At 71.6% G+C, this 57109-nt stretch carries 49 protein-coding genes, 5 tRNA genes and 2 pseudogenes (1 of these 56 cut by a window edge); 16 read left to right on the top strand and 40 right to left on the bottom strand.

The annotated features are described in order from the left end of the window. Together rpsP and ACFY4A_RS27720 are read right to left on the bottom strand one after the other, a co-directional pair. Nucleotides 1-297 carry the 5' portion of a 30S ribosomal protein S16 gene (gene rpsP / locus ACFY4A_RS27725; RefSeq protein ID WP_390832058.1) on the bottom strand. Its footprint begins 132 nt before the window's first position, so the window shows 297 of its 429 coding nt (coding positions 1-297); the start codon lies at nucleotides 295-297; its stop codon lies beyond the left edge, outside the window. Nucleotides 298-639: 342 nt separating this feature from the next. Next, entirely contained in the window at nucleotides 640-1236 is a 597-nt protein-coding gene (locus tag ACFY4A_RS27720; RefSeq protein WP_390832057.1) for a hypothetical protein, read from the bottom strand. A gap of 533 nt (nucleotides 1237-1769) precedes the next feature. On the opposite strand from ACFY4A_RS27720, the gene ACFY4A_RS27715 reads away from it, so the two are divergent. Then, entirely contained in the window at nucleotides 1770-2627 is an 858-nt protein-coding gene (locus ACFY4A_RS27715; RefSeq protein WP_390832056.1) for an SAM-dependent methyltransferase, read from the top strand. Nucleotides 2628-2662: 35 nt separating this feature from the next. Here ACFY4A_RS27715 and ftsH read toward each other — a convergent pair whose 3' ends face one another. The 6 genes from ftsH to ACFY4A_RS27685 all read right to left on the bottom strand — a co-directional run bounded on the left by ftsH (nucleotide 2663) and on the right by ACFY4A_RS27685 (nucleotide 12422). Then, complete coding sequence (gene ftsH, locus ACFY4A_RS27710) at nucleotides 2663-4615, bottom strand: ATP-dependent zinc metalloprotease FtsH (RefSeq protein WP_390832055.1); 1953 nt, start codon at nucleotides 4613-4615, stop codon at nucleotides 2663-2665. A gap of 156 nt (nucleotides 4616-4771) precedes the next feature. Then, entirely contained in the window at nucleotides 4772-6319 is a 1548-nt protein-coding gene (gene ffh / locus ACFY4A_RS27705) for a signal recognition particle protein (RefSeq protein ID WP_390832112.1), read from the bottom strand. A gap of 91 nt (nucleotides 6320-6410) precedes the next feature. Beyond that, nucleotides 6411-8894: a [protein-PII] uridylyltransferase gene (locus ACFY4A_RS27700; RefSeq protein ID WP_390832054.1), complete on the bottom strand. Its 2484-nt coding sequence runs from the start codon at nucleotides 8892-8894 to the stop codon at nucleotides 6411-6413. Between the two features lie 24 nt (nucleotides 8895-8918). Continuing rightward, entirely contained in the window at nucleotides 8919-9257 is a 339-nt protein-coding gene (locus ACFY4A_RS27695) for a P-II family nitrogen regulator (protein ID WP_390832053.1), read from the bottom strand. After that, nucleotides 9254-10618 carry an ammonium transporter gene (locus ACFY4A_RS27690; protein WP_390832052.1) on the bottom strand — a complete coding sequence of 455 codons (1365 nt, stop codon included), beginning with the start codon at nucleotides 10616-10618 and terminating at the stop codon, nucleotides 9254-9256. The genes ACFY4A_RS27695 and ACFY4A_RS27690 overlap by 4 nt, the downstream gene beginning before the upstream one ends. Before the next feature lie 319 nt (nucleotides 10619-10937). Further along, nucleotides 10938-12422: a hypothetical protein gene (locus ACFY4A_RS27685; RefSeq protein WP_390832051.1), complete on the bottom strand. Its 1485-nt coding sequence runs from the start codon at nucleotides 12420-12422 to the stop codon at nucleotides 10938-10940. A gap of 446 nt (nucleotides 12423-12868) precedes the next feature. On the opposite strand from ACFY4A_RS27685, the gene ACFY4A_RS27680 reads away from it, so the two are divergent. Further along, a complete protein-coding gene (locus ACFY4A_RS27680) occupies nucleotides 12869-13531 on the top strand; it encodes a bifunctional DNA primase/polymerase (protein ID WP_390832050.1) in 663 nt (220 codons plus the stop codon). A 428-nt stretch (nucleotides 13532-13959) separates the two neighbouring features. On the opposite strand, the gene ftsY is transcribed toward ACFY4A_RS27680, so the two are convergent. From ftsY to ACFY4A_RS27655, 5 genes are all read right to left on the bottom strand, one after another. Next, nucleotides 13960-15168 (bottom strand): signal recognition particle-docking protein FtsY, encoded by a 1209-nt coding sequence (gene ftsY, locus ACFY4A_RS27675; protein WP_390832049.1) that lies wholly within the window; start codon nucleotides 15166-15168, stop codon nucleotides 13960-13962. A 174-nt stretch (nucleotides 15169-15342) separates the two neighbouring features. Next, a complete protein-coding gene (locus tag ACFY4A_RS27670; protein ID WP_390832048.1) occupies nucleotides 15343-16758 on the bottom strand; it encodes a sugar porter family MFS transporter in 1416 nt (471 codons plus the stop codon). 263 nt (nucleotides 16759-17021) lie between these two features. Continuing rightward, a complete protein-coding gene (locus ACFY4A_RS27665; protein ID WP_390832047.1) occupies nucleotides 17022-20693 on the bottom strand; it encodes an AAA family ATPase in 3672 nt (1223 codons plus the stop codon). A 242-nt stretch (nucleotides 20694-20935) separates the two neighbouring features. Beyond that, the gene (locus tag ACFY4A_RS27660; RefSeq protein WP_009190853.1) at nucleotides 20936-21139 is read right to left on the bottom strand and encodes a hypothetical protein; all 204 of its coding nucleotides are present in this window, start codon (nucleotides 21137-21139) and stop codon (nucleotides 20936-20938) included. 382 nt (nucleotides 21140-21521) lie between these two features. Further along, entirely contained in the window at nucleotides 21522-21803 is a 282-nt protein-coding gene (locus ACFY4A_RS27655; RefSeq protein ID WP_361416386.1) for an acylphosphatase, read from the bottom strand. Nucleotides 21804-21972: 169 nt separating this feature from the next. Between ACFY4A_RS27655 and ACFY4A_RS27650 the strand changes: the two genes are divergently transcribed. Then, nucleotides 21973-23118, top strand: coding sequence for a CAP domain-containing protein (locus ACFY4A_RS27650; RefSeq protein WP_390832046.1), 1146 nt, complete (start codon nucleotides 21973-21975; stop codon nucleotides 23116-23118). A 97-nt stretch (nucleotides 23119-23215) separates the two neighbouring features. After that, nucleotides 23216-23605, top strand: a complete 390-nt coding sequence (locus ACFY4A_RS27645; protein WP_390832045.1) for a winged helix-turn-helix transcriptional regulator — start codon at nucleotides 23216-23218, stop codon at nucleotides 23603-23605. Here ACFY4A_RS27645 and mutM read toward each other — a convergent pair. The 8 genes from mutM to recG form a co-directional block, all read right to left on the bottom strand. Then, nucleotides 23578-24438, bottom strand: a complete 861-nt coding sequence (mutM, locus tag ACFY4A_RS27640; RefSeq protein WP_390832044.1) for a bifunctional DNA-formamidopyrimidine glycosylase/DNA-(apurinic or apyrimidinic site) lyase — start codon at nucleotides 24436-24438, stop codon at nucleotides 23578-23580. The two genes, ACFY4A_RS27645 and mutM, sit on opposite strands and share 28 nt — an antisense overlap. 147 nt (nucleotides 24439-24585) lie before the next feature. Beyond that, entirely contained in the window at nucleotides 24586-25419 is an 834-nt protein-coding gene (gene rnc / locus ACFY4A_RS27635; protein WP_390832043.1) for a ribonuclease III, read from the bottom strand. A 7-nt stretch (nucleotides 25420-25426) separates the two neighbouring features. Beyond that, on the bottom strand, nucleotides 25427-25600 hold the full coding sequence (gene rpmF / locus ACFY4A_RS27630) for a 50S ribosomal protein L32 (protein WP_003951102.1): 174 nt from the start codon (nucleotides 25598-25600) through the stop codon (nucleotides 25427-25429). Nucleotides 25601-25602: 2 nt separating this feature from the next. Next, entirely contained in the window at nucleotides 25603-26256 is a 654-nt protein-coding gene (locus ACFY4A_RS27625; RefSeq protein ID WP_390832042.1) for a YceD family protein, read from the bottom strand. A 132-nt stretch (nucleotides 26257-26388) separates the two neighbouring features. Further along, nucleotides 26389-27525 (bottom strand): ATP synthase F0 subunit B, encoded by a 1137-nt coding sequence (locus ACFY4A_RS27620; protein ID WP_390832041.1) that lies wholly within the window; start codon nucleotides 27523-27525, stop codon nucleotides 26389-26391. A 116-nt stretch (nucleotides 27526-27641) separates the two neighbouring features. Next, on the bottom strand, nucleotides 27642-28121 hold the full coding sequence (gene coaD / locus ACFY4A_RS27615) for a pantetheine-phosphate adenylyltransferase (protein WP_390832111.1): 480 nt from the start codon (nucleotides 28119-28121) through the stop codon (nucleotides 27642-27644). Between the two features lie 26 nt (nucleotides 28122-28147). Further along, nucleotides 28148-28735 (bottom strand): 16S rRNA (guanine(966)-N(2))-methyltransferase RsmD, encoded by a 588-nt coding sequence (rsmD, locus tag ACFY4A_RS27610; RefSeq protein WP_390832040.1) that lies wholly within the window; start codon nucleotides 28733-28735, stop codon nucleotides 28148-28150. A gap of 67 nt (nucleotides 28736-28802) precedes the next feature. Continuing rightward, entirely contained in the window at nucleotides 28803-31076 is a 2274-nt protein-coding gene (gene recG / locus ACFY4A_RS27605) for an ATP-dependent DNA helicase RecG (RefSeq protein ID WP_390832039.1), read from the bottom strand. A 240-nt stretch (nucleotides 31077-31316) separates the two neighbouring features. Between recG and ACFY4A_RS27600 the strand changes: the two are divergent. Beyond that, nucleotides 31317-32370 (top strand): annotated as a pseudogene (locus tag ACFY4A_RS27600) (HSP90 family protein); the annotation flags it as partial. A gap of 6 nt (nucleotides 32371-32376) precedes the next feature. Then, nucleotides 32377-32842 (top strand): annotated as a pseudogene (locus ACFY4A_RS27595) (tetratricopeptide repeat protein); the annotation flags it as partial. A gap of 740 nt (nucleotides 32843-33582) precedes the next feature. Here the strand turns inward: ACFY4A_RS27595 and ACFY4A_RS27590 are convergent. Then, the gene (locus ACFY4A_RS27590) at nucleotides 33583-35298 is read right to left on the bottom strand and encodes a DAK2 domain-containing protein (RefSeq protein WP_390832038.1); all 1716 of its coding nucleotides are present in this window, start codon (nucleotides 35296-35298) and stop codon (nucleotides 33583-33585) included. A gap of 265 nt (nucleotides 35299-35563) precedes the next feature. Between ACFY4A_RS27590 and rpmB the strand changes: the two genes are divergently transcribed. Continuing rightward, entirely contained in the window at nucleotides 35564-35749 is a 186-nt protein-coding gene (gene rpmB / locus ACFY4A_RS27585; protein ID WP_003993230.1) for a 50S ribosomal protein L28, read from the top strand. A 144-nt stretch (nucleotides 35750-35893) separates the two neighbouring features. On the opposite strand, the gene thiD is transcribed toward rpmB, so the two are convergent. Continuing rightward, nucleotides 35894-36748 (bottom strand): bifunctional hydroxymethylpyrimidine kinase/phosphomethylpyrimidine kinase, encoded by an 855-nt coding sequence (gene thiD / locus ACFY4A_RS27580; RefSeq protein ID WP_390832037.1) that lies wholly within the window; start codon nucleotides 36746-36748, stop codon nucleotides 35894-35896. Then, on the bottom strand, nucleotides 36745-37710 hold the full coding sequence (locus ACFY4A_RS27575) for a thiamine-phosphate kinase (RefSeq protein WP_390832036.1): 966 nt from the start codon (nucleotides 37708-37710) through the stop codon (nucleotides 36745-36747). The genes thiD and ACFY4A_RS27575 overlap by 4 nt, the downstream gene beginning before the upstream one ends. Nucleotides 37711-37914: 204 nt before the next feature. Here ACFY4A_RS27575 and ACFY4A_RS27570 point away from each other — a divergent pair, with 204 nt between their 5' ends. Beyond that, a complete protein-coding gene (locus ACFY4A_RS27570) occupies nucleotides 37915-38148 on the top strand; it encodes an Lrp/AsnC family transcriptional regulator (RefSeq protein ID WP_003997603.1) in 234 nt (77 codons plus the stop codon). Nucleotides 38149-38168: 20 nt separating this feature from the next. Next, nucleotides 38169-38651, top strand: a complete 483-nt coding sequence (locus ACFY4A_RS27565) for a DUF3515 domain-containing protein (RefSeq protein ID WP_390832035.1) — start codon at nucleotides 38169-38171, stop codon at nucleotides 38649-38651. Nucleotides 38652-38718: 67 nt separating this feature from the next. On the opposite strand, the gene ACFY4A_RS27560 is transcribed toward ACFY4A_RS27565, so the two are convergent. The 3 genes from ACFY4A_RS27560 to ACFY4A_RS27550 all read right to left on the bottom strand — a co-directional run bounded on the left by ACFY4A_RS27560 (nucleotide 38719) and on the right by ACFY4A_RS27550 (nucleotide 41817). Further along, nucleotides 38719-39876, bottom strand: coding sequence for a D-alanine--D-alanine ligase family protein (locus tag ACFY4A_RS27560; RefSeq protein WP_390832034.1), 1158 nt, complete (start codon nucleotides 39874-39876; stop codon nucleotides 38719-38721). A 115-nt stretch (nucleotides 39877-39991) separates the two neighbouring features. Then, nucleotides 39992-41002, bottom strand: a complete 1011-nt coding sequence (locus ACFY4A_RS27555) for an NAD(P)H-dependent glycerol-3-phosphate dehydrogenase (protein WP_390832033.1) — start codon at nucleotides 41000-41002, stop codon at nucleotides 39992-39994. Then, complete coding sequence (locus ACFY4A_RS27550; protein WP_390832032.1) at nucleotides 40999-41817, bottom strand: lysophospholipid acyltransferase family protein; 819 nt, start codon at nucleotides 41815-41817, stop codon at nucleotides 40999-41001. The genes ACFY4A_RS27555 and ACFY4A_RS27550 overlap by 4 nt, the downstream gene beginning before the upstream one ends. Nucleotides 41818-42006: 189 nt before the next feature. Between ACFY4A_RS27550 and cofC the strand changes: the two genes are divergently transcribed. Together cofC and ACFY4A_RS27540 are read left to right on the top strand one after the other, a co-directional pair. Further along, entirely contained in the window at nucleotides 42007-42645 is a 639-nt protein-coding gene (gene cofC, locus ACFY4A_RS27545; protein WP_390832031.1) for a 2-phospho-L-lactate guanylyltransferase, read from the top strand. A 9-nt stretch (nucleotides 42646-42654) separates the two neighbouring features. Further along, complete coding sequence (locus tag ACFY4A_RS27540) at nucleotides 42655-42858, top strand: hypothetical protein (protein ID WP_390832030.1); 204 nt, start codon at nucleotides 42655-42657, stop codon at nucleotides 42856-42858. A 122-nt stretch (nucleotides 42859-42980) separates the two neighbouring features. Here the strand turns inward: ACFY4A_RS27540 and ACFY4A_RS27535 are convergent, their stop codons facing one another. The 4 genes from ACFY4A_RS27535 to leuC form a co-directional block, all read right to left on the bottom strand. Further along, on the bottom strand, nucleotides 42981-43601 hold the full coding sequence (locus ACFY4A_RS27535; RefSeq protein WP_390832029.1) for an HU family DNA-binding protein: 621 nt from the start codon (nucleotides 43599-43601) through the stop codon (nucleotides 42981-42983). A gap of 136 nt (nucleotides 43602-43737) precedes the next feature. Beyond that, nucleotides 43738-43968 (bottom strand): hypothetical protein, encoded by a 231-nt coding sequence (locus ACFY4A_RS27530; protein ID WP_361416336.1) that lies wholly within the window; start codon nucleotides 43966-43968, stop codon nucleotides 43738-43740. A gap of 308 nt (nucleotides 43969-44276) precedes the next feature. Beyond that, complete coding sequence (gene leuD, locus ACFY4A_RS27525; protein WP_390832028.1) at nucleotides 44277-44870, bottom strand: 3-isopropylmalate dehydratase small subunit; 594 nt, start codon at nucleotides 44868-44870, stop codon at nucleotides 44277-44279. Between the two features lie 6 nt (nucleotides 44871-44876). Beyond that, nucleotides 44877-46307 carry a 3-isopropylmalate dehydratase large subunit gene (leuC, locus tag ACFY4A_RS27520; RefSeq protein WP_390832027.1) on the bottom strand — a complete coding sequence of 477 codons (1431 nt, stop codon included), beginning with the start codon at nucleotides 46305-46307 and terminating at the stop codon, nucleotides 44877-44879. A gap of 189 nt (nucleotides 46308-46496) precedes the next feature. Here leuC and ndgR point away from each other — a divergent pair, with 189 nt between their 5' ends. Further along, complete coding sequence (gene ndgR, locus ACFY4A_RS27515; protein ID WP_028425251.1) at nucleotides 46497-47213, top strand: IclR family transcriptional regulator NdgR; 717 nt, start codon at nucleotides 46497-46499, stop codon at nucleotides 47211-47213. A 197-nt stretch (nucleotides 47214-47410) separates the two neighbouring features. Here the strand turns inward: ndgR and ACFY4A_RS27510 are convergent. From ACFY4A_RS27510 to ACFY4A_RS27470, 9 genes are all read right to left on the bottom strand, one after another. After that, nucleotides 47411-47483, bottom strand: a tRNA-Glu gene (locus tag ACFY4A_RS27510). A 28-nt stretch (nucleotides 47484-47511) separates the two neighbouring features. Next, nucleotides 47512-47583 (bottom strand) — tRNA-Gln (locus ACFY4A_RS27505). Nucleotides 47584-47603: 20 nt separating this feature from the next. Continuing rightward, nucleotides 47604-47676: transfer RNA gene (locus ACFY4A_RS27500), tRNA-Glu, on the bottom strand. Nucleotides 47677-47705: 29 nt separating this feature from the next. After that, nucleotides 47706-47778: transfer RNA gene (locus ACFY4A_RS27495), tRNA-Glu, on the bottom strand. Between the two features lie 38 nt (nucleotides 47779-47816). After that, nucleotides 47817-47888, bottom strand: a tRNA-Gln gene (locus ACFY4A_RS27490). Between the two features lie 90 nt (nucleotides 47889-47978). Further along, nucleotides 47979-48713 carry an HAD family hydrolase gene (locus ACFY4A_RS27485; protein ID WP_390832026.1) on the bottom strand — a complete coding sequence of 245 codons (735 nt, stop codon included), beginning with the start codon at nucleotides 48711-48713 and terminating at the stop codon, nucleotides 47979-47981. A 149-nt stretch (nucleotides 48714-48862) separates the two neighbouring features. After that, nucleotides 48863-50347 (bottom strand): glutamate--tRNA ligase, encoded by a 1485-nt coding sequence (gltX, locus tag ACFY4A_RS27480; RefSeq protein ID WP_390832025.1) that lies wholly within the window; start codon nucleotides 50345-50347, stop codon nucleotides 48863-48865. Further along, entirely contained in the window at nucleotides 50340-51125 is a 786-nt protein-coding gene (locus ACFY4A_RS27475; protein ID WP_141358021.1) for a fumarylacetoacetate hydrolase family protein, read from the bottom strand. Before ACFY4A_RS27475 ends, gltX begins: the two co-directional genes overlap by 8 nt. A 158-nt stretch (nucleotides 51126-51283) precedes the next feature. Continuing rightward, nucleotides 51284-51472, bottom strand: a complete 189-nt coding sequence (locus ACFY4A_RS27470) for a hypothetical protein (RefSeq protein WP_390832024.1) — start codon at nucleotides 51470-51472, stop codon at nucleotides 51284-51286. Nucleotides 51473-52075: 603 nt separating this feature from the next. Here ACFY4A_RS27470 and ACFY4A_RS27465 point away from each other — a divergent pair. From ACFY4A_RS27465 to ACFY4A_RS27450, 4 genes are all read left to right on the top strand, one after another. After that, nucleotides 52076-55939, top strand: coding sequence for a nitrate- and nitrite sensing domain-containing protein (locus ACFY4A_RS27465; protein WP_390832023.1), 3864 nt, complete (start codon nucleotides 52076-52078; stop codon nucleotides 55937-55939). A 9-nt stretch (nucleotides 55940-55948) separates the two neighbouring features. Continuing rightward, nucleotides 55949-56362, top strand: a complete 414-nt coding sequence (locus ACFY4A_RS27460; RefSeq protein ID WP_390832110.1) for a roadblock/LC7 domain-containing protein — start codon at nucleotides 55949-55951, stop codon at nucleotides 56360-56362. Nucleotides 56363-56473: 111 nt separating this feature from the next. Beyond that, complete coding sequence (locus ACFY4A_RS27455; RefSeq protein ID WP_390832022.1) at nucleotides 56474-56872, top strand: DUF742 domain-containing protein; 399 nt, start codon at nucleotides 56474-56476, stop codon at nucleotides 56870-56872. After that, on the top strand, nucleotides 56853-57109 hold a 257-nt coding region (locus ACFY4A_RS27450), incomplete at its 3' end, for an ATP/GTP-binding protein (protein ID WP_390832021.1). The genes ACFY4A_RS27455 and ACFY4A_RS27450, both read left to right, overlap by 20 nt.

Genomic DNA, 57109 nt, shown 5'->3' with positions numbered 1-57109 from the left:
GGCCTTCTCCGCCGGCTGGAGCAGCGGCGCAGGGGCGGGCTCGCCCTTGAACTTCTGCCAGTCGCCGGTCTTCTTCAGGATGGCGAGCACGGGCTCGGTCGGCTGGGCGCCGACGGAGAGCCAGTACGCCACGCGCTCGGCGTTGACCTCGATGCGCGAGGGGTTCTGCACCGGGTGGTACAGACCGATCTCCTCGATGGCCCGGCCGTCACGGCGGGTACGGGAGTCGGCGACGACGATGCGGTAGTGAGGCGAACGGATCTTGCCCAGACGCTTCAGCTTGATCTTGACTGCCACGGGAGTGGGTTCTCCTGGATTTGACGTGGTTGGGCACGGCGGAGACGCCGCGTGGGGTTGCGGTACCCGAGTGCCCGATGGACGCGTCAGCCGGAGGAGAGAGGGGTCCTGTGCGGCTGTCGAGTACAGCTGCCCATTCTGCCACACCCGGCGGGCCTCTTTCCGCGGAGGGTGATGCGGCGGCCGCCCGCGGGCACGACCGTGCGGCACCCGGCGCTCCGGGTGCCGTGGAATGCGAGCGCCTGCCCGCGCCGGCGGGGGCACCGCCACGTACGGCGGCGCCCCGCGCACCGTCCTGCTGCTCATCCGGCACCCACGAGATGCCGGTACGCAGTGAGCCGGTCAGCCGGTCGCCGCGCCCACCGGCTCCGGGATCCTGAACGGCTTGCCGCAGCCGCCGCACATGATCGGGGCCTGGGCCAGGACCGAGGGGACGACCCGTACATTGCGACCGCAGTCGCAGACCGCCTTGACCCTGACCCCGCCGCCGGAGGAGCCGTGGCGGGCGGCCGGTCCGCGGAAGGTACGGCCGGTGTCGGCGGAGGTGGCGACCGAGTGTGCCTTCAGCGCACGCTGAAGGCGCTCGATCGTCGGACGGTAGCGCCGCTTCGCCTCGGGGCTGAGCGTGACCAGCGAGAAGCCGCTGCTCGGGTGCGGCTCCTCGGGATGGTCCAGGCCCAGCTCCTCGGAGATCGCGAGGAACCTGCGGTTGTGGTAGCGGCCGGCACGGGACGTGTCGCGTACGCCGCGCGCGGCGGCGACGCCGTGGACTGCCTCGTGAAGCAGTCGCTCGAAGGAGAGTTCGTGTCCGCACGCGGACGAGGACTCCCCGATCAGGGACTCAGGCGCGGCAAGATCTGGCAGCTCGGGGTGGTACCGCTGAATGTCGGCCCACGCCTGCGCCAGCTCTGCGGCGAGAACAGGTGGTGTCGTGCTCACGTAATGACAACGAGCCGGGGTGCCGCTGTGTTCCTATTCCGGGGCATCCCAAATAATTTGCACGTACCCGTCAGTCGTCACTGATGCGCCCTGACGAGGGCGGGTGCGCTGATCTGCGGAGAAGCCGCACAGCTCCTCCCAAGGTGGTGCGCAAAGGGAGTACGCACCGGCGCGTACGCCCCTCGCGCACGCGGGGGGCGGCGGGATCGCGCCACGCGCAAGAGGCGTTTCGGTCGCTTCCCAGGCCAGGGCCCCTCACCGCGGCCGGCGCCCACGACGTTACCCGGTGCGCCCCCGGCGTCCGGCACCGGCCCACAAGACAAGCCGACTTCCGGCCACGTCGATCTCGGGTCCAGGTTGCCGGGACGTGAAATCCCGGCTCGCACCGCCACAGGACGCAAGCAGGGCCCCGCGCCCCCTGGACGCGAGGGAAGGCTCGGAGTTACCTGGCATACGGGGGAAGTGGGAGCGCACGGCACGGGGCCACGGAACCGGGCACAGCGGCAACACTCGGCGGATTGGGGCGCCTATCCATGACAGCTGCGCTCGTGCGGCAGCACGTACGGCACACGGCACCAGTGCCCGGCGCGGAGCCACGCGCACGCGCGCGTGACTGGTCCGAGATCCAGGAGCGGATGCTGGTCCCGCTCTACGAGGCCGTCTACACGCGACTGGACGTGGGCTCCGGCACACGGATGCTGGCCCTCGGCTGCGGCTCCGGGCTCGCCCTGCTCCTCGCCGCGGCCAGAGGCGCGGCGGTCACCGGTGTCGACTCCTCCTGCCCCGAGCGCCTCGCCCTCGCCCGGCAGCGGCTGCTGCCGGAGCCGTGGGACACACGCACGCGTGCGACCGCCCGGATCGTCGACGGATCACCGCGGGACGCCGCCTGCCCCGACAGCCCCGCGTACACCCTCGTGAGCGCCTTCGAGCCGATCGGCTGCCTCGCCGGCGACTCGGAGGGGCTGGCCGGCCTGCTCGCCTCCGCGACACCGCTCGCCGAGCACGGGGCGCCCGTGGTCCTGGCCGGCTGGGGACCGCCGGAGCGCTGCGCGACCTCGTCCGTGCTGCGGGTGGCGACCAAGCTCGCCGATCCGCTGCGCGGCCCGGGCAGCTGGCGCCCCGCCCTGCGCGACGACCTGGAGGAGGTGGCCCAGCGCGCCGGGCTGCGGCCGGACGGCTCCGGCCGCGTCGCCTGCCCCTTCGGATACGCCGACCTCGACAGCGCGGTACGCGGACTGCTCTCCACGGGGCTGTTCGACGCGGCCGTCGCCGCCACCGACCGGAACCAGGTCGACAAGGAACTCACCGAGGCCCTGCACGCACACCAGCGGCCTGACGGCACCGTATGGATGCCCAACGTGTTCCGGTACCTGATCGCACGGACACCCTGAACCTCACGGACGCCCTGAACCTCACTGGACGAACCTCACCGGACGCCGCCGTCGGCCTCCGCCTCCTTCCGCAGCCGGGTGATCCCGGCGACCCGGTAGGCGTCGGCCTCCTCCAGCGTCTCGTTCTCCAGCAGGGCCTGCGCCAGCGCGTCCAGCTGCTCCCGGTGGTCACGCAGCTTGCGGCACGCCTCCTCGTAGCACTCGTCGACGATGCGCCGCATCTCGCTGTCGATGGCGTCCAGGGTCTGCGGGGCGGCGGCGAGTCCGTAGGCCTGCTGGGCGTCGTCCGGCAGGGCGGAGAGGCGGCCCAGGTGCTCGCTCATGCCCCAGCGGGCCACCATCCCGCGGGCGATGCCGGTGACCTGTTCGAGGTCGTGCTCGGAGCCGGTCGTGATGACCCCGTAGACGGCGTGTTCCGCAGCCATGCCGCCCAGCGCGCCGATGATGCGGCCCCGCAGGTAGTCCTCGGTGTACGCGTACTTGTCGGACTCCGGCGTCGACAGCGTCACCCCGAGCGCCCTCCCGCGGGGGACGATGGTGATCTTGCGAACGGGGTCGGCGCCGGGCTGGAGCATGCCCAGCAGAGCGTGCCCGCTCTCGTGGTACGCGGTGCGCCTGCGCTCCTCCTCGGGCATCACCAGCGCGCGCTCGGCGCCGAGCTGGACCTTCTCCAGAGCCTCCGAGAAATCCGTCGGCGTCACCCGCTGCTGCCGCCGCTTGACCGCGAGCAGCGCGGCCTCGTTGGCGAGGTTGGCCAGCTCCGCCCCGGTCATGCCCGGAGTCGTACGGGCCACCCGGGCGAGGTCCACGTCCGGGGCGAGCGGGATCTGGCGGGTGTGGATCCGCAGGATCGCCTCACGGCCGCCCCGGTCCGGCGGTGAGACGCTCACCACCCGGTCGAAACGGCCGGGACGGGTCAGCGCGGGGTCCAGCACGTCGGCGCGGTTCGTGGCGGCGAGCACGATGACGCCCTCCGAGCCGGAGAAACCGTCCATCTCCGTCAGGATCTGGTTCAGCGTCTGCTCACGCTCGTCGTGCCCGCCCACCGAGGCGCCGCCGCCCCGGGCCCGGCCGATGGTGTCGATCTCGTCGATGAAGACGATCGACGGCGCCACCTTGCGGGCCTCCGCGAACAGCTCGCGCACCCGGGAGGCACCCACACCCACGATCATCTCGATGAACTCGGACGCCGACGCCGAGAAGAACGGCACACCCGCCTCACCGGCCACGGCCCGGGCGAGCAACGTCTTGCCCGTGCCCGGTGGCCCCGTGAGCAGCACCCCGCGGGGCATCTTCGCGCCCATGTGGCGATAGGCGTCCGGATGCTCCAGGAAGTCGACGACGTCGTCCAGCTCGCCCTTGACCTCGTCGATGCCCGCCACGTCCGCGAAGGTGGTGCGCTGAGTGCCCGGCTGCAGTTCGACCGGCCTGGGCGGCGTCTTGCGCCCCAGCAGACCGCCCGGCCCGCCCAGGCCCGAGCCGATCCGCCGCGCGAAGAAGATCCACAGCGCCGCCAGCACCACGATCGGCGCCAGCGAGAGCAGCAGATTCGACAGCAGACCGCGCTCCTGCACGACAGGCCGCGCCGTCACCGTGACATGGTGGCTGCTCAGACTCTGCCAGAGCTTGTCGTCCGCGAAGGCCGGACGCTGGGTCTTGAACTTGGCGTACTTCCCCCCGCCCTCGGGATTGGCCTGGGGGCTCTTGAGCCGACCCTGGATCGCGTCGCCCTTGGAGTAGATCGTGCCGACGTTGCCCACGTCGAGCTGCCTGCTGAACTCGGTGTACGAGATCGTCGGCTCGTTGCCCCGGTTGTAGTAGCTCAGCCCGCCGTAGGCCACCAGGAAGACGATCACCGCGGTGACGAGCAGACCCCACCACCTGCCGCGCATCCGCGTGCCACCGGGCCGCCTGGGCGGCTCGTCCGGCTTTCCCTCGGTACGCCACGGCTGGTCAGAACCATTGCGCTGCGGCGCGGCATTGCTCATATCTGGACGTTACGGCACACGGTGTACCCCGGCACGCGCTGAGGGCGCCCCTCCGCGGAAGGGCGCCCTCAGCGTCGTCCAGTCGCCGTACGGGTGACACACGCGAACCGTACGGCGCTCGGGTCGGGCCTCAGCCCATGAACCTCTCGGAGGTTCTCAGCCCATGAACTTCTTGAACTCGTCCGGAAGCTCGAAGTCCTGGCCGCCCTGCTGCGGCAGTCCTAGGGCGCCGCCGGCCTGAGCGGCGGCGCGGCGGGCCGCATCCTCCTGCTCCTGCTGCTTGCGCTTCATCGGGTTGCCGGAGCGCTGCTTGCCCTTGGCCTTCTTCGGCTGCTTCTTGGTCCGGCCGGGGCCGCCGCCCATGCCCGGGATCCCCGGCATGCCGGGCATACCGCCGCCCTGGGCCATGCGGGACATCATCTTGCGCGCCTCGAAGAACCGCTCGACCAGATTCTTCACCGCGCTGACCTCGACACCGGAACCCTTGGCGATACGGGCGCGGCGCGAGCCGTTGATGATCGTCGGGTCCTGGCGCTCGCCCGGGGTCATCGACTTGATGATCGCGGCCGTGCGGTCCACGTCCCGCTCGTCGATGTTGTTGATCTGGTCCTTGATCTGCCCCATGCCGGGCAGCATGCCGAGCAACTTGGAGATCGACCCCATCTTCCTGACCTGCTCCATCTGCGCCAGGAAGTCGTCCAGGGTGAAGTCCTGGCCCTTCTTGGACGCCAGCTTGGAGGCCATCTTCTCGGCCTCTTCCTGGCTGAACGTCTTCTCCGCCTGCTCGATCAGGGTGAGCAGGTCACCCATGTCGAGGATGCGGGAGGCCATCCGGTCCGGGTGGAAGGCGTCGAAGTCGTCGAGCTTCTCACCGTTGGACGCGAACATGATCGGCTTGCCGGTGATCTGCCGGATCGACAGAGCCGCGCCACCGCGGGCGTCACCGTCGAGCTTGGACAGCACCACGCCGTCGAAACCGACGCCGTCCCGGAAGGCCTCGGCGGTGTTGACGGCGTCCTGACCGATCATCGCGTCGACGACGAACAGGATCTCGTCGGGGCTGACGACGTCCCTGATGTCCGCCGCCTGCTGCATCATCTCCTGGTCGATGCCGAGACGGCCGGCGGTGTCCACGATCACGATGTCGTGGACGTTGGTCCGCGCGTGCTCGATGGAGTCCTTTGCGACCTTGACCGGGTCACCGACGCCGTTGCCCGGCTCGGGCGCGTACACGGCGACGCCGGCGCGCTCGGCGACGACGCTGAGCTGGTTGACGGCGTTCGGGCGCTGGAGGTCACAGGCGACCAGCAGCGGGGAGTGGCCCTGCTCCTTGAGCCACTTGCCGAGCTTGCCCGCGAGGGTGGTCTTACCGGCACCCTGCAGGCCGGCGAGCATGATCACGGTGGGGGGCTGCTTGGCGAAGCGCAGGCGTCGGGTCTCGCCGCCCAGGATCGTGACCAGCTCGTCGTTGACGATCTTGAGGACCTGCTGGGCCGGGTTCAGCGCCTTCGAGACCTCGGCGCCGAGAGCGCGCTCCTTGACGTTCTTGATGAACGAACGCACGACCGGGAGGGCGACGTCGGCTTCGAGCAGCGCGATGCGGATCTCGCGCGCCGTGGCGTCGATGTCCGCTTCGCTCAAGCGCCCCTTGCCCCTGAGGGACTTGAAGGTGGCTGAGAGGCGGTCGGAGAGAGTATCGAACACGGCGGCGTCGGTCCTCGGCATAGGCGACAGGATGGATCGCCCTCCAGGGTATCCGGCCCCGCAAGGGATTCGTCCCCGCCCGTGCGTCGGGTCACGTCCGCAGCACCTCTTCCAGCCGCCGTGCCACGGACGCCGCCTCCTCGTCGGGGAGCGGGTCGCCCGCCGGGCCGGTGACGTAGAAGGCGTCCGCGGCGTTCGCGCCCAGGGTGCTGACGTGGGCGCTGCGCACCCGTACCTTCGCGTCCTCCAGCGCCCGGCCGATCCGGAACAGCAGCCCCGGCGCGTCCTGGGCGCGGACCTCGATCACGGTCGCGTGCCGGGAGGCGGCCGGGGCGACCGTGACCCGGGGCGGGGGTGCCGCCACACCGTGGCGGCGCGGATAGGCGGCGTCCCGTTCGGCGAGGCGGCTCGCGATGTCGAGGGAGCCGTCCAGTGCCCGGACGAGGTCGGCGCGCAGCCGGGCGGCCTGGGGCAGGGCGCCGTACTCGGCGGCGACCCGCCAGTCCAGCAGGAGCACGGAGCCGCCGGCGAACCCGTCCGGCAGGTCCAGGGGCCGTAGCTCGGCCGTGCGGACGGTGAGCCGGTGGGTCGCCAGCACTCCGGCGACCGACGGCAGGACGCCGGGCTGGTCGGGGACGGCGATCAGCAGTTCCACCCCGAGCGCCTCGGGCTGCCCCGAGGGCTCGCCCCGGGGTTCCCCGGCGGATTGCTCGATGGACGGCTCGGTGGGCGGCTCGGTCTGCGCCCGCAGGGCCAGGGCCGGCCCGCCGGTGCGGAAGGCCTCGATGGCGAGCCGTTCCTGCTCGGCGGTGGTCGCGGCGGGCTCGGGCTCGTCGGGGACGTCCCCGGCGAGGACCGCGCGGACGCGTCCGACCAGGTCGGTGACGAGGGAGCCGCGCCAGGACGACCAAGCGGCCGGCCCGGTGGCCAGGGCGTCCGCCTCGGTGAGGGCGTGCAGCAGTTCGAGGATGCTCTGGGTGCCGACCGCCTCGGCGACGGCGCGGACGGTGGCCGGGTCGTCCAGATCGCGCCGGGTGGCGGTCTGGACGAGCAGCAGGTGGTGGCGTACGAGGGTGGCGAGCACCCGGGTGTCCGCCGGGTCGAAGCCGATGCGCCCGGCCACGTCCGCGGCGATGATCTCGCCGGCCGCGCAGTGGTCGCCGGGCCGGCCCTTGCCGATGTCGTGCAGCAGCGCGGCGACCAGGAGCAGGTCGGGGCGGCCGACCCGGCGGGTGAGGGCGGAGGCGCGTACGGCGGTCTCGATCAGGTGGCGGTCGACCGTCCAGCGGTGAACGGCGTTGCGCTGCGGGCGGCAGCGCACCCGTTCCCAGTCGGGCAGCAACCGGGTGATCAGTCCTTCCGCCTCCAGTGCCTCCCAGACCTCGACGGTGGGGCGGCCCGAGCCGAGCAGGGTGACGAGCTGTTCGCGGGCCTCGGCGGGCCAGGGCGTGGGCAGGGGGCGCGCGGTGGCCGCGAGGTGCCGTACGGCGTGCGGGGAGAGCGGCAGGCCTGCCTGCGCGGCGGCGGCCGCGGCGCGCAGCGGAAGCACGGGGTCGCGTTCGGGGCGCGCGGTGCGGGCGAGCCCGACCTCGCCGTCCTGTTCCACCACCCCTTCGGCGAGCGGGGTGCGCTCCGCGACCGGCTTCCCGCCGCCGAGCAGGGCGCGCAGCCTCGGCCGCACGGCGCGCGCCCGGAGCACACGCCCCACCTCGCGCCAGGTGACGTCACCGGCGTACGACAGGACGCGTGCCGCCTCGTACACCTGGCGCAGGAGCGCGTCGGCGTCGGGCAGGCCCAGCTCCGCGGCGACCTGGTCCTGGTCCTGCAACGCGAGCCGGTCGGTGGCGCGGCCCGTCGTCAGGTGCAGGACGTCGCGCACGTCGAGCAGCCGACGGCGGGCGTCGGCGAGGCCCTCGCGCGGGGCGTCCGCGAGCCAGGAGGCGGCGACGGCGCGCAGGGCGGTGGCGTCCCGCAGACCACCGCGGGCCTCCTTCAGGTCGGGTTCCAGGAGGTACCGCAACTCGCCTTGCCGTTCAGCGCGTTCGGCGCACAGTTCCCGTAGTTCGGGCAGACGTCTCGGCGCCTGGTTGCGCCAGTCGGCGAGGACCGCCGTGCGCAGTGCGGTCGTCAGGCCGAGGTCGCCGACGAGGTGCCGGGCGTCCAGCAGGCCGAGCTGCACCTTGAGGTCCTCGACCGCCGCCCGGCGGGCCTCGGCCGGGGTACGGACCGCGTGGTCGAGGGCGATGCCGAGGTCCCACACGGGGTACCACAGGCGGTCGGCGAGGTCGGCGATCCCCTCGGGGTCGCCGCCGTGGTGCAGGAGCAGGAGGTCCAGGTCGCTGCGGGGCGACAGTTCTCCGCGCCCGTAGCCGCCCACGGCGACGAGGGCGACGCGCCGCAGGCCTCCGGCCGCCGCGGTGAACAACTGCGCGAGCCAGCGGTCGGTCAGTTCGGCGAGCGCGGCGCGGCGCGCTGGCCCGGACCGTGCCCCCTCGGTGAGGAGGCGCAGCCGGGCCGCCGCGTAGCCGCCGGGTCCCGAGTTCTCCGCTTCGCTCCGCACGTCCGCGCCCGTCATCGGCGGCTCCTGTCCTCGCGCCGTTCAGAGCGCGTCCGGGCCGCGCTCGCCGGTGCGGACCCGGACCGCCGTCTCGACCGGCAGGGACCAGACCTTGCCGTCGCCGATCTTGCCCGTGCGGGCGGCCTTGACGATGACCTCGATCAGCTGCTCGGCTTCGTCGTCCTCGGCGAGCACCTCGATGCGGATCTTGGGCACCAGGTCGACGGTGTACTCGGCTCCGCGGTAGACCTCGGTGTGGCCGCGCTGACGTCCGTAGCCGCTGGCCTCGGTGACGGTGAGGCCGTTGACGCCGAACGACTGGAGGGCCTCCTTGATCTCGTCGAGCCGGTGGGGCTTGACCACGGCGGTGATGAGCTTCATGCATCCACCTTCCTGCTCAGCGTGGCGGCCTTCTTGATCTGCGCGGCGGCCAGGGCCGGGGCGGTGACGGCGGTGACGACTCCGCCGCCCGCGCCGGTGAGGTCGTACGCGGTCTCGGCGTGCTCGGCCTGGTCGATGCCGGAGATCTCCTCGTCCTCGGTGACCCGCATGCCGATGGTCCGGTCCAGGAGGAAGGCGAGGACCGCGGAGGCGATCAGGGAGTAGGCGAGGACGGCGAAGACACCGGCGCACTGCTTCCAGAACTGCTCCAGGCCACCGCCGTAGAAGAGGCCCCGGACGGCGGACTGGCCCTTGCCGCTGGCGAAGAGTCCGATCAGCAGGGAGCCGACGACGCCGCCGACCATGTGGACGCCGACCACGTCGAGGGAGTCGTCGTAGCCGAAGCGGTACTTCAGGCCGACCGCCGTGGCGCACAGGACGCCGGCGACGGCGCCCACGGCCATCGCGCCGAGCGGGGAGACCGCACCGCCGGACGGGGTGATCGCGACCAGGCCGGCGACCGCGCCGGAGGCGGCTCCGAGGGTGGTGAACGCGCCGTGCCGGATCTTCTCGTAGGCGAGCCAGGCGAGCATGGCGGTGCCGGTGGCGACCTGGGTGTTGACGAACATCAGCGGGCCGACGCCGTCGTCGTTGCCGAGCCAGGAACCGGCGTTGAAGCCGAACCAGCCGAACCACAGCAGACCCGCGCCGAGCATGACCAGCGGGAGGCTGTGGGGGCGCATCGGGTCCTTCTTGAAGCCGATGCGCTTGCCGATGACGAGGATCACGCCGAGTGCCGCCGCACCGGCGTTGATGTGGACCGCGGTACCACCCGCGAAGTCGATCACGCCGAGTTTGTTGGCCCAGCCGCCGGCGCCCCAGACCCAGTGGGCGATCGGGAAGTACACGACCGTGGCCCACAGCACCAGGAACAGCCCCCAGGCGCTGAACTTGACCCGGTCGGCCAGGGCTCCGCTGATCAGGGCCGGGGTGATGATCGCGAACATCATCTGGAAGACGGCGAAGACGAAGACCGGGATGGTGTATCCGGGCCACAGCTCGGTCTTGCCGATACCGCTGAAGCCGACGAAGTCGGAGGTCCAGCCGATGAGGGAGCCCCGGTCGGCGCCGAAGGCCATCGAGAAGCCGTAGAGCACCCACAGGACGGTGACGACGCCGAGGCTGATGAAGCTCATCATCAGCATGTTCAGCGTGCTCTTGACCCGGACCATGCCTCCGTAGAAGAAGGCCAGGCCGGGGGTCATCAACATCACCAGGGCGGAACAGATGAGCATGAAGCCGGTGTTGGCGGACGACAGTTTGGGCGCGTCCGCCGCCAGCATGATGGCGGCTGGTGCCATCGGCATCTCCTCGTCGGTCGGTACGGCCCCGTGCGGGCGGCCGGGCGAAGCCTTGCGCGGTCCGGTCGGCGAGGGGTTGGCCGACCGACCGTGCCACGAGACTGGCTCAGCGCGGTTTCGGTGGCCGCCTCTCGTTGTTTCGCCGGGGTGACGAAGAGGTCTGCTGTGTTACGTGCCGGTGAATCGCGTGGTCACGTGCCGTGGAGCGCGTGTCGGAAAAAACAGGCCGGCCGCGGGCGGCCTTCCGATGACCAGGCATGGGGGAGCCGAGTCGGGCAGTTCGGGAGGGCCGGCCGCGGCCGGGGTCGGGGAGGCGCTGTCAGACGGCCTCGGCGGTCTCGGGCAGTTCGGCGGCGAGCTGTTCGGTCAGGTCGACGACTTCCGCGAGGTCCCCGTAGCCGCGTACGGCGTTGTCGACGGTCTTGCGGATACGGGTGTTCACTCGCTCGGAGCGGACTTTCTTCGCCACCCTCATGGCCTGCCTCGCGTACCCGGTGCTCTGCTCCGGCTCGCGCTGGAGCAGGTGGACCGTGGCCATGCCGATGAGGTTCAGGGCGTACGACCGCTGGTGTTCGTGGTCCTCGGCGAACCGCTCCACCGCCTTCTGCATCAGCGGTTCCGCCAGGGAGGCGTAGGTGGGGCTGCGGCCGGCGACGTAGGCGAGGTCGCGGAAGGAGTGGGAGTTCTCGCCGTACAGCTCGGCCTCGGAGAAGAAGCGGATCCAGTCGGGGTCGGGCTCGTCCCAGTCCTCGGCGTCGGCGAAGGCGTCCTCGGCCATGCGCACGGCGCGCTTGCACTTGCCGGGCTGGCCCATGTTGGCGTAGGCCCGGGCTTCCAACGCGTACAGCATGGACTGGGTGCGCGGGCTCGCGCAGTCGCGGCTGCCGTACTGCGCGAGGTGGATGAGCTCCAGGGCGTCCTCGGGGCGGCCGAGGTGGATCATCTGGCGGCCCATGCTGGACAGGACGTAGGAGCCGAGCGGCTTGTCGCCGGCTTCCTTGGCGGCGTGCAGGGCGAGGACGAAGTACTTCTGCGCGGTGGGCTGGAGCCCCACGTCGTAGCTCATCCAGCCGGCCAGTTCGGCGAGCTCCGCGGCGACCTTGAACAGCCGGCGGCCGGTGGGTTCGGGCTGGGGCTCCTGGAGGAGGTCCGTCACCTCGTGCAACTGGCCGACGACCGCCTTGCGGCGCAGGCCACCGCCGCACTGGGCGTCCCACTGCCGGAACATCACGGTGGTGGTCTCCAGCAATTCCAGCTCGGGCCGGGAGAGCCGGCCGGGGCGGCGGGAGGCGGCCTGCGGCTCGGGCTCCTCGGCGGCAGCCGGGGGCACGGGCACGAGCCAGCGCTGGAGCGGTTCGATGAGGGACGGGCCCGCGGACAGCGCCAGCGAGGTTCCGAGGAAGCCGCGCCGCGCCAGCATCAGGTCGCTGCGCGAGAACTCGCTGAGCAGGGCCACGGTCTGCGGGCCCGTCCAGGGCAGGTCGACACCGGTGGCGGAGGGGGTCGGGCGGGCGGTGCGCAGACCGAGGTCCTCCACGGCGACGACGCAGCCGAAGCGCTCGGAGAAGAGCTCCGAGAGGATCCTGGGGATCGGCTCGCGCGGGTTCTCGCCGTCCAGCCACCGCCTGACGCGCGAAGTGTCGGTGGAGATGTGGTTGGCGCCCAGCTGGCGGGCGCGGCGGTTGACCTGGCGGGCGAGCTCGCCCTTGGACCAGCCGCTGCGCACGAACCACGAGGCGAGCAGCTCGTTCGGGCGCTTGTCCGCGCTCGCAGCGCTCGTCCCGCTTCCGTCGTTGCCGCTCACTGGAACGCCCCCATCCCTGAGACCACTTGCCGCTTGGTGCGCCAAGCCCTATCAGAATGCCGGTCAACAAGGCCGTTCGTCCGCCGATTCTCACCCTTCGAACCGACTGCCGACTTGCCTCCGGCATACCCACGAGTGCATGTGCCCCAGGCCTCGCACACTCACAGTAATCCTACGATCACCCGCTCAGCCACGGGGATCGCTGAAACGCCACCATTCGCCACCCCTTCGAATGAACCCTCGGTAGCCCTGGCGCGATTCACTTGACATAGGACAGCCGTAGGCGAGCGGAGCGGCGCACGCGAGGGCGCACACCGCCGGACACACCACCCGCGGCGCTTCCGCAGGGCGCATGGACCCGGCACGGCCGAGGAAGAGCAGTCGCAGAGAGTTACGATCTGCATCCGCCTCGTAACCATCGGGGTGGTGGACCCGTTGGAGGGGGCATGGGCTTCACGATCGGCGGCATGCGCGAGATCCGCTCCGGCACCCGGCGGCGCGGCCGGTCGTACCGCTCGTCGGAGTGCACGGCGGTGGCCGAGTACACCGGGCTGTGGGGCTGGGACGTGGTGCGGGGCGCGCGGGCCCTCGGCGGTGCCTGTTCCTGCGGCCGCACGGACTGCCCGGCTCCGGGCGCCCACACCCTGGAGTTCGCGCCCGAGATCCCGGCCGGGGCCACACTCGACGAGGTGACCAGGGCGTGGCGGGAGCTGCCCGGGGCCGCGGTGATGCTGGCCGTCGGCCGCGTGTTCGATGTCATCGAGGTCGCCGAGCCGGCCGGGCGTCGCGCCCTGGCCCGGCTGGAGCGCATGGGCCTCCCCCTCGGCCCGGTGACCGCCACCCCGGACGGCCGGGCCCAGTTCTTCGTCGCCCCCGGCGCCGCCGCCGAGCTGCCCGCCCTGCTCTACCGCCTGGGCTGGGACGATCCCGCCTCCCTCGACCTGTGCGGTCTCGGCCCCGGCACGTTCCTCACGGCCCCGCCGTCCGACCGCGGCGGCCGCGGCCCGGTCCGCTGGCTCCGCCCACCCGCCCTCGACACGTCCAGGCCACCCCAGGCCCGCCTCCTCCTCGGCACCCTGGCCTACGTGGCCCACCGGTCCCGGGCATGACCCGACCGGCCTCGCCCGGCACCGGCAACATCCGCAGCCGAGCGGGCGCCGGGGCTCGGTCCCGCCGAGCGGCGCCCACGGGAGCAGTCTCGCCGAGCAGCACGAGTGTTGCGGGCTCAACCTGCGCAGCAAGACCGCTACGAGCCGTCCCCCAGGAGGTGCACGGCGCGAGCACCCTCCCACCGAGCGGGGTCGGCGAGTGCGCGGCGCTCGCCGACCCCGCGCAAGAGAGCTCGCCCTTCACAGCGGTCCGAAAATGCCTCATCGGCCGCATCCCCAGCGGGGCACCTGGACGGGCGGACAGCGGCCGCGAGTGAGTCGGCCCGCCGGGGCGGTCATCGTTCTGCCGCTTCGGCTCCGCGTCCCGGGCCCGTAGACGGAAGCGCCCGCACCCGGTGGGATCGGGGCGGGCGCTCGGGAGGTGGGGGTCAGTCTCCGATGAGTGCGTCGACGAAGGCCTCCGGTTCGAAGGGGGCCAGATCGTCGGGACCCTCGCCGAGGCCGACCAGCTTGACCGGCACGCCCAGCTCGCGCTGGACGGCGACCACGATGCCGCCCTTGGCCGTACCGTCCAGCTTGGTGAGCACGATGCCGGTGATGTCGACGACCTCGGCGAAGACGCGGGCCTGGACCAGGCCGTTCTGGCCGGTGGTCGCGTCGAGCACGAGCAGCACCTCGTCCAGTGGCGCGTGCTTCTCCACGACGCGCTTGACCTTGCCCAGCTCGTCCATGAGGCCGGTCTTGGTGTGCAGGCGGCCGGCGGTGTCGATGAGCACCACATCGGCGCCCATCTCCTTGCCGTCCTTCACCGCGTCGAAGGCGACGGAGGCGGGGTCGCCGGCCTCCGGGCCGCGCACGGTGTAGGCGCCGACCCGCTCGCCCCAGGTCTGCAGCTGGTCGGCGGCGGCCGCGCGGAAGGTGTCGGCGGCGCCCAGCACGACGCTGCGGCCATCGGCGACCAGGACGCGGGCGAGCTTGCCGGTCGTCGTGGTCTTGCCGGTGCCGTTGACACCGACGACCATCACGATGCCCGGCTTGCTGGTGGCCGGCTCGGTCTTCACGGTGCGGTCCATGTCGGGGCCGATCAGCGTGAGCAGCTCCTCCCGCAGCAGTCCGCGCAGCTCCTCGGGAGTGCGGGTGCCGAGCACACGCACGCGCTCGCGCAGCCGCTCGACCAGCTCCTGGGTGGGCTGCACACCGACGTCGGCGGTCAGCAGGGTGTCCTCGATCTCCTCCCACGTGTCCTCGTCGAGGTTCTCGCGGGACAGCAGAATGAGCAGGCCCTTGCCCAGGGCGTTCTGCGAGCGGGAGAGGCGGGCGCGCAGCCGCACCAGACGGCCGGCGGTGGGTTCGGGCACCTCGATCGGAGGTGCCGGAAGCTCCTCGACGGGCGGCTCCTCGACGGCGACGGGAGCCGAGCCGTCGGGCAGGTCCACCTCCTCGATCGTCCGCCGCGGCTCCTCTCGCGGCGTCTCGGCCTCCTCGCCGACGTGTGGCTCGGCCGGAGGGGCGGTGATGTCGGGCGCCGAGGGCGGCGGCGGGGGCAGCGGCTTCCTCCGCCGGCTGCCGATGATGAGCCCGCCGAGCGCGCCGAGCACGACCACGGCGATAACTACAGCAAGGATGATGGTTTCCATAACCTGTCCAGTATGCGTGACCGCCTGGGCGGTCAGTGGTAGTCCTGACGGGCCGCGTGCCCCTGAATACCGGGCCTACCGGCCGCCCGGCTCACAGGGTGGGGAACGCCCTCACGAGCACGTACGCCCCGGCTCGGTGCGCGAGCCGGGGCAGCAGGAGTCGGTGCGGGACGGTTACCCCATCTCCTCCAGCGCCTTGCCCTTCGTCTCCTTGACGAACTTCAGGACGAACGGGATGGAGAGCGCGGCGAAGGCCGTGTAGATGACATAGGTCCCGGAGAGGTTCCAGTCGGCCAGCGACGGGAAGCTCGCGGTGATGGCCCAGTTGGCGATCCACTGCGCGGAGGCCGCCACGCCCAGGGCGGCGGCGCGGATCCTGTTCGGGAACATCTCGCCGAGCAGGACCCAGACGACCACACCCCAGGACAGGGCGAAGAAGAGGACGAAGACATGGGCCGCGATCAGGGCGGCCCAGCCCTGGGTGGCCGGCAGCTTGCCGCCGACCAGGGGGTACGAGAACGCCCAGGCCTCCAGGGCCAGGCCGACGACCATGCCGGACGAGCCGATGAGCGCGAGCGGCTTGCGGCCGATGCGGTCGACGAAGATCATCGCAATCACGGTGCCGACGATGTTGATGATCGACGTGGTGAACGAGTAGAGGAACGACTCCGTCGGGTTGACGCCGACCGACTGCCACAGCGTCGCGGAGTAGTAGAACGCGACGTTGATGCCGACGAACTGCTGGAAGGCGGACAGGCCGATGCCGATCCAGACGATCCGCTTGAAGAGGAAGTTGCCGCCGAGCAGGTCCTTGAAGGTGGACTTGTGCTCGCGCTTCATGGCGGTCTCGATCTCGGCCACGCGGGCGTCGAGGCCGATGTGGTCGCCCTCGACCTCGGCGAGGATCCGCCGGGCCCGGTCGCGGCGGCCGACGGAGAGCAGGAAGCGCGGGGACTCGGGGATGGCGAAGGAGAGCAGTCCGTACAGGATGGCCGGGACGACCATCACGCCGAGCATGACCTGCCAGGCCTCCAGGCCCATCAGCCGGCCGCGCTGGTTGCCGCCGGCGGCGTTGAGCAGACCCCAATTGACCAGTTGGGAGACGGCGATGCCGACGACGATCGCGGCCTGCTGGAAGGAGCCGAGGCGGCCGCGGTAGGCGGGCGGCGCGACCTCGGCGATGTAGGCGGGGCCGATGACCGAGGCCATGCCGATGGCGAAGCCGCCGACGATCCGCCAGAAGGCGAGGTCCCACAGGGCGAACGGCAGGGCCGAGCCGACGGCGCTGATGGTGAACAGGGTCGCGGCGATCTGCATGCAGCGGATGCGGCCGATGCGGTCGGCGATACGGCCCGCGGTCGCGGCGCCGATCGCGCAGCCGATCAGGGCGATGGCGATGACCTGGGCCAGCTCCGCAGATCCGATGCCGTAGCGGCTCCGGATGGCCTCGACGGCGCCGTTGATCACGGAGCTGTCGTACCCGAACAGGAAGCCGCCCATCGCGGCGGCCGCGGCGATGAAGATGACGTGTCCGAGATGTTCGGGGTGAGCCGTCCGGGCTCCTGGCCCTGGGGCCTGCGTTGTGGTCACGTGTACTCCTCGGACACACCGGCAACGCTGCCGGGGTGGGGTAGCCCCTCCAGGTGATCAGACCTGAAGACAAAAACAACGTACAGAGACTATGCCTTCATGTATCGAAGTCAACTTGCCTGGTCATCGACATCGAATAGCCGCAGACCCCCCGACTTCGATTCAAGTGTTGTAGTCAAGCTGGCGGACATCGTCCGTCTACCCCGAAGTGACGGAGACACGCGGGATCCCGGCAACACACGTGCCGGGGTGCTGACGCGGTGCTACCGCAGGCGCTGGCTGATGACCTTCGACACACCGTCGCCCTGCATGGAGACGCCGTAGAGCGCATCGGCGACCTCCATCGTGCGCTTCTGGTGCGTGATCACGATCAGCTGCGAGGCCTCCTGAAGCTCCTGCATGATCCGGATCAGCCTTTGGAGGTTGGTGTCGTCGAGGGCCGCCTCGACCTCGTCCATGACGTAGAAGGGGCTCGGACGGGCCTTGAAGATCGATACGAGCAGCGCGACGGCGGTCAGCGACCGCTCGCCGCCGGAGAGCAGGGACAGCCGCTTGACCTTCTTGCCCGGCGGGCGTGCCTCGACGTCCACGCCCGTGGTGAGCATGTTGTCGGGGTCGGTCAGTACGAGCCGGCCCTCGCCGCCCGGGAAGAGCCGACCGAAGACGCCCTCGAACTCCCGGGCGGTGTCCCGGTAGGCCTCCGTGAAGACCTGCTCGACGCGCTCGTCGACCTCCTTGACGACCTGGAGCAGGTCGGCGCGGGTCTTCTTGAGGTCCTCGAGCTGCTCGCTGAGGAACTTGTGGCGTTCCTCCAGCGCCGCGAACTCCTCCAGGGCCAGCGGGTTGACCTTGCCGAGCTGCTGGTAGGCGCGCTCGGCCGCCTTCAGCCGCTTCTCCTGCTCGGCCCGCACGTAGGGCCGGGGCCGGTTGCGGGGGTGCTGCGGGTCCTCCGGCAGCTGCTCGCCCTCGGCGGGGGGCGAGGGCGGGACGAGCTGGTGCGGCCCGTACTCCGCCATCAGGCCCGTCGGCTCGACACCGAGTTCCTCCAGTGCCCTGGTCTCCAGCTGCTCGACGCGCAACCGCTTCTCGGCGCCGAGCACCTCGCCCCGGTGGACCGAGTCGGTCAGCTTGTCGAGTTCGGCCTTGAGCTCCCGGCCCTCGGTGCGGGCGGCGGTCAGCTCCTGCTCGCGCTGGGCCTTGGCGGCCTCGGCGGCGGCCCGCTCCTCCTCGGCGCGGGCCACGGAGACCTCGACGTGCGCGAGCAGCTGCCGGGCGCCGGAGGCGACCGCCGAGGCGACCTCCGCCTCGTGACGCAGCCGGGCGCGCCGCTGCTCGGCACGCGCGCGTGCCTCGCGTTCGGCACGGGCTGCGCGGTCCAGCGAGTCGGCCCTGCCCGCCAGCCCCTTGACCCGTTCCTCGTGCGTACGGACCTGGAGGCGGGCCTCCATCTCGGTCTGGCGGGCGTTGGCGCCGTCGGCCGCGAGCCGGTCGCGTGCGGAGGCGTCGGGCTCCTCCTCGATCGGCATCTCCTCGGCCGCGGCGAGCCGCTCGGCGAGCTCCTCCACCTCCTGCAGGGCTTTGTCGAGGGCCTCCTGGGCGCGGGCGGCGGCGGCCGTGGACCGCTCGGCCTCTCCGGCGGCGCCGCGCGCCTGACCGGCGAGCCGGCCCAGTTGCTGGGCGACGGCCGACTTCTCCCGGTCGGCGGTCCGCCGCCGCTCCCCCAGCTCCTCGACCAGCGCCGCGCACCGGCCGCGCCGCTCGCCGGCCCGCCGTTGGTCCTCGGTCAGCTCCTCGCACCGCACTGCGAGCTCCTCCAGCTCGGCGGCGGCCTCGTCCACGGAGGCCTGCACCTCCAGCAGACTGGGCGCCCCCGCGGAGCCACCCTGTGCGAAGTACGCCCCGAGCAGATCCCCTTCGGCGGTCACAGCGGTCAGCTCGGGCCGCGCGAGGACCAGATCCTCCGCGTCCTCCAGCGTCCCCACCACGACGATTCCCCACAGCAGCCACCGCACGGCGGGCATCAGCTCGGCGGGACCGCGCACGAACTCGGCGGCGAAGGGGGGCCCGGACACGGGGGTGCCGGTGGTGGGGGGCGCGCCCGCCGCACCGCCGGTACGGTCCTCGGACCCACCCCACCCGGCAAGGGCGCCCTCCGGCCCACCGGCCGTGGAAAGCTCGGCTTCCGCCGCACCGCTCCGGGTGGGGGTTTCGGGTGAGGGGCCCGCGAGGAGCAGCGCGGCCCGGCCCGCGCCCTGTTTGCGCAGCAGACGGAGGGCGTCGGCCGCGGCGGAGGGGGTGGTCACGGCCAGGGCGTCGGCGGCGGTGCCGAAGGCGGTGGCCAGGGGCGTTTCGTAGCCGGGGGTGACCGTCAGGAGTTCGGCGGCGGGGCCCAGCAGCCCGGTGAGGCGGTCCTTGGCGTCGAGCAGGGCTCCCGTGCCGTCCTTGCGGCGCAGGCCCAGGGCGAGCGCATCGTGCCGGGCCTGGGTCGCCGCCCGCTTGCGTTCGGCCGCGGTGACCGCCTCTCGGGCGGCGATGAGGGCGGCCTCCGCCTCGGCCAGCGCCGCCTTCGCCCCCTCGTGCCGCCCGGCCAGCTCCTCGTCGCCCGCGTCGAGGCCGTCGACCTCGGCCTTGAGTACCTCGTACTCCTCCTGGGCGTGGACGGCGCGTTCCTGGGCCTCGTCCCTGGCGGCGGCCAGCCGCTCGATCTCGGCCTGGGCGGAGGCGGCGCGCGAACGAGCCGCGTTCACCTGGCCGCCCAGCCGGGCCAGGCCCTCACGGCGGTCGGCGATGGCGCGGGCCGCTTCCTTCAGGCGCCGCTCCTCGACGGCCAGCTCCCGTTCCAGTTCGGCGCGGTGGGCGACGGTGTTCTCCAGGGCACGCTGGGCCGCCTCCAGGGCTGCCTCCAGCTCGGCCTCCTGCGCACGCACGCGCTCGGCCTCGCGCTCCAGTTCCTCGGGGTCGCGGCCGCGCCGCTCCTCGGGGGGCGCGGAGGTGGCGCTCTGCACGCGCGCGTCGGCGAGCGAGATCGTGCCGCGCACGCGTTCGGCGAGCTGGGACAGTTCGTACCAGGTCTGCTGGGCGCGCTGGAGGCGCGGGACGAGCCGGCGCACCTCGTCCTCCAGCAGGGCCTCGCGCTGGAGGGCCTTCTTCAGCTCCTGCTCGGCGGCTTCCTTGCGTTCCTGCAGGGCCGCCTCGTCGGCGATCTCGGCCTTCAGTGCCTCGCGCAGGCCGACGAGGTCGTCGGCCAGGAGCCGAAGGCGCGCGTCCCTCAGGTCCGCCTGGATGACCGCGGCTCTGCGCGCCACCGCCGCCTGACGGCCCAAGGGCTTGAGCTGCCGGCGCAGTTCGTCGGTGAGGTCCTGCACGCGCGCGAGGTTGGCCCGCATCGCGTCCAGTTTCCTGAGCGCCTTCTCCTTGCGCTTGCGGTGCTTGAGGACGCCGGCGGCCTCCTCGATGAAGGCACGGCGGCCCATGGGGTCGGCGTGCAGGACGGAGTCGAGCTGGCCCTGGCCGACGATGACGTGCATCTCGCGGCCGATGCCGGAGTCGGACAGCAGTTCCTGGATGTCGAGCAGCCGGCATGTGTCGCCGTTGATCTGGTACTCGCTGCCGCCGTTGCGGAACATGATCCGCGTGATGGTGACCTCGGCGTACTCGATGGGCAGGGCCCCGTCGGAGTTGTCGATGGTGAGGGACACCTCGGCGCGGCCGAGCGGCGGGCGGCCGGTGGTGCCGGCGAAGATGACGTCCTCCATCTTGCCGCCGCGCAGCGATTTGGCCCCCTGTTCGCCCATGACCCAGCTGAGCGCGTCCACGACATTGGACTTGCCCGAGCCGTTCGGACCGACGACGCACGTGATCCCCGGTTCGAACCGGAGCGTGGTCGCCGAGGCGAACGACTTGAACCCGCGGAGGGTCAGGGCCTTGAGGTGCACGCCGCCGGACTTTACCGGCCGCCGCTACCCCACTCCACGAACCCCCGCAACCGCGCGGTTTCGCCTGTGAATATGCAGGGCACACCAAATGTTAAAGACGCTGAAAGGATGCGCGGGGGCAACGAAGGCGGGGCAAGAAGGGCGGGGGAAAGAAAGAAGGGACGCCGAAGCGTCCCTTGCAACTCTGACAACTGAGCGGTTGATGGGCAGCCCAACCACTGTGTCGTTGTGCGATGCAGTGATCAGGTGAGCGCAGGCTCCGCCTGGTGTGCGTCGACGCGCTCCATGATCCTGTCGTGAGAAGCGGCAGCCGTCAGGGCGTCGTTCTCCGCCTGGATCCGCACAAGCTCGGATTCCAGGTCCTGGACGCGCTGCTGGAGCCGTCGCATCTCGGCGAGGAGTCGAGGGTCGGAGCCGCCGACGTAACCGAGAAGCGCCTTTGCCATGATGGATGGTCCTCCACACTGAGTGACCGACCGAAGCGGTGTGGGTCGTGAGGGATTCGCACCCGTGGTGCTTGGCACTGCCTGAGTTCTGATGCCGTTCATCCATGCCAAACAGCTGAGGTGCGCGGGCTTTTAGCGTCTCACCAAAAAGTTTGACGGTCAACACGATCACGCCCCGTATCCATGGGCGTCCCGGGGGCGCGCGACCGGAAACCAGGTGGCGCTGCGACTCCTGCGGGCCCCTCGGGGCGTGCGGATCATCCTGCTGTGCGGAGCCTGCCATGCCGCGCGTTTCTTGACAACCACCTGCTCCTTTTCCCTTCTGGCAGATGCCGGTGGCAGTTCCCGCCCCCACCGCCCGGGCCCGCACCGCGCCACACGGTCAGCGGATCGCGAAGCCGTCGTACCCGCCGCGAGGTGTGTCCCAGATCTCGGTGACACCGTCCACACGTCCGGGCGTGTCGCCCCCCTGCAACCAGTCCAGGAGCTTCTGGCAGCCCTCGCGCGCGCCCTCGGCGACCACTTGCACGCGCCCGTCCCCCAGATTGAGGGCGAAACCGCTCAGGCCCCCGATCTCCAGCGCCCTGGCCCGGGTGAACCAGCGGAAACCCACTCCCTGGACACGTCCGCGGACCCAGGCGACCAGTCGAACATCCTCGCTCATGGGTGCAACCTAACCGGCCAATGTCTCTCGGGGCACCTCCGCCTCTCACGCCATGCGGTACCGTCCCGGTCCAATGAATCTCATCTGAAACTCACTCGATCGAGTGAGTTGGATTGACCGCGTCGGCTCAGGGCGCGCGCCGACGGGGAGAGACGAGGAAGGCCAGCACATGGGACGCCACCGACGCTCGGACGCCGGCCGCGCCGCCACGGGCCGCGCCACGGGGGACAGTCGGACGCACGGCTCGTACGGCTCGTACGAGCAGGACCGCGATCCGTGGGACAGCCACCCGAAGGACGGCGACGGCCGCCTGGGCATCGCGCCCTACCTGAACCCGGATCTGTACGCCGACGCCTACACCAGGACCCAGGAATACCTCTTCGACACGGACGACGGCGCCGCCCACGCCAGGACCACCGTGGTCTTCCCGGCCGAGGGCTTCAGCCCGTCGGACGGACCGCGGGAGCGGGGGCACCGCCGGAAGAGGAAGGCCGCGACCCCGGTCCGCACGGGGCTGCTCGGGGTCTCCGCCGCGATCGCCCTCGGCACCGTCGCGGTCGCCACCGGCATGGTGCCCGGCCTTGAGAACTACAAGCTGGGCGGCCCGAACGGCGGCCGCGCCGGCACGGTGCAGGCCGCGGGCTCGCCGACGAACGGCGAGAGCCCGCAGGGCGGCACCTCCGGCAGCGCCGACCCGGGCGCTCCGGTCGGCGGCTCCACGACGAGCCGCGGCGCGGACCGGCCCGCGTCACCGGAACGGTCCGCCCCCGAGTCGGCCCCGGCCTCCGCGCCGGACGCGGACCCGGCGTCGTCCGCCACGCACACGAAGGGGCCGGGGACGAAGCCGACCACGGCGCCGGCGAGGCCGGAGACCGCGCCGGCCAAGGCCGCCACCAAGGCGCCGGCGAAAACCCAGGCCCCGCCCGCCGTCGCCGCGCAGGCCGCCGTCGAGGCCGAGGTGCTCAGGCTCGTCAACGAGGAGCGGGTGAAGGTGGGGTGCAGCGCGCTGACGCCGAGCCGCGCGCTCGCCGGCCTCGCCGAGGACTTCAGCGAGGCCATGGCCGACGAGAACTTCTTCGACCACACCGACCCCAGTGGCGCCTCGCCGTGGGACCGGGCGGCGAAGCTCGGCATCACCAGCCTCGGCGGCGAGAACATAGCGCGCGGGCAGGCCGACGCGGCGGCGGTGACGGACGCCTGGATGAACAGCCCCGGCCACCGCGCCAACATACTGAACTGCGACTTCAAGACGCTGGGTGTCGGTGTGCACTTCGGCTCCGGCGGTCCGTGGTGGACGCAGGACTTCGGGTACTAGCGGGACTGGCACGACCTGTCGGGAGGATCGCCAGGTGGCACTCACTCGCAGTTAGCGCCACCTGATGGTCAGCGATGTGCGCGAGTACGCTTGCGTCATGAGCACCCCGCAGCCCCAGGACCTCCCGTACAGCGTGTTCGCCAGGGCCTGCCCTTCGCGCGGGACGCTGGAGCATGTCACTGGGCGCTGGGGCGGGCTCGCGCTGGGCGCCCTGTACGAGGGCTCGCTCCGCTTCAACGAGCTGCGTCGCCGAGTCGACGGCGTGAGCGAGAAGATGCTGTCCCAGACCCTCCAGGCGCTGGAGCGGGACGGCCTGGTGCATCGCGAGGCCCAGCCGACCAACCCGCCCCGGGTGGACTACGAGCTCACGGCGCTGGGCCGCGAGGTCGCCGAACGCCTGCTGGCCCTCATCCACTGCGTGGAGGGGCGCATGGACGATGTCCTGGCGGCACGCGAGCGTTACGACGCCACGCGCGGGGCTCGCTGACACTTCGGGCAGTAGTAGCTGGAGCGGTTCATCCACGGGCGGCGGCGCAGCGGGGTGGCGCAGCGGCGGCAGGGCAGGCCCTCGCGGCCGTAGGCGTCCAGGGAGCGGTCGAAGTAGCCGGACTCCCCGTTGACGTTGACGTAGAGGCTGTCGAAGCTGGTGCCGCCGACGGCGAGGGCCTCGTTCATCACCTCCCGGATGTGGGTGAGGAGTTCGGCCGTGCGCGGGTGGGTGAAGGTCGCGGTGGGGCGTTCGTAGTGGACACGGGAGCGCCACAGAGCCTCGTCCGCGTAGATGTTGCCGACGCCGCTGATCAGGGACTGGTCGAGCAGGGCCCGCTTGATGGTGGTCCGCTTGCGGCGCAGGGCCTGGTGGAAGGCCTCGTCGTCGAACATCGGGTCGAGGGGGTCGCGGGCGATGTGCGCGATGACGTCGGGCAGCCCGTCGGGGGTGGTGTCGTGCAGCGACAGGCCGCCGAAGGTGCGCTGGTCGACGAAGCGGAGCTCGGTGTCCAGCGCGTCGGCGAAGCGGACGCGGATGCGCAGGTGCTTCTCGGTGGCCGCGCTCAGCGGCTGGACCAGCAGCTGGCCGCTCATGCCGAGGTGGGCCAGGACCGCCTGGCCACTGTCCTGGAAGGGCAGCCACAGGTACTTGCCGCGGCGGCAGGGCAGGCCGAGCCGGTGGCCCTGGACACGATGCGCGAAGTCCTCCGCGCCGGCCGGGTGGCGGCGTACGGCACGCGGGTGCAGCACCTCGACGCCGGCGACGCTCCGGTCCGCGACCCATCGTTCCAGTCCGCGCCGTACGACCTCTACCTCGGGCAGCTCGGGCATGACTCCCCCGTTCCCACATCGCGGCCGCTGCGGCCGTCACGGGCCGAGCGCCCGCCCCGGGGCGGGGACGGGCGCTCGGTCGCGTTCTGCTGCGCGCGGCCTGCCGGGCGGAGGACCGCCGGGCAGCCGCGCTCGGTTCCTCGGTTCTCAGGCGGAGGCCGGCGCGTCACCGGCGCCGTCGGCGGAACCCACCGCCTTGGCGCGCTCGTCCGCCGCGGCCCGGATGGCCCGCCACGCGGACTCCGCGGCCTGCTGCTCCGCCTCCTTCTTGCTGCGGCCGGTGCCGGTGCCGTACGAGACGCCTCCGACGCGGGCGGCAGCAGTGAAGGTCTTCTCATGATCGGGGCCGGTCTCCGTGACGAGGTACTCGGGAACGCCGAGCCCCTCGGTCGCGGTGAGCTCCTGGAGGCTGGTCTTCCAGTCCAGGCCGGCTCCGAGGTTGGAGGACTTCTCGATCAGCGGGTCGAACAGGCGGTGCACCAGTTCGGACGCCGCGTCGAGGCCCTGGTCGAGGTAGACCGCGCCGATCACCGCTTCCAGGGTGTCGGCGAGGATGGACGCCTTGTCCCGGCCGCCCGTGCCCTCTTCACCACGGCCGAGCCGGATGAAGGCGCCCAGGTCGAGGCCACGGCCGACCTCCGCCAGCGCACGCGAGTTGACCACCGCGGCCCGCAGCTTGGCCAGCTGGCCCTCGGGCAGGTCGGGGTGGGTGCGGTACAGCGTGTCCGTGACGACCAGACCGAGGACGGAGTCACCGAGGAACTCCAGACGCTCGTTCGTCGGCAGACCGCCGTTCTCGTACGCGTAGGAACGGTGGGTCAGCGCGCGCACCAGAAGGGCGGACTCGAGCTTGTAGCCGAGCCGCCCTTCCAGAAGCGTGTGGGACGAGGCCGTGTTGTCCGACGGAGCACCTCCGCGTCGGCGGTGATTGCCCGCTTCGGCGCCTTCCGCCTTCTTGGCAGTGGACACAGTGCCTCTCACCAGCCGCTCAGACCTCGAGGACCTGGCGCTTGTTGTAGGTGCCGCACGACGGGCACGCGATGTGCTGCTGCTTGGGCTCGTGGCAGCGCTCGCACGCAACCAGGGTGGGGACCGCAGCCTTCCACTGCGACCGGCGGTGGCGCGTGTTGCTGCGCGACATCTTCCGCTTCGGAACAGCCACGGCTACTTCTCCTGCTTCTCGTCGGCGCGTGCTGATCGAGGCGCGCCGCCGCTCATCTCGTCCTTCTCGCCGTCCTTCATGGTGTCGGCGAGTCCCTGCAAAGCCGCCCAACGGATGTCGACGGCGTCGTGATGGTGGTCCGGGTCGTCCGCGAGCCGCGCTCCGCACTCGGAGCACAGACCAGGGCAGTCTTCCTGGCACACCGGCTGCATCGGCAGTGCGAGCACCACCGCATCCCGCAGCAGAGGTTCGAGGTCGAAGAGTCCGTCCTCGAGGAAGAGCCTGTCCTCGTCGTCCTCGGCGTCGGCGTCGGGCTCCGCGGCCACGCGGCCCCGCTCGTCGGCGTCAGGGTACGAGAACAGCTCCTGGAAGTCCGCGTCGAGCTCGAGCTCGAGCGGCTCCAGACACCTTACGCACTCCCCCTCGGCCTGTGCACGGGCGGTGCCTGTGACGAGCACCCCTTCCATGACCGACTCGAGTCGGAGTTCGAGCTCCACCGGGGCGCCTTCCGGCACTCCGACGACGCCCTGGAGACCGAGGTCCTTGGGGGCGGGGACCGTGCGGGTCAGGCGCTGCAGCGCGCCGGGCCGCCGCCCCAGCTCGTGCGTGTCGAACACAAGAGGGTTGCGGTGGTCGAGGCGGGCGTTCTGAGCCATTCCTGCTTTCGGTTTCCGAACTCGGGGGGACGCTCTCCCGGCGGTGTTCCGGGCAGCGCTGATCGCGGACGTATGCGCGACCGAAGAGCCAGGATACTTGACCTTTCGCTCTCGGCCCAATCGGCGGCCGGCCTACAGACCGCGGCCCTGTTCGTAGGCGCGCAGCTGCTCGGCGCTGATCATGCTGGTGTCAAAGAGGCTGGTCTCGTCGAGGGCGTGGGCCTGCGGCTGTGCGTAGGAGTGGTGGTCCTGGTGGTCCTGTTGCCCCTGCTGGACCTGGTTCGGGTCGTAGCCGGCCGGCTGCTGTGCGTCGTAGGCCTGGAAGGCGGCACCTCCTGCCGGAGCGTAGCCGGAGGCGCCGGAGGTGGGGGCATACGGGTCGGCCGGCTGGTAGCCGTACTGGTCCTGCCGGCCGTAGCCCTGCTGGTAGCCGCCGTACGGATCGGTCCCGCCGGGCTGCTGGTAGCCGTAGGCCGGCTGCGGCTCGTACTGCGGCGGGGCGGGCCGCTCGGCGGGCGGTGCCGCCGGGGCCGGCGGGGCGGCCGGGGCGTCGGCCAGGGCCGCGAGGTCGGCGAGGTAGTCGGCGTCGCTGGAGTGGTGGACGGTGGTGGTGTCGTCGGCGAGGGCGCCGAGGTCGTCGGAGGCGATGCGGCCGTGCAGCTTCTGGCGGCCGCGGCCGACGGCCTCCAGGGTCTTGGCGAGGACCGCCTCGAAGGCGCCGAGCTTGGCGTCGACGTACGCGTCGGCGTTGCGGCGCAGGGTCTCGGGGTCGTGGCTGCGCTCGGGGGCGTCCTCGTCCTCGTAGCCGTCCTCGTCCAGGCCGGGGCCGGTGCCGAGCAGCTTCTCGCGGCCGCGGCCGACCGAGCCGAGGGTCTTGGTGAGGACGACCTCGAAGTTGGCGAGCTTGGAGTCGACGTAGTCGTCGGCCTCGGCGCGGACCTCCTCGGCCTCCTGCCGGGCGTCGCCGAGGATCCGGTCGGCCTCGGCCTGGGAGCGGCGGGCGATCTCCGTGCCGGAGATCAGCGAGCCGCGCTCGGCGTGCGCCGTCTCGATGATCCGCTCGGCCTCGCGCTGGGCCTCCTGCACCATCTGGTCGCGGTCGCCGATCAGCTCCTGGGCCTGCGCGAGGGAACCGGGCAGGGCCTGGCGCACCTCGTCGAGCAGCGCGAGCAGTTCGGCGCGGTTGATCACGCATGACGCCGACATGGGCATGGACCGGGCGCTGGAGACCGTGGCCACGATCTCGTCGAGCTTCTTCTGCACGTCCACCGTGTGCTCGCCACTCTCTACAGGTGTGTTGGACTACCGATGTGTCGGAGACGGACGGGACGACTGTACGTCCATGAGGTGATCGCCGGACACCGGGTGACGGGTCGTCAGCCGCCTCAGTCCTTCTTCAGCCGCCGGGTAAGGGCCTCGAGGACCTGCGGAGGCACCAGGTGCGAGACGTCGCCACCCCAGGCCGCGACCTCCTTGACCAGGGAGGACGACAGGAAGCTGTAGGTGGGGTTGGTGGGCACGAACAGCGTCTCGACGCCGGAGAGGCCGTTGTTCATCTGGGCCATCTGCAGTTCGTAGTCGAAGTCGCTGACGGCGCGCAGGCCCTTGACGATGGCCGGGATGTCGCGCTGCTTGCAGAAGTCGACGAGGAGGCCGTGGAAGGCCTCGACGCGGACGTTGCCGTACTCGGCGGTGACCTGCCGGATGAGGTCGATCCGCTCGTCGATCTCGAACAGGCCCTTCTTCGACTGGTTGATCATCACCGCCACGTAGACCTCGTCGTAGAGACGGGAGGCGCGGGCGATGATGTCCAGGTGTCCGTTGGTGATGGGGTCGAACGACCCGGGGCAGACGGCGCGGCGCACTTGAGATCCCTCGCTCTCCGGTCCGGTCATCGTGCGTCTTCGCACGTAGAGGCGGCGCGACCGTACCAAAACGTCCCTTCGCCGTAGCGACGGGCCCGGATCGCGGCGAACCCTCGCGGCCATGTGAACTCCCCGCCCCTGGTGCTGCGCTCCACGGTGACGATGGCGTCCTCCGCGAGCCACCCCTGGGTGCGGAGTGTGAGCAGAATCTCGCGAAGATCGTCGTCGGAGACCGCGTACGGCGGGTCCAGGAAGACGATGTCGTACGGCTCCGCCGGGGGCGGTGTGTGGACGATCTGTTCCGCTTTGCCCGCCCGTACGTCGGCGCCGGGGAGGCCGAGCGCCTTCACGTTCTCCCGGACGGTGCGGACCGCTCGCGCGTCGGCCTCCACGAGCAGGGTGTGTCCGGCGCCCCGGGACAGCGCCTCCAGGCCGACGGCGCCCGAGCCTGCGTACAGGTCCAGGACGCGTTCGCCGTCCAGCGGGCCGCCCAGGAGGGACTGCCAGGTGGAGAACAGCCCTTCGCGCGCCCGGTCCGAGGTGGGGCGGGTTCCGCTGCCCGGCGGTACGGCGAGACGGCGTCCGCCGGCCCGGCCGGCGATCACGCGGGTCATGTCGGGTCCTCGCTTGTCGATGGTGGCCTTGTCGATGGCGGCTCGGGTGCGGGCCGGTCCCAGTCTGTCAGCCCTTCTCCAGGTATTGCTCCCGCTCCTCGTCCAGCAACGCGTCCAGGGCCGTGCGCAGCCCGGGCAGGTGCTCCAGGTCCGGGTCGGCGGCGACCACCGCGGCGGCCTCCTCACGGGCCTCGGCGATGATCTCCTCGTCGTCGATGACGGCGAGCACCCGCAGGCTGGAGCGGGCGCCGGACTGGGCCTGGCCGAGGACGTCGCCCTCGCGGCGCTGTTCGAGGTCGATGCGGGAGAGCTCGAAGCCGTCGAGGGTGGAGGCCACCGCGTTCAGCCGCTGCCGGGCGGCGCTCGCCTCCGGCATCTCGGTGACCAGCAGGCACAGGCCGGGCGCGGAGCCGCGGCCGACGCGGCCGCGCAGCTGGTGCAGCTGGGAGACGCCGAAGCGGTCGGCGTCCATGATCACCATCACCGTGGCGTTCGGCACGTTCACACCGACCTCGATGACCGTGGTGGCGACCAGCACGTCGGTCTCGCCGGCGGCGAAGCGGCGCATGACCGCGTCCTTGTCGTCGGGCTGCATACGGCCGTGCAGCACCTCGACCTTCAGGCCGTGCAGGGGGCCCTTGGCGAGCTGGTCGGCGACGTCCAGCACGGCGAGCGGGGGGCGCTTCTCCGCCTCGTCCTCGGGGGACTTCTTCGCGGCGGCCTTCTTCGGGTCGTCCTCCTCGTCCCCGATGCGCGGGCAGACCACGTACGCCTGGTGGCCCTTCGCCACCTCCTCGCGCACCCGCTCCCAGGCCCGGGCGAGGAAGTGCGGTTTGTCGGCGGCCGGCACGACATGGCTGGCGATGGGCGAGCGGCCCGCCGGGAGCTGGTCGAGGACGGAGGTCTCCAGGTCGCCGAAGACCGTCATCGCGACCGTCCGCGGAATGGGCGTGGCGGTCATGACCAGCAGGTGCGGGGGTTGCTTGCCCTTGCCTCGCAGGGCGTCGCGCTGCTCGACGCCGAACCGGTGCTGCTCGTCCACCACGACCAGACCCAGGTCGTGGAACCGGACCTTGTCCTCGATCAGCGCGTGCGTGCCGATGACGATGCCCGCCTCGCCGGTGGCCAGGTCGAGCAGGGCCTGCCGGCGGGCGGCGGCGCCCATGGATCCGGTGAGCAGCACCACCTTGGTGGCGTGTTCGGCGCCGCCCAGCATGCCTCCCTCCTGACTCCCACCACCGCCCTTCCGCGGAGGCGCTTCGCGCCACAGTCCCCAACCGGCGAGCTCCCCCATCATCTCGGTGACCGACCGGTGGTGCTGCTGGGCCAGCACTTCGGTGGGCGCGAGCATCGCGGCCTGTCCGCCCGCGTCGACGACGGCGAGCATGGCGCGCAGGGCGACGAGCGTCTTGCCGCTGCCGACCTCTCCCTGGAGCAGTCGGTGCATCGGGTGCTCGGTGGCCAGGTCGGCGAAGATCTCGCGGGAGACCTTCCGCTGGCCTTCGGTGAGGGTGAAGGGGAGGCGGTCGTCGAAGGCCGCGAGGAGACCGTCCGGGCCGGGAACGCGGGCGACGGCGGGAAGTTGGGCGTCCGCGTGGCGGCGGCGGGCGAGCGCGACCTGGAGGACGAACGCCTCGTCCCACTTCAGACGGGCGCGGGCGTCGGCGATGTCCGCCTTGCTGTGCGGGCGGTGGATCTTGAGCAGGGCCTCGGGGAGGGTGACCAGGCCGCGGCCCGCGCGCAGCGACTCGGGCAGCGGGTCGAGCGCCTCCTGGGCACTGGGCAGGACGGTCTGGACCGCCTTGCCGATCTTCCAGGACTCCAGCTTGGCGGTGGCCGGGTACAGCGGGATGAGGGCGCCGGCCCAGCTCTCGACCGCTTCTCCGTCCTCCCCCTTCAGCAACTCGTACGCCGGGTGGGCCAGTTGCAGCCGCCGGTTGAAGACCGAGACCTTGCCCGCGAACATCGCGCGCGTGCCCGGGAGGAGTTCCTTGTGGGGCTTGTGCACGCCGTTGCCGAAGAAGACCAGTTGGAGCCGGCCGCTGCCGTCCGTGATCGTCACCTCCAGGCGCTGGCCCTTGCCGCGGGGCGCTCGGGCGGAGGCGAAGGTGTGCAGGCGGGCGTCGGCGACCTGGGCGACCACTGTGACGTGCTCGTCCATGGGCAGGTCGGCGAGGTGGGTGAGCTGTCCGCGCTCCTCGTACCGGCGCGGGTAGTGGTGCAGGAGGTCGCCGACGGTGTGCAGGCCGAGGTGCTCGGCCATCACCTTCGCGGTGGCGGGGCCGAGCACTGACTTCAGTGGCTGTTTCAGTGGTTCTTGCAGTGCGGGCACGAGATCCATTGCACACCACGGCACCGACAATGCCGTAAACCTCCCGGGAAATCCCTGGTCAGCCGGTCCGTCCGGGCTCTAGGACGACGCGCTCCGGCCATCCCCGCGGCAGCCGCCTCACAAGTGCCGCCCTACCCCGCGCCGACGCGAAGTCCCCCCATCGGCGCTGCGACGATGGACTTCCAGACCCCACAATCAGCACGGGCATCCCACTGACCACAGTGATCCGCCCAGCCCCGCTCGGACCACATGTTCCAGGTCGATCTGCGGGGTCTGGTGGACCTGCTCTCGCACCACCTGTACTCCAGTCCCAAGGTCTACCGGCGCGAACTGCTACAGAACGCCGTGGACGCCGTCACCGCCCGGCGCGCGGAGGAGCCCGGCGCCCCGGCGCGCGGGGCGCGCGTACGGCTGTTCGCGGACGGCGGCACCCTGCGGATGGAGGACACCGGCGTCGGCCTCACCGAGTCCGACGTGCACGAGCTGCCGGCCACCACCGGCCGCGGCTCCAAGCGGGCCGAGGGCCTGCGGGAGGCGCGCTCGGACTTCCTCGGCCAGTTCGGCATCGGCCTGCTGGCCTGCTTCGTGCTGGCCGAGCGGATCCGGGTGGTCAGCCGCAGCGCCCGTACCCCCGACGCGCCTCCCGTGGAGTGGACGGCGCGCGACGACGGCTCGTACACCGTGCGGACCCTGCCGGACCCCGCCCGCCCGGAACCCGGCACCACCGTGCATCTCCAGGCCCGGGGGGCGGGCGAATGGCTCACCGAGCAGCGTGTGCTCGCGCTGGCACGGGACTTCGGGTCGCTGCTGCCGTACGACGTCCGGCTGGCGAGGAGGCGGTCACCGACCTGCCGACGCCCTGACCGGGCGTACCCCTCCGCCGCGGCCCGCCAGGTGGCCCTGGGCCGGTACTGCCACGCGGTGTTCGGGTTCACCCCGCTGGACACCATCGGCCTGGACGTGCCGCTGGCCGGGATCCGCAGGTGGCGTACGTGCTGCCGTCGGCGGTCAGCCCGGCGCATGGACACCATCGGCCTGGACGTGCCGCTGGCCGGGATCCGCAGGTGGCGTACGTGCTGCCGTCGGCGGTCAGCCCGGCGCAGCGGGCGGGTCACCGCGTGCACCTGAAGGGCATGCTGCTGACCGAGCGGGCCGAACAGCTGCTGCCCGACTGGGCGTTCTTCGTGCGCTGCGTGCTCGACACCGACGGTCTGCGGCCCACCGCCTCGCGGGAGTCGCTGTACGAGGACGAGACGCTGGCCGCCGTGCGCGAGGCGCTGGGGAACGGATCCGGACCTGGCTGATCTCGAAGGTCTACAACTACAGCTCCGAGAAAGACAAGATGTTCGTCCCGTTCGCGCGGCTGCCGCGCATGTGGACGAACGCCCGGAGGACTTCGACGAGTACGGGGCCCACTCGCTGCACTGGGTCTTCCAGTGGATGTCGGCGGGCATGCTGGGCCAGCCGCGCATCCCGCTGGCCGCCGTCGAGAAGTGGCTCGGCGAGATGGAGCACCGCTACCGGCTCGCCGGCCACTCCGAACGTCCCGTGCGCAGCGCCGAGTTGAGCGTCGCCCGGCACATCGGGGACCTCGCGCGGGCGGAGCGGGCGTACCCGCGTGGCTGGCCGCCGACCGGGACCGCATGGCCGACTGCCAGGCCTGCGAACTGCACGACCAGGGCAGGTAGCAGGCCGAGTGCGGCCGGGACGCGGAGGAGGTCGAGCTGTGGCGGCCGGTGCTGGACGGCGAGTTCTCCTGCGCCCACGAGCCGCACGGCGACGGGGCCGTGGTGCAGACGCAGTGGTGGCTCGCCGACTGCCTGAGCGAGCTCGGAGAGCACCGTGCGGCGGCCGAACGCAGGCTCCAGGCCGCCGAGATCGCCCGGCACTGGCCCGAGCAGCAGGACCACACGGCCCTCGCCCATCCGGCCGCCGAGTCGCTGAGCCGGGCCGGGCTGCACGACGAGGCGGACCGTGCATACGCGCGCGGTCGACCTGTGGCGCTCCCTGGGCGACGTGAACGGTCCGGTACGCGCCCTGCGCGTACGCGCGTGGCCGGCGTCGGGCATCGAGGCCGGCTTGGACGCGGCGCGGGAGTTGATGGAGGCCGCCGTCACGGAGTGCGAAGCGGCGCTGGACGCGGTGGCCGTTGCCGCGGCGCGGCATGGCTCGTCGCCGAACTCGGGCAGACCCACCGGTAGTTCGGTGACCTGCTCGCGGACAGCGCGGAGGACGAGGAGGACGAGGCAGCGTCCGAGGAGGCCCTGTCCAGCCTGGAGCGGGCGATCGCCGCCTTCGCCCTGCTGGGTCCGGCCGCCCTGTACGACCGGACCGGAGCGGAACTCGCCGCGGGATGGCTGGCGGCCGGCCTGGGCCGCCCCGCCGATGCGACGGCGCGCGCGTGCCGTGCTGGCGGCCTACGAGCAAGCCGACGACGAGGACGGCCGCCCTCCCGGCGCACGGAGGCGGAAAGGCTCCTGCGAGCCCTCGAGGAGGGAACTGAGGACTGAGGCGCTCACTCCACCCCGATGAACAGCAGCGCCCCCTGCCGGCCGCCCTGGTAGACCACCGTGTCGACGGCGAGGTAGGACTCGCGGACACGGGTCTGGAGACGGTCGGCGATCGAGTCGGGCGCCTCGCCCCCGAGGACGAGGGTGACCAGTTCGCCGCCGGCCGCGAGCATGCGGTCCAGGACGGTCTCGGCGGTGGCCGTGACGTCCGAGCCGATCACGGCCACGTCGCCGTCGATGAGGCCGAGGACGTCACCGGCCTGGCAGATGCCGGCCGTGGTCCAGGACTGGCGTTCGGCGACGGTGACCTCGGCGTGCCGGGTGGCGCCGGCCGCCGAGGTCATGGCGACGACGTCCTCGTCGAAGCGGCGCCCCGGCTCGTGCACGGCGAGGGCGGCGATGCCCTGCACGGCCGAGCGGGTCGGGATCAGGGCGACGCGGACGCCCTCCCCGCGGGCCTGCTCGGCCGCGGCGGACGCGGTGTGGCGCAGCTCGGGGTCGTTGGGCAGCAGGACCACCTCGCGCGCGTGTGCCCGCCGTACGGCCTCGACGAGCTCCCCGCTCGCGAGCGGCTCCCCGGGCCGGGCGAGCACCGCTGTCGCCCCGGCCTCGGTGTAGAGCCCGGCCAGGCCCTCGCCCGGCACGACGGCCACCACGGCGCGCTGGGCCCGCTCACGGTGGGGCCTCCCGGACCCGTCCGTGTGTGCGTCGCCGGCGCCGAAGTGCGTGATCCGGATCCGGTGCGGCCGCCCGGCCTCCACGCCCGCCTCCACGGCTGCGCCGGCGTCGTCGACGTGCACGTGCACGTTCCACAGGCCGTCTCCGCCGACCACGACGAGGGAGTCCCCGAGCTCGTCGAGCCGCTCGCGCAGCCGGGCGACGGCCGCGTCCTCGGCGTCCAGCAGGTAGATCACCTCGAAGGCGGGGCCGCTCGCGGGCGGCGCGCAGGCACCGGGCCCGTCCTCCTCGGCGGAGCACACGCGCGCGTGGGGCACGACCGTCCGACCGTCACCCGCCGCCGCGGGCGCCGAGGGGGACGCGCCCTGCTCCGGCGTCCGTCCCGTGAAGGTCTCCACCAGGGCCGCGAGGACCGCCACGAGCCCCCGCCCGCCCGCGTCGACCACCCCGGCGCGCTCCAGGACCGCCAGCTGGCCGGGGGTCGCGGCGAGGGCCGCGCACGCTCCCTCGTAGGCGGCCAGCGCGACCGTGCCGCAGTCTCCCTCCGCTCCGGTGGCCGCGTCCGCGGCGGCCGAGGCCACCGACAGGACCGTGCCCTCCTTCGGGTGCGCCACGGCCTGCCGGGCGGAGTCGGCCGCGCGCCGCAGGGCCAGGCACAGGCCGCGTCCGTCGGTGTGCGCGCGGTCCGCGTCGGCGGCGAACACCTGGGCCATGCCGCGCAGCAGCTGGGCGAGGATCGTCCCGGAGTTGCCGCGGGCCCCGATCAGCGCGCCGTGCGCCATCGCCCGCGCGGCGTCGGCCAGGGAGGGGCCGGGGAGGGCCCCACTGGTCCCACCGCCCACCTCGTGCGCGGCGAACACGGCCTCCACCGCCGCGGCGGCGGACTCCACGGTCAGGTACAGATTGGTGCCGGTGTCCCCGTCGGCCACGGGGTAGACGTTGATCGCGTCGATCTCCTCGCGCGCGCGTCCCAGCGCCCGCAGCGCAAGTCCGCACCAGGTGCGCACCGCCGGCGCGTCGAACGTCTGCGGCACCTGCGGCACCTGCGCCTCCCTGAGCTGCTGGACTGGACGCAGCGTAGACCCCGGGGCGGTGCCGGACGGAAGAGGGCCCGCGCGGGCCCCGGAGCCACCATGGTAGTTTCGCCCTACGGACGCAGCCGTTGTATGCTGCTCCGGTTGCCCGATCCTGATCGGGCTCTCACCTGGCAACGCCACTCAGATTTCAAGAGCGCTCTCCGAGCCTGAGATCTTGATCCCGGCATGCCGGGATCAACCGTAAGTGCATCTGAAGTCTTTGGAGTGACCCGTGGCTGCCAACTGCGACGTCTGCGGCAAGGGGCCGGGCTTCGGCAACAACATCTCGCACTCGCACCGCCGTACGTCCCGTCGCTGGAACCCGAACATCCAGCGTGTGCGTACCGTGGTCGGCGGGACGCCGAAGCGCGTGAACGCCTGCACCTCGTGCATCAAGGCCGGCAAGGTCTCGCGCTGACGCACAGCAACAGCTAAGCGCGCGGCCACCGCTGGTTCGCTGCACTGAGCCGGTCCACCTCGGTGGACCGGCTTTTTGCCGTGCCCGCGCATGCCGTGCCCGCGCGCCGGGGACCGCAGGCCGGCCAGTGCACGTCCCGCGCGGCTACCCCGCCCGGGACGTCCGCAGGGCCCACCCGTGGTCCACGGGCCCGATCCCCCCGCCGAGCGCGAAGCCGGCCGCGATCGCCCCGGTGACGTACGCCTTGGCCGCGCTCACGGCCTCCGGTACGGACCGGCCCTTCGCCAGGTGCGAGGCGATCGCGGAGGCGAGGGTGCAGCCGGTGCCGTGCGTGTGCCGGTTGCCGTACCGGGGAGCGCGCAGCCAGTGCTCCTCGGCACCGTCGGTGAGCAGGTCCACGGCCTGGTCCCCGCCGTCCAGCCCGGCGTCCCCGGCGAGGTGGCCGCCCTTGATCAGCACCCACTTCGGTCCGAACGCCAGCATCGCCGCAGCGGCGTCCCGCATCTGCTCCTCCGCCCGGACCCGGACGCCGGTCAGCTGGGCCACCTCGTCGAGGTTCGGCGTGGCGACGGTCGCCACCGGCAGCAGCGTGGTGCGTACGGTCCGCAGCGCGGACCCGGCAAGCAGCGGATCACCGTGCTTGGAGACGCCGACCGGGTCGACGACCGCGGGCGCGTCCGTCCCGGCGATCAGTTCGGCCACGGCCCCGGCCAGTTCCGCCGAGGCCAGCATCCCGGTCTTGACCGCCTGGACGCCGATGTCGTCCACGACGCTGCGGTACTGGGCCCGGACCGCGTCCACGGGCAGCTCCCAGGCGCCCTGCACGCCGAGGGAGTTCTGCGCGGTGACCGCGGTGATCACGCTCATGCCGTGCACGCCGAGGGCGAGCATCGTCTTCAGGTCGGCCTGGATGCCGGCGCCGCCGCCGGAGTCGGAGCCCGCGACGGTCAGCACACGAGGAGGGGCGGCGGGCACTACTCGATGTCCGGCGGCGGTCATGACTCGATGTCCCCGAAGTGGTCCCAGCCGCCCTTGCTGGTCCACGGCGCGCCGTCGACCGTGACCTGGGGCAGTGCCGAGGGGCTGAGCACCTCGCCGATCACCTTCCAGCGGGCCGGCAGCTTCACGTCCGGGGGGAAGGCCGCCACGATCGCGTGGTCCTCTCCCCCGGTCAGCACCCACTGCAACGGGTCGACCCCGACGGCCTGCCCGATGTCGTTCATCTGCGAGGGGATGTCTATGGCTCCGGAGCGGATGTCGATGTGGACCTTGCTGGCCTCGGCGATGTGCCCGAGGTCGGCGATCAGTCCGTCGCTGACGTCGCACATGGCGGTGGCGCCGAGCCCGGCGGCCGCGGGGCCCGCGTGGTACGGCGGCTCGGGGCGGCGGTGGGCCTCGACGAAGGCGCGGGGCGAGCGGAAACCCCGGGAGAGCACCGCGTACCCGGCCGCGGACCAGCCCAGCCAGCCGGTCACCGCGACCAGGTCGCCGGGTTGCGCGCCGGCCCGTGTGACCGGCTCGTGGTTGCGCAGATCGCCGAGCGCGGTGATCGACACCATGATCGTGTCGCCGCGCACCACGTCCCCGCCGACGACGGCGGCCCCGGCGACCTGGCACTCGTCGCGCAGGCCGTCCATCAGCTCGGTGGGCCAGGTGACCGGGAGTTCGGTGGGGACGACCAGGCCGAGCAGCAGCGCGGTCGGCACGGCGCCCATTGCGGCGATGTCCGCGAGGTTCTGGGCGGCCGCCTTGCGGCCCACGTCGTACGCCGTGGACCAGTCCCGGCGGAAGTGCCGCCCCTCCAGGAGTATGTCGGTGCTCGCCACGACCCTGCGGTCGGGGGCGGCGACCACCGCGGCGTCGTCGCCGGGGCCGACCCGGACCGCCGGGGTGGTGGTGAGACGGGAGGTGAGCTCCCTGATGAGCCCGAACTCCCCGAGCTCACCAACAGTGCCCTTCATCGACCTTTCGCCCCTTCTGTCCCTGTACATTCCCGGTCGCGCGTCAACGCGGTCCTCGCTACGGTCGAGATGACCGTCAACTTCTGTCCTACCTGCACCCCGGCGCGTGCGTCACGGTCTTCCCGGGTCTCCCCGCGGCACGTGACGACGCGATACCGTGGCGTTCCTTTTCCCCATGATCCTCGTGGCCGCCCTGGAGGTTCCGTGGTACAGGCGTACATCCTGATCCAGACGGAGGTCGGCAAGGCGTCGACCGTCGCCGAGACGATCAGCAAGATCCCTGGCGTGATCCAGGCCGAGGACGTGACGGGACCGTACGACGTCATCGTGCGCGCCCAGGCGGACACGGTGGACGACCTGGGCCGCATGGTGGTCGCGAAAGTCCAGCAGGTGGACGGCATCACACGCACCCTGACCTGCCCGGTCGTGCATCTGTAGCCCCCGTCTACCCTTGGCCGGTGAGCTCTTTCCGTCACCGGCTTCTCGGCCTGCCCGTTCTCGCCGCGCTGATCACCGCCGCGGGCTGTTCCCCAAGCGACGACAGCGCCACCGTGGCGGTTCCCGGCCCACGGCCGGCGGTAGCTGAACTGTGCCGGAATCTGAACAGGGAACTGCCTGGGAAAGTGGACGGACTGAGCCGCGAGGACCCTAGGCCCGCCTCCGCGCTGACCGCGGGCTGGGGAAGCCCGGCGATCATACTGCGGTGCGGTGTCCCGCGGCCCGCCGCGATGGACGATCCGGAGGCCGACGGGGCCGAGGTGAACGACGTGGGCTGGCTGCTGCAGAAGCAGGAGGACGGGTCGTTCCGCTTCACGACCACGCTGCGCCTGGCCTATGTGGAGGTGACGATCCCCGCGGGGCGGACGGACCACGGGGTGGCGCCGCTGGTCGATCTGGCGCCTGCCCTGAAGAAGGCGATCCCCGAGGGGATCGCCGACTGAGCGCCTGACGTGCGCCGTGGGGGCCCGGGACGCCGGCCGGCCCCCGCCGCCCCCTGGGCGCGCGTCCTCAGCGCAGGCCGGTCGAGCGGCGCAGCGCCGCCTGGATGAGCCGGTCCACCAGTTCCGGGTAGCCGACCCCGCTCGCCTGCCACATCTGCGGGTACATCGAGATGGGCGTGAAGCCGGGCATGGTGTTGATCTCGTTGATCACGAACTCGCCGTCCTCGGTGAGGAAGAAGTCCGCGCGGACCAGGCCCTCGCAGGAGGCCGCCTCGAACGCCTCCACCGCGAGCCGCCGCACCTCGGCGGTCTCTTCGTCGGTCAGCGGGGCGGGCACGATACCGGGCGTGGAGTCGATGTACTTGGCCTCGAAGTCGTAGTACGCGTGCGCCTCGGGCGGCGGGATCTCGGCCGGTACGGAGGCCCGCGGACCGTCCTCGAACTCCAGCACCCCGCACTCGATCTCACGGCCGCGCAGCGCGGCCTCCACGAGCACCTTCGGGTCGTGCCTCCGGGCCTCCTCGATCGCCTCGTCCAGGCCGGAGAGGTCGTCGACCTTGGTGATGCCGATCGACGAACCGGCGCGCGCCGGCTTCACGAACAGCGGCCAGCCGTGCTCGCCGGCGAAGTCGACGATCTTCTTGCGGGTGGCGGACGGGTCCTGCGCCCACTCGCGCGGCCGGATCACCACGTACGGGCCGACCTTGAGCCCGAAGGAGGTGAACACCCGCTTCATGTACTCCTTGTCCTGGCCGACGGCCGAGGCGAGCACGCCCGAGCCCACGTACGGCACCCCGGACAGCTCCAGGAGGCCCTGGAGGGTGCCGTCCTCGCCGTAGGGGCCGTGCAGCACCGGGAAGACCACGTCGACCTCGCCGAGCGCCTTGGGCACCGAACCGGGCTCGCTGTAGACGACTTCGCGGTTGGCCGGGTCGACGGGGAGCACCACGCCGCCCTCGGCGGAGTCGGCGAGTTCCTCGACGCTCGGGGTGCGGCCCTCGGTGATGGCCATGCGCTCCGGCTCGTCGGCGGTCAGGGCCCAGCGGCCGTCGCGGGTGATGCCGATCGGCAGGACCTCGTACTTGGTCCGGTCGATGGCGCGCAGCACCGCGCCCGCGGTGACCACGGAGATCCCGTGTTCGGAGCTGCGGCCGCCGCACACGACGGCCACGCGGGGCTTGCGGGACGGCTGCTCGGGGCTCTGGGGGAGGTTCTCGGTGCTCATATCGCGATGAGAGTACCCGCTGGTATCCGCGACGTCAGTGCCCGCATGGGCACCGTCGCTCAGCGTCGCACGGACGGTCGCGCAACGTGATGCGGACGGCCGAACGGCGCCGGTTTCAGCGGCGTTCGGGCTTGGCGCTGCGCGACATCAGCTCCCGGAGGGCCACCACGGGCGGCTTGGCCTCGTGCACGATGCCGACGACGGTCTCCGTGATGGGCATGTCGACGCCGTGCCGGCGGGCCAGATCCAGCACCGACTCACAGGACTTGACGCCCTCGGCGGTCTGCTTGGTGACCGCGATGGTCTCCTGGAGGGTCATGCCCTTGCCGAGGTTGGTGCCGAAGGTGTGGTTGCGCGACAGCGGCGAGGAGCAGGTGGCCACCAGGTCGCCGAGGCCGGCGAGTCCGGAGAAGGTCAGCGGGTCTGCGCCCAGGGCCATGCCCAGCCGGGTGGTCTCGGCGAGGCCGCGCGTGATGAGCGAGCCCTTGGCGTTGTCGCCGAGCCCCATGCCGTCCGCGATGCCGACGGCCAGACCGATCACGTTCTTGACGGCGCCGCCGAGTTCGCAGCCGACCACGTCGGTGTTGGTGTACGGCCGGAAGTACGGGGTGTGGCAGGCGGCCTGCAACCGCCGGGCCACCGCCTCGTCGGTGCACGCGACCACGCCGGCGGCCGGCATGCGGGCGGCGATCTCCCGGGCCAGGTTGGGCCCGGTGACGACGGCGATGCGGTCGGCGCCGGCCTTGGCGACGTCCTCGATCACCTCGCTCATCCGCATGGCCGAGCCCAGTTCGACGCCCTTCATCAGGGACACGAGGACCGTGTCCGGGGCGAGCAGCGGCACCCACTCGGCGAGGTTCGCGCGCAAGGTCTGCGAGGGGATGGCGAGCACCGTGAAGTCGGCGTCACGGGCGGCCTCGGCGGCGTCGGCCGTGGCCCGCAGGTTCTCCGGGAGTTCGACTCCTGGCAGGTAGTCGGGGTTGGTCCGGGTGGAGTTGACCGCGTCGACGAGTTCGGCGCGGCGGGCCCACAGGGTCACCTCGCAACCGGCGTCGGCAAGGACCATGCCGAAGGCGGTGCCCCACGACCCGGTACCGAAGACGGCCGCCTTGACCGGCTTGCTCACGTGCCCTGCCCCTCTTCCTGTACGGATTCCCGCACGGCCGCCGGCCCGCGCTGCGCGGCCGGCACCGTCCTGCCCTGCTTCTGCGACTCGGTGCGGCGGCGCTGCTCGATCCGCTCCCGGCGCGGATCGTACGGCTCGGCGGGCGCCTTCTCACCGCGGATCTGCTCCAGCTGGCGGGTGATGGCCGCCATGATGACCTCGGTCGCCTCCTTCAGCAGCTCCGGGGTCATCTCCTGGTCGTAGAAGCGGGAGAGGTCCACGGGCGGTCCGGACAGCACGTGGTGGGTCTTGCGGGGCAGCAGGTGGGGCTTCTTGGCGTAGGGCGGCAGCAGTTCGTTGGCGCCCCACTGGGCGACCGGAATCACCGGGCACTTGGTCTGGAGGGCGACCCGGGCGGCACCGGTCTTGCCGGTCATCGGCCAGCCGTCGGGGTCGCGGGTGAGGGTGCCCTCGGGGTAGAAGGCGACGCACTCGCCGCGCTCCACGGCGTCGATGGCGGCCCGGAACGCGCTCAGCGCGTCCGTGCTCTCGCGGTAGACGGGGATCTGCCCGGTGCCGCGCATCGCGGCACCCACCAATCCCTTCTTGAAAAGCCCGCTCTTCGCCAGGAATCGCGGCACGCGCCCGGTGTTGTACTGAAAGTGGGCGTACGCGAAGGGGTCGACGTGCGAATTGTGGTTCACCACGGTGATAAATCCGCCGTCGGCCGGAATGTGCTCCATTCCGCGCCAGTCCCGCTTGATCAGAACCACCAGTGGCGGTTTGCAGATCACCGCTGCGAAGCGATACCAGAAGCCGATTCTGCGGCGGGGCACGCGGACACCTTCCTCTAGGGCCTGGGGGGGCCGCACAAGTGTCGCCCCAGGCCGCCTGTCTGTCGAGAACACCGTACGCCCGCACGTCACCCGGGAGCCTCCTTGAAAGGGGCTTCGCGCCCCTCCCCTTCCCGGTCCGCCGGACGGTCCGGGGGACAATGACGACCACACGAGAGGGACGGAACGCCGGTGCAGTGGACCTTGGTCATCCCCCTGAAGCCCCTGACCCGGGCCAAGAGCAGGCTGTCGGACACGGCCGGCGACGGGCTGCGTCCCGGCCTGGCCCTCGCCTTCGCCGTGGACACGGTGGCGGCCGCGCTGGCCTGCCCGACTGTGGCGGATGTGGCGGTCGTCACGGACGATGCCGAGGCCGGGCGGGAGCTGGCGGCGCTGGGCGCCCGGATCGTCGCCGACGAGCCGCGGACCGGGCTGAACGCCGCCCTCACACACGGAGCGACGGTCGTACGGGCCTCGCGCCCACGAATCCCGGTGGCGGCCCTGAACGCCGATCTTCCCGCGCTGCGGCCCATGGAATTGACCCGGGTTCTGGAGGCGGCCGGACAATTCCCGCGGGCATTTCTCGCGGATTCCGCGGCCATCGGCACCACTTTGCTGGCGGCGTCCCCCGGGCATCCGCTGCTCCCGGCTTTCGGCGCCGGTTCCCGGGCCCGCCACCGGGCGTCCGGCGCGGTGGAACTGTCCTTGGACGCGGTGGAATCCGTGCGCCGGGACGTGGACACCGGGCACGATCTGCGGGCGGCACTGGCCCTCGGCGTGGGCTCGTGGACGGCCGTCGCGGCGGCGCGGCTGCCGGCCGTAGGGCAGTAGGCTGCCGTCATGCAGGCGACCGCATACACGTACGACCCCGAAAGCCGCAGCGGGCAGGTACTCCTGGACGACGGCACACCGGTGCCCTTCGACGCGCCGGCGTTCGACGCGGGCGGTCTGCGGCTGCTGCGACCGGGACAGCGGGTGCGGATCGAGACCGAGGGCGAGGGGAACGGCCTGCGGATCACCCTGGTGACGCTGCAGACCCTCTGAGCAGGCAGAAAGACCGTCCGGCCGGCGCGAGGGGCCCTACGGACCGGGCGGACCGCGCCCGAACACGCCGCGGGCCGGGCTCCCTCGGGAGTCCGGCCCGGCGCCTGAGTGCCCCTGCGCCGCTACTTGCCGCGGGCAGTGGTCTTCTTGGCGGTGGTCTTGCGGGCGCTCGACTTCTTGGCGGGGGCCTTCTTCGCCGGCGCCTTCTTGGCCGTGACCTTCTTGGCGGCGGCCTTCGTGGCCGTCGTCTTCTTGGCGGCCGCCGTGGTCTTCTTGGCCGCGGTGGTCTTCTTGGCGGCGGCCTTCTTCGCCGCTGGGGCGGCCTTCTTCGCCGCGGCCTTCTTCGCCGCCGCGGTGGCCTTCTTCGCCGCGGCCTTCTTGCCGACGGCCTTGGCAATGGTGGCGGGCGGGCCGGTGAGGCTGCCCTTGGGCGCCTTCTTGACCGCGATGTCGTGCTTCGGGAGCTTCTTCGAGCCGCTCACCAGGTCCTTGAAGCCCTGGCCGGCCCGGAAGCGGGGAACGGAGGTCTTCTTGACCCGCACCCGCTCACCCGTCTGCGGGTTGCGCGCATAACGGGCGGGACGGTCGACCTTCTCGAAGGACCCGAAGCCGGTGACCGAGACCCGGTCTCCCGCGACGACCGCGCGGACGACGGCGTCCAGTACCGCGTCCACCGCATCGGCGGCCTGCTGGCGACCGCCCATCTTGTCGGCAATCGCTTCTACGAGCTGCGCCTTGTTCACGTCTTCCCCTTCGGAGACCTTGCCAGAACGAAAGTGTTCAAGCGTTTTCGCACGTTAGGCAGATATATACCGCAAATCAAACACGAAACGGGCTAATCACCCTTGTGCCGCAACGGACTCGACGGCCTCGGGCTGTTCAGCCTTCCTCTCCGGGGATTCGGCCCTGGTCGAGGTCTGCCGTGAACCGCTCCAGACGCCTTGTCGCACCGGCGAGATCGTGCTTGGCCGCGGCCGTAATGACCAGCAGCTTCCGGGTCAGCGCCATCCGTACGCTCTCCGGGACTTGCAGTGCGCGCACTCTTTCGTGCGCTTCCTTGAGCTGGGCCGCGACCGCCGTATAGAGCTCGAGTTGGCCGTCGTTGTCCATGCACAGATTGTGCCATCTGGGGCGAGTTGTCGCCTGCGCTGGGGGGCAACTGACGCCGGTGACGATCGTCCGGGCGGCTGCGCCGGGCGGGACCCCGGGCCTCGTCTACCCCGGCAATCTCCCGCTTAACGTGGGAAGTTGAGTGCCTCCACGGCGGCGCGCCGGGTGGTACGGGCACCAAAACGGCTGTACCCCCGATCGCCTCGATCGGGGGTACAGCAGGGTCTCACAGTGGCCGAAAGTCGACTTGCCACAGCGCCGGAGAGCGGTGTCCGGCTCAGCGGTCGATCATCAGCCGGGGCCGTGGATCAGACCGGCAGGGTGCGCGGTTTGAACGCCGGGCGCTTCGCCTCGTAGGCGGCGATGTCGGTCTCGTTCTGGAGGGTGATGGAGATGTCGTCCAGCCCGTTCAGCAGCCGCCAGCGGGAGTTCTCGTCCAGCTCGAAGGATGCGGTGATCCCCTCGGCGCGCACCTCGCGGGCGACCAGGTCGACGGTCACCTCGGCCTCGGGGTCCTTCTCGGTGAGCTCCCACAGCGCGTCCACGACCTTCTGCTCCAGGACCACCGTGAGCAGACCGTTCTTCAGCGAGTTGCCCCGGAAGATGTCCGCGAAGCGGGAGGAGATCACGGTCTTGAAGCCGTAGTTCTGCAGCGCCCAGACCGCGTGCTCGCGGGAGGAGCCGGTGCCGAAGTCGGGGCCGGCGACCAGGACCGTGGCGCCTTGCCGCTCCGGGCGGGTGAGCACGAACTCGGGGTCCTTGCGCCAGGCCTCGAACAGCCCGTCCTCGAACCCGTCGCGGGTGACCTTCTTGAGCCAGTGGGCGGGGATGATCTGGTCGGTGTCGACGTTGCTGCGGCGCAGCGGGACGGCCCGGCCGGTGTGAGTGGTGAAGGCTTCCATGATTGATCAGACTCCAGCGGGCGTGGGGACGTCGGCGTCGGACAGGTCGGCCGGGGAGGCCAGGTGGCCGAGGACCGCGGTGGCCGCGGCGACCTGCGGGGAGACCAGGTGCGTACGGCCGCCCTTGCCCTGCCTGCCCTCGAAGTTGCGGTTGGAGGTGGAGGCGGAGCGCTCGCCGGGGGCCAGCTGGTCGGGGTTCATGCCCAGGCACATCGAGCAGCCCGCGTGCCGCCATTCGGCGCCGGCCTCCTTGAAGACCACGTCCAGGCCCTCGGAGACGGCCTGGAGGCCCACGCGCGCGGAGCCCGGGACGACCAGCATCCGTACGCCGTCGGCGACTTTGCGGCTCCGCAGGATCTCGGCGGCGGCACGCAGGTCCTCGATGCGGCCATTGGTGCAGGAGCCTACGAAGACGGTGTCCACCTCGATGGAGCGCAGCGGCTGTCCGGCCTCCAACCCCATGTATTCCAGGGCCTTTTCGGCGGCCAGGCGCTCCGATGCGTCTTCGTACGAAGCCGGGTCGGGGACGGCGGCCGAAAGCGGCGCGCCCTGCCCGGGGTTGGTGCCCCAGGTGACGAACGGGGACAGCTCGGCGGCGTCGATGACGACCTCGGCGTCGAAGACGGCGTCGTCGTCCGAGCGCAGGGTCTTCCAGTACGCCACGGCGGCGTCCCAGTCGGCGCCCTCGGGGGCGTGCGGGCGGCCCTCGAGGTAGGCGAAGGTGGTCTCGTCGGGGGCGATCATGCCCGCGCGGGCGCCCGCCTCGATCGACATGTTGCAGATGGTCATGCGGGCCTCCATCGAGAGCTTCTCGATGGCGGAGCCGCGGTACTCCAGGATGTAGCCCTGGCCGCCGCCGGTGCCGATCCTCGCGATGATCGCCAGGATCAGGTCCTTGGCCGTGACACCCTCGGGCAGTTCGCCGTCGATGGTGATCGCCATGGTCTTCGGGCGGGCCATCGGCAGGGTCTGGGTGGCGAGCACGTGCTCGACCTGGGAGGTGCCGATGCCGAAGGCCAGCGCGCCGAAGGCGCCGTGCGTGGAGGTGTGCGAGTCGCCGCAGACGACGGTGGTGCCCGGCTGGGTGAGACCCAGCTGCGGACCCACCACGTGGACGACGCCCTGCTCGACGTCGCCCAGCGGGTGCAGCCGGACTCCGAAGTCGGCACAGTTCTTGCGCAGCGTCTCCAGCTGGACGCGGGAGACGGGGTCCGCGATGGGCTTGTCGATGTCGAGGGTCGGGGTGTTGTGATCCTCGGTCGCGATGGTCAGGTCGAGCCGGCGCACGGTGCGGCCGCTCTTGCGCAGGCCGTCGAAGGCCTGGGGGCTGGTCACCTCGTGCAGCAGGTGCAGATCGATGAAGAGGAGGTCGGGCTCGCCCTCGGCGCGCCGGACGACGTGGTCGTCCCAGACCTTCTCCGCGAGTGTCCTACCCATCGCTTTCCCTCCGACCGGACGCCAAGGGCGCCGGCCCAACTAGAGATCTTGAGGATGCGGCACCCGCGCCCCCCAACCGGGCGTCCGCCGCCGAGCCCGCCGGTCCACGGGCCGCTGTGACTTCCAGAGTGGCGTGTTCCACGGAAAATTGAACTTGCGTTTCACAGAGTGAGACGCAAGTATCGTTGCATGGACAACAGTAGCGGCGTCGGCGTTCTGGACAAGGCAGCCCTTGTCCTGAGCGCTCTGGAGTCCGGTCCGGCCACCCTCGCGGGTCTGGTCGCGGCCACCGGACTGGCACGACCCACGGCCCACCGGCTGGCCGTGGCTCTGGAACACCACCGCATGGTGGCGCGCGACATGCAGGGCCGGTTCATCCTCGGCCCCCGTCTCGCGGAACTGGCCGCGGCCGCGGGCGAGGACCGCCTGCTGGCCACCGCGGGGCCGGTGCTCACGCACCTGAGGGACGTGACGGGTGAGAGCGCGCAGCTCTACCGCCGCCAGGGCGACATGCGCATCTGCGTCGCGGCGGCCGAGCGCCTGTCCGGCCTTCGCGACACCGTCCCGGTCGGCTCCACGCTCACGATGAAGGCGGGCTCCTCGGCGCAGGTCCTGATGGCCTGGGAGGAGCCGGAGCGGCTCCACCGCGGCCTCCAGGGCGCCCGCTTCACGGCGACGGCCCTGTCGGGCGTACGGCGCCGCGGCTGGGCCCAGTCGATCGGCGAGCGCGAACCGGGCGTCGCGTCCGTCTCCGCGCCCGTACGCGGCCCCTCCAACCGCGTGGTGGCCGCGGTCTCGGTCTCCGGCCCCATCGAGCGTCTCACCCGCCACCCGGGCCGCATGCACGCCCAGGCGGTCATCGACGCCGCCGCGCGCCTGTCCGAGGCCCTGCGCCGCTCCGGCTGACGTGCACCGCAGCAAGGGCCGGCCTCAACGCCGCGGCAGGCCCTTCCGGCAGCCGACCCGCACCCGCCGACCGACTCCGACCGGGACTCACGACCAGCAGGCACCCGCCCCTCCCCCAGCCCACGGGGACGGGGCCGCGGGCAGGGACCCGGCGGAAAAACCGAAGGGCCCTCCCGAGGGAGGGCCTTTCGATTGCGTACCCCCGACCGGATTCGAACCGGCGCTACCGCCTTGAGAGGGCGGCGTGCTAGGCCGCTACACAACGGGGGCGTGGACACTGCGTTTCCGCAGGTCCGAGCTGGTCTACCTGGACTCGAACCAAGACTAACTGAACCAGAATCAGTCGTGCTGCCAATTACACCATAGACCAATGATGGTTTAGACCAGTCGTACCCCCGACCGGATTCGAACCGGCGCTACCGCCTTGAGAGGGCGGCGTGCTAGGCCGCTACACAACGGGGGCCTCGATCCCTGGAATGCTCCTGAGATCAGTACCCCCGACCGGATTCGAACCGGCGCTACTGCCTTGAGAGGGCAGCGTGCTAGGCCGCTACACAACGGGGGCCTGCGGATGAGATCCGCGGTGCAGATGAGCTCTGCGAGCTGGCCTACCTGGACTCGAACCAAGACTAACTGAACCAGAATCAGTCGTGCTGCCAATTACACCATAGGCCACTGGAAAGCAAGATCCCGCGGGGATCCTGTTCTAGTGTTGCACCCGCGGTTCCGGACCTTCGGCCCGCGCCCCGCGGCGCAGGAAGAACATTACCTGAAGGTGGACGGGGCTCCAAAACGAGTATCGGTGTCGAGGATCGCGGGCAGTTCGGCGAGCGAGGCGATCCGGTGCCGGCCGGATCCGTCGTGGCCGCCGTCGTACACGCCCACGCGGTCGATCCAGACCGACAGCAGCCCGGCCTCGGCGGCGCCCCGCCCGTCGATCTCCGGGTGATCGCCGACGTACGCCACCTGGTGCGGGCCGAGTTCCAGGGCCTCGCAGGCCGCGTGGAACGCCCGCGGCTCGGGCTTGGACACACCGAGTTCGGCGGCGCACAGCACGGCCTCGAAGCGGTCGCGCACGCCGAGGGTGCGCAGCTTGCGCTCCTGGACGTGGACGCTGGAGTTGGAAAGCACGGCGTGTCGGTGGCTGGCGGCGAGCGCGTCCAGGACGGGCAGCACGTCCGGGAAGAGCGCCCAGGCGGCCTCGTAGTGCCCGAGATAGCGCTCGAACCACGCGTCGCTCTCGTCGTCGGTCAGCTCCGGCCGGGTGAGGAAGACCCGCACCCGGTCCCTCCGCTGTTCCTCGAAGGTCGCCTCCCGCGCCGAGAACCTCGCCCACTGCGCGTCGGTGATCCGCCGCCAGTGCGCCAGGGCCTCCTCCACGGTCCCGTACCCCTCCAGCAGCCCCTCGGCCACCAGGTGCGCCCGCATGCCGGCCCGGTCGGCGGTGGTGTAGTCGAAGAGGGTGTCGTCGACGTCCCACAGGACAGCTCTGATCGCCATGCCACCGACGGTACCGTCCGCATCGCCGCGCGGGGTCGGCCGGTGCGGGATCCCTTCCCGGCGGCCGTCGGGAGGCGGCGCCGAACGCCGAGGGGCGGCACCCCGGCCGGGTGCCGCCCCTCGCACGCACGTCTGTCAGCGCCGCACGCTCACGCCGCCGGCTTCGCCAGCGCCGCGTCGATGCGGGCCAGGGTCTTCTCCTTGCCCAGGATCTCGAGGGACTCGAAGAGGGGCAGGCCGACCGTGCGGCCGGTGACGGCGACGCGGACCGGGGCCTGGGCCTTGCCGAGCTTGAGGCCGTGGGCCTCGCCGGCGGCCAGGACAGCCTCCTTCAAGGAGTCGGGGGAGGTCCAGTCGGCCGACTCCAGCTTCTCCCGGGCGGTGCGGAGCAGGGCGTCCGAACCCTCCTTCATCGCCTTGGTCCAGCTCGGCTCGTCGAAGACCGGCTCGGGCAGGAACAGGAAGTCCACGTTGTCCGTGATCTCGGACAGGACCTTCAGCCGCGTCTGCGCCTGCGGGGCGATCGCCTGCCACTTGGTCTCGTCGAAGTCCTCCGGGGCCCAGGGGGCGAACGGAGCCTGGAGCCATGGGCGGCAGCGCTCGGTGAAGTCCTTCACGTCGAGCAGGCGGATGTGGTCTGCGTTGATCGCCTCGCACTTCTTCAGGTCGAAGCGGGCCGGGTTGGGGTTCACGTCCGCGATGTCGAAGGCCGCGACCATCTCCTCGACGGAGAAGATGTCCCGGTCGGCCGAGAGCGACCAGCCGAGCAGGGAGAGGTAGTTGAGCAGGCCCTCGGGCAGGAAGCCGCGCTCACGGTAGAGGTTCAGCGACGACTGCGGGTCGCGCTTGGAGAGCTTCTTGTTGCCCTCGCCCATCACGTACGGCAGGTGGCCGAAGGACGGGATCTCCTTGGCGATGCCCAGTTCCATCAGCGCCTTGTACAGGGCGATCTGGCGCGGCGTGGAGGAGAGCAGGTCCTCGCCGCGCAGGATGTGGGTGATCTCCATGAGCGCGTCGTCGACCGGGTTGACCAGGGTGTACAGCGGAGCCCCGTTGGCGCGGACGATGCCGTAGTCCGGAACGTTCTCCGGGGTGAAGGTCAGCTCGCCGCGGACCAGGTCGGTGAAGGTGATCGTCTCGTCGGGCATGCGGAAGCGGACGATCGGCGCCCGGCCCTGGGCCCTGTACTCCTCCACCTGCGCGGCGGTCAGGTCGCGGCAGTGGCCGTCGTAGCCGGACGGCTTGCCGGCCGCGCGGGCGGCCTCGCGGCGGCTGTCCAGCTCCTCCTGGGAGCAGTAGCAGTGGTAGGCGTGGCCGGCCTCGAGCAGCTTGTGGGCGACGTCCTGGTAGATGTCCATGCGCTGCGACTGCCGGTACGGCGCGTGCGGTCCGCCGACCTCGGGGCCCTCGTCCCAGTCGAAGCCCAGCCAGCGCATCGCGTCGAGCAGCTGGTTGTAGGACTCCTCGGAGTCGCGGGCCGCGTCGGTGTCCTCGATGCGGAAGACCAGGGTGCCCCGGTGGTGCCGGGCGAACGCCCAGTTGAACAGGGCGGTGCGGACCAGGCCCACGTGGGGGTTACCGGTGGGCGACGGGCAGAAACGGACGCGTACGGGGGAGTCGGATGCGCTAGCCACGCTTGACAACCTTGTTGGTGAGAGTGCCGATGCCTTCGATGGTGACGGCGACCTCGTCGCCGACGTTGAGGGGGCCGACCCCTGCCGGGGTGCCCGTGAGGATCACGTCGCCGGGGAGCAGCGTCATGGCCTCGGAGATGTTGACGATCAGATCCTCGATCGGGTGGATCATCTCGCTGGTGCGGCCCAGCTGCCGCTGCTCGCCGTTGACGGTGAGCTGGATGGTCAGGTCGGCCGCGGCGGTGAGGTCGATGTCCGTCTCCACCCAGGGGCCGAGCGGGCAGGAGGTGTCGAAGCCCTTGGCCCTGGCCCACTGCTTCTCGCGCCGTTGCACGTCGCGGGCGGTGACGTCGTTGGCGCAGGTGTAGCCGAAGATCACGTCCTTGACGCGCTCGCGCGGGACCTCGCGGCACATGCGGCCGATGACCACGGCCAGCTCGGCCTCGTGGTGCAGCTCCTGGGAGAAGGAGGGGTACTGGATCGGGTCGCCGGGGCCGATCACCGAGGTGGACGGCTTGAAGAAGGCGAACGGGGCGTCGGGCACCTCGTTGCCGAGTTCGCGTGCGTGCTCGGCGTAGTTGCGGCCGAAGGCGACGACCTTGTTGGGGAGCACCGGCGGCAGCAGCCGTACCTTGCTCAGCGGCACCCGGGTGCCGGAGAGCTCGAAGTCCGCGAACGGGATGCCCTTGATGATGTCGAGGACGAGCTCGTCCGGCTTGTCGCCCTCGACCGCGCCGAAGGCGACGTTCCCGTCGATGGAGAACCTGGCGATGCGCACGGGTTGCTTGGCCCCTTGACTGAAGCGGCTGGAGTCTGACGCTCCAGGCTAACGCGGCCGGGGCCCCGGACCTCGCGCAATTGCGGCGCGCGGGGCACGAAGGCGGGGCGTCCCGCGCGCGGGACGCCCCTGATCTCCGTCCGTGAGCGGACCGCGTGCTACTCCGCGACGGCGGCCGCGACGGGCGCCTCCATGAGGACGGTGCGCCGGGGATTGGCGGTCTGCGTGGGAAGGGAGACGGAGTGCTCCGGCTGTTCCGGCGTCTGCAGCGCGTCGGCTCCTTCGAGGTGGATCAGCGTCGTGCGCCGGGGGTTGGCTATGGCGCGGAACATCATCGTCGTCTTCACGGTTGTACGAGACCTTGTCGTCTACGGGCACCCGGGAGGTCCGCATGACCCCCGCTCGGGGCGCCGGTTGTCGGATTTGCCATCCCTGTAAAGCGTCAGGCTAAACGTTCGATTCCCGGCCGAAGGCCTGAAGAGCCCGTGATGTCGGTGTGAGTTTGCTCACGAGAGCCTCGACAATCCAGACAATTCCGAGGCGCGCCCCTGATCGCCGAATCGGACATTGAGCCACTGAAGCCATCATTCCGCTCCCGATCATGGCGACTGGGACACCTCAAGTGACTCGCGGGTACGTTGCGAAATGTCCCCTATGCGGGAGATCGCTTTCAACATCAGGTAATCCGTCACTCACGGGCTGTCACGGAGGTCACAGGCTGGTCCACATGCCTTGTTGGAGATCCGGCACTGTGCTGGAATGCCACGGACCGCCGCAGGATCGAGCCGGCGCGCAGGGGGCGCAACGCAGCGCCGAGTGGCGGCGCGAAGGGGGAGCCAGCGCCGGTCACTCACGACCATCAGGGAAGTGTGTTCAGGGCGCTTCCCACAACGCCGACACCGTCCTTCCGCTCGCGCGGAGGGGCGCCTGGTCCAGAGGTTGCGACGCTAGTGCAGGGACGTTTCAAGAGGGATGGCAGCGCTTCGGCGGAGCCGGAGCCGCACGGCGGGACTGGCCCCATGGCCGTCAGCTCCTCGCCCCAGCACGCCCAGAACCCGGCCCCGGCCGGCGACGGCGCAGAGCGCCCCGGACGCTCTGGCTCGACCGGCCCGACGGGGGCGCCGGCGTCGTCGGGCCCGGCTCCGGCGGCCAAGCAGACAGGTAACCAGGGCCCTGCGGGCCCCGGCTCGCGCATGGCCCTGCGCAACTGGCGCATCTCCACGCGTCTGGTGTCGCTGCTCGCACTGCCCGTGGTCGCGGCGACCACGCTGGGCGGGCTGCGTATCAGCCAGAGCATGGACGACATCCAGCAGCTCGACAACATGAAGCTGCTGACGGAGATGACCAAGCAGGCCACCGAACTGGCCGCCGCGCTCCAGGAGGAGCGCGACCAGTCCGCCGGCCCGCTGGCGAACCCCTCCACCGCGAGCGCCATCACCATCAAGGGCTACCGGGACCGGACCGACCGGGCCCGGGACAACTTCGTCTCCGCGTCCGAGGAGATCGACGCGGCCAGCAAGAACGGCAACCTCCTGGGTGTCCGCGACACCCTCGTCGGCCTGGCCAGCGACCTCAACGGCCTCAGCAAGATCCGTAAGGACGCGTACCAGTCCAAGGAGAACTCGGCCCGGACGGTCGAGAGCTACCACCGGCTCATCACCGAGCTGCTCGCCCTCTCCCAGGACATGGCCGAGGCGACCAGCAACCCGCAGATGATCCAGCGCACGCGCGCCCTGGCCGCCTTCTCGTCCGCCAAGGAGTACGCCTCCGTCCAGCGCGCCGTCATCGCCGCCGCGCTGCCGGCCAACAACACCAGCGCCGGCAACCTGTCGGAGAACGACCGCCTCTACGCCCAGCAGGCGCTGGAGAGCCAGACCTCCGACCTCAACAGCTTCCGCAACATCTACGGGGACGGCTCCGAGGAGCTCATCAAGCCCATCGAAGAGGGCAACCCGACGATCCTGTCCGCGGACACCTACGCCAAGCGCGTCCTCGACAACCCCGAGGGCCTGAAGCAGGCGAACAAGCGCTCCTACCGCGACTGGGTCGACGACAGCTCGACCAAGATCGAGCAGATGAAGAAGATCGAGCACACGCTGCTCGAGGAGATGGAGCAGAAGGCCCGCGAGCTGCGCAGCGCCACCGAGTACGACGCCATCGTCTCCGGTGCGCTGATCCTGCTCGTGCTCGGCGTGTCGCTGGTCGGCGCCTTCGTCGTGGCCCGCTCAATGATCCGCTCGCTGCACCGGCTCCAGGAGACCGCCACCAAGGTCGCCCAGGACCGCCTGCCCGAGCTGGTCCGGCAGCTGTCGGAGTCCGACCCGCAGGACGTCGACACGTCCGTGGAGTCGGTCGGTGTGCACTCCCGGGACGAGATCGGCCAGGTGGCCGCGGCCTTCGACGACGTGCACCGCGAGGCGGTCCGCCTCGCCGCCGAGCAGGCCCTGCTGCGGGGCAACGTCAACGCGATGTTCACCAACCTCTCGCGTCGCTCCCAGGGTCTGATCCAGCGCCAGCTGTCGCTGATCTCCGAACTCGAGTCCCGCGAGGCCGACCCGGACCAGCTGTCCTCGCTGTTCAAGCTCGACCACCTCGCCACGCGCATGCGCCGTAACGGTGAGAACCTCCTCGTCCTCGCCGGTGAGGAGCCCGGCCGCCGCTGGACCCGTCCGGTCCCGCTGGTCGACGTGCTCCGCGCCGCCGCGTCCGAGGTGGAGCAGTACGAGCGCATCGAGCTGGCCTCGGTGCCGGGCACCGAGGTCGCCGGCCGGGTCGTCAACGACCTCGTGCACCTGCTCGCCGAGCTGCTGGAGAACGCGACCTCGTTCTCCTCGCCGCAGACCAAGGTCAAGGTCACCGGTCACGCGCTGCCGGACGGCCGGGTGCTGATCGAGATCCACGACACCGGTATCGGTCTGTCCCCGGAGGACCTCGCCGCGATCAACGAGCGGCTCGCCTCGCCGCCCACCGTGGACGTGTCGGTCTCCCGCCGTATGGGCCTCTTCGTGGTCGGTCGTCTGTCCCAGCGCCACGGCATCCGCATCCAGCTGCGCCCCTCCGACTCCGGTGGTACGACGGCTCTGGTCATGCTGCCCGTCGACGTCGCCCAGGGCGGCAAGAAGCCGGGCGCGGGCAAGTCCGGCGGTCCGGCCGCGGGCGGTCCGGCCGCGGGCGGTCCGGCCGCCGCGGCTGCCGCCGCCGGCGCCGCCGCGGCCCGCCGTCAGGGCGGTCAGCAGGGCGGAGGAGCCCTCGGTGCGGGCGGTCAGCAGGGCGGGGCCGGCCGGCTCGGTGCCGGAGCCGCTCCGCGCGACCAGGTCGGTGGCGGCCAGGGGCCGCGGGCCGCGCTGCCCGGTGCCGGCCGCCAGGGCGGTCCGAACGGATCGCGCGGGCAGCAGGATCCGGGGAAGTCGCAGCAGGGCCGCCCGGCCGCGTCGGGCATGGCCGGCGGCTTCGGCGGCCAGGCACCCGGCGGGCCGCAGGGTCAGCAGGCCCCCGGTGCGGGCGCTCAGCAGGGCTTCGGTGACGGACGGCACCCGGCCGCCCCGCAGAGCTTCGGCGACGGACGCCGTCAGGACGTCTTCGGCGGCGCGCGCGGTGGCGTGCCCCCGCAGCGCGGGAACGGCGGCGAGCCGGGCCGGCAGCCGCAGCTGCCGCCGCGCGGTGGCCCGCGGGCCGAGCTGCCGGGCGGCAACGGGCCGTCCCGTACGCCGGGTTGGGGCGACGAGAACGCTCAGGGCCGGGCCGCTCTGGACGCGCCGCGTGGCCACGACGAGCAGGACCCGTCGCAGACCTCCCGGATGCCGCGGATCGACGACCGGCAGGGACCCGGCTCGACGGCCGAGATACCCCGCTTCGACGACCAGCAGGGACCGGGCTCCACGGCCGATACCTCGGCGTTTCCCCGTCCCGACTTCGACGCTCCGCAGCCGGGCGCGGGCGGCTCGCAGAACACCGGCCAGTTCGTCCGCTCGGACGTCTACGGTCCGTCCGGGCAGAACGGCCAGGCCGACACGGGCAGGTTCGCGGCCCCGCAGGGGTACGACAACGGCTCCACCGGCCAGTTCACCGCCCAGCAGGGGTACGACAACAGCTCCACCGGCCAGTTCACCGCCCAGCAGGGATACGACAACGGCTCCACCGGCCAGTTCACCGCCCAGCAGGGATACGACAACGGCTCCACCGGCCAGTTCGCACAGCCCGGTCACGACATCGGAGGGCCCGGCCGGAACACCCGCCCGGGCGGCGCCGCCGACTTCGGCGGTCTGCGCGGTCCTGCCGCCCAGCGGCCGCAGCAGCGTCCCGCCCGCCCGGAGCCGGGCAACGCGGGTGCCGCGCAGCAGCGGCCGGACGACGCCTGGGCCCTGCCGCCGGCCCCGGGTCCCGGCGACGGCCGTACACCGCTGTACGACACCCTGGAGACCAACTGGTTCCGCGGTGACCGGCAGCAGCAGAGCAGCGAGCCGGCTCCGGTCCCGCCGCAGCAGCCGCAGCCTCCTGCGGCCCCCCAGCGTCCCGCCGCCTCCGCCTGGCGCACCTCGCCGAACGACGAACTCGTACGGCAGGCCGAGCGTGTCAGGCAGCCGGCCGCGGGCGGTGTCACCACCTCCGGCCTGCCGCGCCGGGTGCCCCGGGCCAACCTCGTCCCGGGCACGGCTCAGCAGCAACAGCACCAGAGCGGTCCGCAGGTCTCGCGTGCGCCCGACGACGTACGCGGCCGGCTGACCAATCTCCGTCGGGGCATCGCACAGGGCCGTCAGGCCGGTACCGGTCAGACGGGCAGCTTCCCCAGCCCCACTCACCAGCAGGAGCGTTAGTTGAGCCAGATGAGCCAGGCGGCACAGAACCTGAACTGGTTGATCACCAACTTCGTGGACAACACCCCAGGGGTGTCCCACACCGTCGTGGTGTCCGCCGACGGACTCCTACTGGCGATGTCCGAAGGCTTCCCCCGCGACCGCGCCGACCAGCTCGCGGCCGTCGCCTCCGGTCTGACCTCGCTGACCGCCGGTGCCTCGCGCATCTTCGAGGGCGGCACCGTGTCGCAGACGGTCGTCGAGATGGAGCGCGGCTTCCTCTTCCTGATGTCCGTCTCGGACGGGTCTTCCCTGGCGGTCCTGGCCCACCCCGAGTGCGACATCGGCCTCGTCGGCTACGAGATGGCGCTGCTCGTCGACCGCGCGGGGGTGGTCCTCACACCCGACCTCCGCGCCGAACTACAGGGCAGTCTGCTGCACTGACCGGCTCCGGCACCATCCACCTCACCAAATCACCGTCCGGCCGCCACAATCCCCCCACCGGCCCCGTCAGACGGCTTGACTGACCGACTTGCTGTCCCGCCCGGAGGATTCATGACCCCGCCCCCCGCCTCTCATGATCCGTACGCTGAGCCGTACGGGGATGAGGGCGACCAGCCGCTGGTACGTCCCTATGCGATGACCGGCGGCCGGACCCGGCCGCGCTACCAGCTCGCCATCGAGGCGCTGATCAGCACGACGGCCGACCCGGCAGCGCTGATGGGACTGCTCCCGGAGCACCAGCGGATCTGCCACCTGTGCCACGAGGTGAAATCCGTGGCCGAGGTCTCGGCGCTCCTCTCCATGCCGCTGGGCGTGGCCAGGATCCTCGTCGCGGACCTCGCCGAGGCCGGCCTGGTGGCCATCCACCAGCCGGGCGGGGACGAGAACAACGGTGGCGCACCGGATGTGACGCTGCTCGAAAGGGTGCTCAGTGGACTTCGCAAGCTCTGACGCGGGCCGGGCGACCACCTCGGCGAAGATCGTGGTGGCGGGCGGCTTCGGCGTGGGCAAGACCACGTTCGTCGGCGCCGTCTCGGAGATCAACCCGCTGCGCACGGAGGCCGTGATGACGTCCGCTTCGGCGGGCATCGATGACCTCACCCACACCGGGGACAAGACCACCACCACGGTGGCCATGGACTTCGGCCGCATCACGCTCGACCAGGACCTGATCCTCTACCTGTTCGG

Source organism: Streptomyces sp. NPDC001292 (assembly GCF_042896465.1).
In the GTDB taxonomy this organism is placed as follows: Bacteria; Actinomycetota; Actinomycetes; order Streptomycetales; family Streptomycetaceae; genus Streptomyces.
Note: the sequence above shows the minus strand (reverse complement) of the source record. Positions and strands in the feature narration are given on the sequence as shown.

Bases quoted from the DNA above. Each gene is read 5' to 3' on its own strand.
- ACFY4A_RS27715 (WP_390832056.1), top strand. From the start codon at position 1,770: ATGACAGCTGCGCTCGTGCGGCAGCACGTACGGCACACGGCACCAGTG.
- ftsH (WP_390832055.1), bottom strand. From the start codon at position 4,615: ATGAGCAATGCCGCGCCGCAGCGCAATGGTTCTGACCAGCCGTGGCGT.
- ACFY4A_RS27700 (WP_390832054.1), bottom strand. From the start codon at position 8,894: ATGACGGGCGCGGACGTGCGGAGCGAAGCGGAGAACTCGGGACCCGGC.
- ACFY4A_RS27695 (WP_390832053.1), bottom strand. From the start codon at position 9,257: ATGAAGCTCATCACCGCCGTGGTCAAGCCCCACCGGCTCGACGAGATC.
- ACFY4A_RS27690 (WP_390832052.1), bottom strand. From the start codon at position 10,618: ATGGCACCAGCCGCCATCATGCTGGCGGCGGACGCGCCCAAACTGTCG.
- ACFY4A_RS27680 (WP_390832050.1), top strand. From the start codon at position 12,869: ATGGGCTTCACGATCGGCGGCATGCGCGAGATCCGCTCCGGCACCCGG.
- ftsY (WP_390832049.1), bottom strand. From the start codon at position 15,168: ATGGAAACCATCATCCTTGCTGTAGTTATCGCCGTGGTCGTGCTCGGC.
- ACFY4A_RS27660 (WP_009190853.1), bottom strand. From the start codon at position 21,139: ATGGCAAAGGCGCTTCTCGGTTACGTCGGCGGCTCCGACCCTCGACTC.
- ACFY4A_RS27655 (WP_361416386.1), bottom strand. From the start codon at position 21,803: ATGAGCGAGGATGTTCGACTGGTCGCCTGGGTCCGCGGACGTGTCCAG.
- ACFY4A_RS27650 (WP_390832046.1), top strand. From the start codon at position 21,973: ATGGGACGCCACCGACGCTCGGACGCCGGCCGCGCCGCCACGGGCCGC.
- ACFY4A_RS27645 (WP_390832045.1), top strand. From the start codon at position 23,216: ATGAGCACCCCGCAGCCCCAGGACCTCCCGTACAGCGTGTTCGCCAGG.
- mutM (WP_390832044.1), bottom strand. From the start codon at position 24,438: ATGCCCGAGCTGCCCGAGGTAGAGGTCGTACGGCGCGGACTGGAACGA.
- ACFY4A_RS27625 (WP_390832042.1), bottom strand. From the start codon at position 26,256: ATGGCTCAGAACGCCCGCCTCGACCACCGCAACCCTCTTGTGTTCGAC.
- rsmD (WP_390832040.1), bottom strand. From the start codon at position 28,735: ATGACCCGCGTGATCGCCGGCCGGGCCGGCGGACGCCGTCTCGCCGTA.
- recG (WP_390832039.1), bottom strand. From the start codon at position 31,076: ATGGATCTCGTGCCCGCACTGCAAGAACCACTGAAACAGCCACTGAAG.
- thiD (WP_390832037.1), bottom strand. From the start codon at position 36,748: ATGACCGCCGCCGGACATCGAGTAGTGCCCGCCGCCCCTCCTCGTGTG.
- ACFY4A_RS27575 (WP_390832036.1), bottom strand. From the start codon at position 37,710: ATGAAGGGCACTGTTGGTGAGCTCGGGGAGTTCGGGCTCATCAGGGAG.
- ACFY4A_RS27560 (WP_390832034.1), bottom strand. From the start codon at position 39,876: ATGAGCACCGAGAACCTCCCCCAGAGCCCCGAGCAGCCGTCCCGCAAG.
- ACFY4A_RS27540 (WP_390832030.1), top strand. From the start codon at position 42,655: ATGCAGGCGACCGCATACACGTACGACCCCGAAAGCCGCAGCGGGCAG.
- ACFY4A_RS27530 (WP_361416336.1), bottom strand. From the start codon at position 43,968: ATGGACAACGACGGCCAACTCGAGCTCTATACGGCGGTCGCGGCCCAG.
- leuD (WP_390832028.1), bottom strand. From the start codon at position 44,870: ATGGAAGCCTTCACCACTCACACCGGCCGGGCCGTCCCGCTGCGCCGC.
- leuC (WP_390832027.1), bottom strand. From the start codon at position 46,307: ATGGGTAGGACACTCGCGGAGAAGGTCTGGGACGACCACGTCGTCCGG.
- ndgR (WP_028425251.1), top strand. From the start codon at position 46,497: ATGGACAACAGTAGCGGCGTCGGCGTTCTGGACAAGGCAGCCCTTGTC.
- ACFY4A_RS27485 (WP_390832026.1), bottom strand. From the start codon at position 48,713: ATGGCGATCAGAGCTGTCCTGTGGGACGTCGACGACACCCTCTTCGAC.
- ACFY4A_RS27460 (WP_390832110.1), top strand. From the start codon at position 55,949: ATGAGCCAGGCGGCACAGAACCTGAACTGGTTGATCACCAACTTCGTG.
- ACFY4A_RS27455 (WP_390832022.1), top strand. From the start codon at position 56,474: ATGACCCCGCCCCCCGCCTCTCATGATCCGTACGCTGAGCCGTACGGG.